At 31.6% G+C, this 57,671-nt stretch carries 43 protein-coding genes (1 of these 43 cut by a window edge); 8 read left to right on the top strand and 35 right to left on the bottom strand.

Going from position 1 to position 57,671, the window contains the following annotated elements; genetic code table 11:
• From HMPREF2580_RS10905 to HMPREF2580_RS10880, 6 genes are all read right to left on the bottom strand, one after another.
• A protein-coding gene (locus HMPREF2580_RS10905) for a radical SAM/SPASM domain-containing protein (RefSeq protein ID WP_070832978.1) crosses the window boundary here: on the bottom strand, positions 1–910 show its 5' portion. It extends 425 nt beyond the left edge of the window; the window shows 910 of its 1,335 coding nt (coding positions 1–910); it begins with the start codon at positions 908–910; its stop codon lies off the left edge, out of view.
• Between the two features lie 63 nt (positions 911–973).
• Entirely contained in the window at positions 974–1,105 is a 132-nt protein-coding gene (locus HMPREF2580_RS10900; RefSeq protein WP_020361779.1) for a subtilosin A family bacteriocin, read from the bottom strand.
• A gap of 164 nt (positions 1,106–1,269) precedes the next feature.
• Complete coding sequence (kdpC, locus tag HMPREF2580_RS10895) at positions 1,270–1,830, bottom strand: potassium-transporting ATPase subunit KdpC (RefSeq protein ID WP_070833085.1); 561 nt, start codon at positions 1,828–1,830, stop codon at positions 1,270–1,272.
• An 18-nt stretch (positions 1,831–1,848) separates the two neighbouring features.
• Positions 1,849–3,870, bottom strand: a complete 2,022-nt coding sequence (locus HMPREF2580_RS10890) for a K(+)-transporting ATPase subunit B (protein ID WP_070832977.1) — start codon at positions 3,868–3,870, stop codon at positions 1,849–1,851.
• An 18-nt stretch (positions 3,871–3,888) separates the two neighbouring features.
• A complete protein-coding gene (gene kdpA / locus HMPREF2580_RS10885; protein WP_070832976.1) occupies positions 3,889–5,565 on the bottom strand; it encodes a potassium-transporting ATPase subunit KdpA in 1,677 nt (558 codons plus the stop codon).
• A gap of 20 nt (positions 5,566–5,585) precedes the next feature.
• Positions 5,586–5,666: a potassium-transporting ATPase subunit F gene (locus tag HMPREF2580_RS10880; RefSeq protein WP_037541769.1), complete on the bottom strand. Its 81-nt coding sequence runs from the start codon at positions 5,664–5,666 to the stop codon at positions 5,586–5,588.
• 165 nt (positions 5,667–5,831) lie between these two features.
• Between HMPREF2580_RS10880 and HMPREF2580_RS10875 the strand changes: the two genes are divergently transcribed.
• Both HMPREF2580_RS10875 and HMPREF2580_RS10870 read left to right on the top strand, forming a co-directional pair.
• Positions 5,832–8,477, top strand: coding sequence for a sensor histidine kinase (locus HMPREF2580_RS10875; RefSeq protein WP_070832974.1), 2,646 nt, complete (start codon positions 5,832–5,834; stop codon positions 8,475–8,477).
• A 4-nt stretch (positions 8,478–8,481) separates the two neighbouring features.
• The gene (locus HMPREF2580_RS10870) at positions 8,482–9,180 is read left to right on the top strand and encodes a response regulator transcription factor (protein ID WP_002444920.1); all 699 of its coding nucleotides are present in this window, start codon (positions 8,482–8,484) and stop codon (positions 9,178–9,180) included.
• Positions 9,181–9,295: 115 nt separating this feature from the next.
• Here the strand turns inward: HMPREF2580_RS10870 and HMPREF2580_RS10865 are convergent, their stop codons facing one another.
• From HMPREF2580_RS10865 to HMPREF2580_RS10820, 10 genes are read right to left on the bottom strand one after another with little or no spacing between them, the layout of a single operon-like run.
• A complete protein-coding gene (locus HMPREF2580_RS10865; RefSeq protein WP_070832972.1) occupies positions 9,296–10,321 on the bottom strand; it encodes a methyltransferase in 1,026 nt (341 codons plus the stop codon).
• Positions 10,311–11,087 (bottom strand): thioesterase II family protein, encoded by a 777-nt coding sequence (locus tag HMPREF2580_RS10860; protein ID WP_070832970.1) that lies wholly within the window; start codon positions 11,085–11,087, stop codon positions 10,311–10,313. Before HMPREF2580_RS10860 ends, HMPREF2580_RS10865 begins: the two co-directional genes overlap by 11 nt.
• A 1-nt stretch (position 11,088) precedes the next feature.
• Entirely contained in the window at positions 11,089–18,591 is a 7,503-nt protein-coding gene (locus HMPREF2580_RS10855; protein ID WP_070832968.1) for a non-ribosomal peptide synthetase, read from the bottom strand.
• Between the two features lie 4 nt (positions 18,592–18,595).
• Positions 18,596–20,194, bottom strand: coding sequence for an AMP-binding protein (locus HMPREF2580_RS10850; protein WP_070832965.1), 1,599 nt, complete (start codon positions 20,192–20,194; stop codon positions 18,596–18,598).
• Between the two features lie 23 nt (positions 20,195–20,217).
• Entirely contained in the window at positions 20,218–20,820 is a 603-nt protein-coding gene (locus HMPREF2580_RS10845; protein ID WP_070832962.1) for a VOC family protein, read from the bottom strand.
• Positions 20,810–25,012: a condensation domain-containing protein gene (locus HMPREF2580_RS10840; protein ID WP_070832960.1), complete on the bottom strand. Its 4,203-nt coding sequence runs from the start codon at positions 25,010–25,012 to the stop codon at positions 20,810–20,812. Before HMPREF2580_RS10840 ends, HMPREF2580_RS10845 begins: the two co-directional genes overlap by 11 nt.
• 11 nt (positions 25,013–25,023) lie before the next feature.
• Positions 25,024–26,067 carry a Gfo/Idh/MocA family oxidoreductase gene (locus tag HMPREF2580_RS10835; RefSeq protein ID WP_070832954.1) on the bottom strand — a complete coding sequence of 348 codons (1,044 nt, stop codon included), beginning with the start codon at positions 26,065–26,067 and terminating at the stop codon, positions 25,024–25,026.
• A 13-nt stretch (positions 26,068–26,080) separates the two neighbouring features.
• Positions 26,081–27,139: an NAD-dependent epimerase/dehydratase family protein gene (locus HMPREF2580_RS10830; protein WP_070832949.1), complete on the bottom strand. Its 1,059-nt coding sequence runs from the start codon at positions 27,137–27,139 to the stop codon at positions 26,081–26,083.
• Positions 27,140–27,168: 29 nt separating this feature from the next.
• Positions 27,169–28,911, bottom strand: coding sequence for an ABC transporter ATP-binding protein (locus HMPREF2580_RS10825; RefSeq protein WP_070832946.1), 1,743 nt, complete (start codon positions 28,909–28,911; stop codon positions 27,169–27,171).
• Complete coding sequence (locus HMPREF2580_RS10820; RefSeq protein WP_232019001.1) at positions 28,908–30,653, bottom strand: ABC transporter ATP-binding protein; 1,746 nt, start codon at positions 30,651–30,653, stop codon at positions 28,908–28,910. Before HMPREF2580_RS10820 ends, HMPREF2580_RS10825 begins: the two co-directional genes overlap by 4 nt.
• 592 nt (positions 30,654–31,245) lie before the next feature.
• Here HMPREF2580_RS10820 and HMPREF2580_RS10815 point away from each other — a divergent pair.
• From HMPREF2580_RS10815 to HMPREF2580_RS10805, 3 genes are read left to right on the top strand one after another with little or no spacing between them, the layout of a single operon-like run.
• The gene (locus HMPREF2580_RS10815; RefSeq protein WP_070832944.1) at positions 31,246–31,827 is read left to right on the top strand and encodes an MptD family putative ECF transporter S component; all 582 of its coding nucleotides are present in this window, start codon (positions 31,246–31,248) and stop codon (positions 31,825–31,827) included.
• Between the two features lie 2 nt (positions 31,828–31,829).
• The gene (locus tag HMPREF2580_RS10810) at positions 31,830–32,534 is read left to right on the top strand and encodes an energy-coupling factor transporter transmembrane component T family protein (RefSeq protein WP_070832941.1); all 705 of its coding nucleotides are present in this window, start codon (positions 31,830–31,832) and stop codon (positions 32,532–32,534) included.
• Complete coding sequence (locus HMPREF2580_RS10805) at positions 32,527–33,957, top strand: ABC transporter ATP-binding protein (protein ID WP_070832938.1); 1,431 nt, start codon at positions 32,527–32,529, stop codon at positions 33,955–33,957. Before HMPREF2580_RS10810 ends, HMPREF2580_RS10805 begins: the two co-directional genes overlap by 8 nt.
• Positions 33,958–34,215: 258 nt before the next feature.
• Here the strand turns inward: HMPREF2580_RS10805 and HMPREF2580_RS10800 are convergent, their stop codons facing one another.
• The 9 genes from HMPREF2580_RS10800 to HMPREF2580_RS10765 form a co-directional block, all read right to left on the bottom strand.
• Positions 34,216–35,352, bottom strand: a complete 1,137-nt coding sequence (locus HMPREF2580_RS10800) for a quinone oxidoreductase family protein (RefSeq protein ID WP_070832935.1) — start codon at positions 35,350–35,352, stop codon at positions 34,216–34,218.
• 180 nt (positions 35,353–35,532) lie between these two features.
• Positions 35,533–36,411: a T3SS effector HopA1 family protein gene (locus tag HMPREF2580_RS10795; RefSeq protein WP_070832932.1), complete on the bottom strand. Its 879-nt coding sequence runs from the start codon at positions 36,409–36,411 to the stop codon at positions 35,533–35,535.
• A gap of 16 nt (positions 36,412–36,427) precedes the next feature.
• Positions 36,428–37,390, bottom strand: coding sequence for a phosphotransferase (locus HMPREF2580_RS10790; protein WP_256326450.1), 963 nt, complete (start codon positions 37,388–37,390; stop codon positions 36,428–36,430).
• A gap of 190 nt (positions 37,391–37,580) precedes the next feature.
• Complete coding sequence (locus HMPREF2580_RS12355; RefSeq protein ID WP_002444967.1) at positions 37,581–37,730, bottom strand: hypothetical protein; 150 nt, start codon at positions 37,728–37,730, stop codon at positions 37,581–37,583.
• Positions 37,731–38,051: 321 nt separating this feature from the next.
• The gene (locus HMPREF2580_RS10785; protein ID WP_070832929.1) at positions 38,052–38,690 is read right to left on the bottom strand and encodes an NAD(P)-dependent oxidoreductase; all 639 of its coding nucleotides are present in this window, start codon (positions 38,688–38,690) and stop codon (positions 38,052–38,054) included.
• 146 nt (positions 38,691–38,836) lie between these two features.
• Entirely contained in the window at positions 38,837–39,265 is a 429-nt protein-coding gene (locus HMPREF2580_RS10780; protein ID WP_070832926.1) for an Rrf2 family transcriptional regulator, read from the bottom strand.
• Positions 39,266–39,427: 162 nt separating this feature from the next.
• Positions 39,428–40,090 (bottom strand): ABC transporter ATP-binding protein, encoded by a 663-nt coding sequence (locus HMPREF2580_RS10775; RefSeq protein ID WP_070832923.1) that lies wholly within the window; start codon positions 40,088–40,090, stop codon positions 39,428–39,430.
• 12 nt (positions 40,091–40,102) lie between these two features.
• On the bottom strand, positions 40,103–41,152 hold the full coding sequence (locus HMPREF2580_RS10770; protein WP_070832920.1) for an ABC transporter permease: 1,050 nt from the start codon (positions 41,150–41,152) through the stop codon (positions 40,103–40,105).
• Positions 41,153–41,385: 233 nt separating this feature from the next.
• A complete protein-coding gene (locus HMPREF2580_RS10765) occupies positions 41,386–42,834 on the bottom strand; it encodes a trypsin-like serine peptidase (protein ID WP_371106733.1) in 1,449 nt (482 codons plus the stop codon).
• Positions 42,835–43,400: 566 nt separating this feature from the next.
• Between HMPREF2580_RS10765 and HMPREF2580_RS10760 the strand changes: the two genes are divergently transcribed.
• Together HMPREF2580_RS10760 and HMPREF2580_RS10755 are read left to right on the top strand one after the other, a co-directional pair.
• Positions 43,401–43,940, top strand: coding sequence for a DUF805 domain-containing protein (locus HMPREF2580_RS10760; RefSeq protein WP_037541775.1), 540 nt, complete (start codon positions 43,401–43,403; stop codon positions 43,938–43,940).
• Between the two features lie 177 nt (positions 43,941–44,117).
• Positions 44,118–45,098, top strand: coding sequence for a tRNA dihydrouridine synthase (locus HMPREF2580_RS10755; protein ID WP_070832917.1), 981 nt, complete (start codon positions 44,118–44,120; stop codon positions 45,096–45,098).
• 202 nt (positions 45,099–45,300) lie between these two features.
• On the opposite strand, the gene HMPREF2580_RS10750 is transcribed toward HMPREF2580_RS10755, so the two are convergent.
• On the bottom strand, positions 45,301–46,041 hold the full coding sequence (locus HMPREF2580_RS10750; RefSeq protein WP_070832914.1) for an acetoacetate decarboxylase: 741 nt from the start codon (positions 46,039–46,041) through the stop codon (positions 45,301–45,303).
• Between the two features lie 39 nt (positions 46,042–46,080).
• Positions 46,081–47,100: a ketopantoate reductase family protein gene (locus HMPREF2580_RS10745; protein ID WP_070832911.1), complete on the bottom strand. Its 1,020-nt coding sequence runs from the start codon at positions 47,098–47,100 to the stop codon at positions 46,081–46,083.
• 185 nt (positions 47,101–47,285) lie between these two features.
• Here HMPREF2580_RS10745 and HMPREF2580_RS10740 point away from each other — a divergent pair, with 185 nt between their 5' ends.
• Positions 47,286–47,780 (top strand): isoprenylcysteine carboxyl methyltransferase family protein, encoded by a 495-nt coding sequence (locus HMPREF2580_RS10740; RefSeq protein WP_070832908.1) that lies wholly within the window; start codon positions 47,286–47,288, stop codon positions 47,778–47,780.
• Positions 47,781–48,061: 281 nt separating this feature from the next.
• Here HMPREF2580_RS10740 and nhaC read toward each other — a convergent pair whose 3' ends face one another.
• The 8 genes from nhaC to HMPREF2580_RS12110 form a co-directional block, all read right to left on the bottom strand.
• Positions 48,062–49,468 carry a Na+/H+ antiporter NhaC gene (gene nhaC / locus HMPREF2580_RS10735; RefSeq protein ID WP_070832905.1) on the bottom strand — a complete coding sequence of 469 codons (1,407 nt, stop codon included), beginning with the start codon at positions 49,466–49,468 and terminating at the stop codon, positions 48,062–48,064.
• A gap of 60 nt (positions 49,469–49,528) precedes the next feature.
• Complete coding sequence (tdc, locus tag HMPREF2580_RS10730) at positions 49,529–51,379, bottom strand: tyrosine decarboxylase (RefSeq protein ID WP_070832902.1); 1,851 nt, start codon at positions 51,377–51,379, stop codon at positions 49,529–49,531.
• Between the two features lie 525 nt (positions 51,380–51,904).
• Complete coding sequence (locus tag HMPREF2580_RS10725) at positions 51,905–52,546, bottom strand: hypothetical protein (RefSeq protein WP_070832899.1); 642 nt, start codon at positions 52,544–52,546, stop codon at positions 51,905–51,907.
• 56 nt (positions 52,547–52,602) lie between these two features.
• On the bottom strand, positions 52,603–53,307 hold the full coding sequence (locus tag HMPREF2580_RS10720) for a hypothetical protein (RefSeq protein ID WP_070832896.1): 705 nt from the start codon (positions 53,305–53,307) through the stop codon (positions 52,603–52,605).
• Between the two features lie 474 nt (positions 53,308–53,781).
• Complete coding sequence (sph, locus tag HMPREF2580_RS10715) at positions 53,782–54,762, bottom strand: sphingomyelin phosphodiesterase (protein ID WP_176747485.1); 981 nt, start codon at positions 54,760–54,762, stop codon at positions 53,782–53,784.
• A 236-nt stretch (positions 54,763–54,998) separates the two neighbouring features.
• Positions 54,999–55,913, bottom strand: a complete 915-nt coding sequence (locus HMPREF2580_RS10710) for a DUF5655 domain-containing protein (protein WP_070832890.1) — start codon at positions 55,911–55,913, stop codon at positions 54,999–55,001.
• A gap of 436 nt (positions 55,914–56,349) precedes the next feature.
• The gene (locus tag HMPREF2580_RS10705) at positions 56,350–57,444 is read right to left on the bottom strand and encodes a restriction endonuclease subunit S (protein WP_083321696.1); all 1,095 of its coding nucleotides are present in this window, start codon (positions 57,442–57,444) and stop codon (positions 56,350–56,352) included.
• On the bottom strand, positions 57,437–57,671 hold a 235-nt coding region (locus HMPREF2580_RS12110), incomplete at its 5' end, for an N-6 DNA methylase (protein ID WP_141756899.1). The genes HMPREF2580_RS10705 and HMPREF2580_RS12110, both read right to left, overlap by 8 nt.

Below are 57,671 nucleotides of genomic sequence, written 5' to 3'. Positions count from 1 at the left end.
TCATTTCATCTATTGATTTTCCTCGACCAAAGTCATCAATCCAATTGTAAGCAAATGCTTGTGCTCCTAGCTCTCTGACTAATTTAGCCATGTCTTTTATTTCCCACATATTATCTTCGTAAATAGACATACCTACTCTTACAAAAATACCTCTATCGGCTAATCTTTTAATATTTTTACAAGTTAGTTGATGTGCTCTAGGATGTTGTCGAAACTCATTATGTGATTCTGGATTAACACTATCTAATGATATACCTACTATAATCTTATCCTTATATTTTGTAAGCAAATCTAATACGTCTTGTCTTAAAATAGTAGCATTGGTTAATATGCCTACTTTATGAAACTTATTTAATGCATATTCTATTATCTCTTTTGCATTTTGGTGGACAAATGTTTCTCCCCCAGTAATTTCACACGTTAAAACCCCTTTGTCATACATTTCATCTGCTATTTTTTTAAACTCGTCAAAACTTAAAGTATCTTTAACAGATGGAGAACTTTCTAAATAACAGTGTTTACATTCTAAATTACATTTGTGAGTTATCTCAAAAGTTGTATGAAGTGGTGTAATATGCTCTTTAGAACCTGTTAAGTTAATTGGGCCCTTATTACTATTTTGTGTGAGTGTAACTAATTCCTTACTGTATAATTCTTTTATTAACTCACTGTACCAATTAATATGGTCCTTAAGTTCACAATCATACTTAATGCACATGTCTTGAATAATATCTATCATCTTTTTACTACCATCAAAGTAGGTACATGCTTCAAACGCAGAAGAATTTAAATCTAAATATTCAAACTCTAACATATCGAATTTGGCATCTCTGAAGCTCATTTCTATTACTCCGCCTTCTGGGAGTTGATGCAACCTAACGTTTTCATTAAACTTTATATATCTTTGCATATAGAAATCCCCTTTAAAAATCGAGTGTAACGACAAGTCGCTACACCCATAGTAAATACTCAATTAAGAAGCCATACCGAATGTACCTGTAATACCAGCTACTTCAAAATCAGGAATAGGACCATCAGCTAGACAAGCAGCACCAACCGCACATGCTGAGCAACCTTTGTTGCTAACCATTACACCTTGTTCCATAGCACTTCCTCCTCTCGTGTCTGACTTCTAATTCTAAGTTTAGGCTATCTATTAATAAATTTATGTGACGCTAGTCACAAAAAAACGAATATTTTTATTTTTCTGCAAATAAGAGCTAATTAAAATAGCATTTTTCACTTAGCAAGGGGATTACTAAAATATATCTATTTTACTTTATCTAATTCGATATTCATTTTTAACACATTCACGTAGTCTTCGGTCATGGGTGAGGTTTGTTTGTTGTGTTGGATGATTCGCTCAATTGTGACTTGATCGATACCTCGTGCTTTAGCAATTCTTTTCACTTGAGCTTTAGCGTTAGTCACAGTGATGTCTGGATCTAATCCCGAACCTGAAGCACTAACCGCATCGTTAGTAAGATGATGCCCCTCTTTGTGAATCGTCTCTTCAACGCGTTGTTTAAGTTGAGGATTAGAATTGGCAAGGTTTGAGCCTCCTGATGCAGGTCCTCCGTTATCTTTAACTTGTTGTGCATCCATATTATAATTCACTGCACTTATACGACCATGAAAATATTTAGGACTATGCCATTGTTGACCAATCAATTCTGAACCGATTACTTTACCGTCTTGTTTGATTAAACTTCCATTCGCTTGATGGGGAAATGTGATTTGGCCTATCGCTGTCACTGTGAGTGGAAATAACAATCCACATAACACAAACATGACAATCATAAGGCCAGCACTTTTTCGTATCGTTTGTATCATTTTTCTCCTCCTCCTCTAAACGACGTATTGAATCACTAAATCAATCAATTTGATACCGATAAATGGGACAATCATGCCACCTAGACCATAGACGAGCATATTTTTCATTAATATCGTTTGTGTTGAAGCGCCTTTAAATTGCACACCTTTCATCGCAATTGGAATCAACAACACAATAATCAAGGCATTGAATATTAATGCTGAGAGTACTGCTGATTCGGGTGAATAAAGGTGCATAATGTTTAGATGATTCATTGCTGGCATAGCAGACATGAACATGGCTGGTAATATCGCAAAGTATTTCGCAATATCGTTGGCAATACTAAATGTGGTTAAAGATCCTCGTGTCATCAATAATTGTTTGCCTATTAAGACAACCTCCATTAATTTCGTAGGATTAGAATCTAAATCGATTAAATTGGCAGCCTCTTTGGCGCTCGTAGTTCCAGAGTTCATAGCTAATCCTACATTGGCTTCAGCTAAAGCAGGAGCGTCATTCGTACCATCACCTGTCATTGCAACAATGTGCCCTTTTGCTTGTTCTTCTCTAATGACCTTAATTTTATCTTCAGGTTTACATTCGGCTATAAACCGATCTACACCCGCTTCTTTAGCTATTGTTGCAGCGGTAAGTGCGTTATCGCCTGTGCACATAACGGTTTCGATGCCCATCTCGCGTAATTCTTGAAATCGTTCAACGAGTCCGTCTTTAATCACATCTTTTAAATAAATCACCCCTAAGATTTCATTATCTTCAATCACGACAAGCGGTGTGCCACCTTTTTTAGACACCTCGGTGACCTGGATGTCTAAATCTTCAGGTATGTGCCCGCCCGCTTCTTTCACACGTTTAACCATACTGTTAGGCGCCCCTTTATAGACTTCACGGTTGGCAAACTTCACGCCACTCATTCGTGTTTCAGCAGTAAATGGATAATATTCGCCTGTTTCATGTGGCAAATCAATATTTTGTCCTTTAGCGAGTTCGACAATACTGCTACCTTCAGGCGTGTCATCTTCTACAGAACTTTCATATGCGGCTTTGACTAATCTTTCATATGTTGATGATGCAACAGGTATAAATGCGTTTGCCATACGATTTCCATACGTAATTGTTCCAGTTTTATCTAAAATTAATACATTCACATCGCCACATGTTTCTACTGAACGACCACTTTTAGCTAAAATATTAAACTGAGTCACACGATCCATCCCAGCAATACCAATAGCTGATAGCAAACCACCAATGGTTGTAGGTATTAAACACACGGTTAAAGCAATCAACATCACGATGGATAAATCAAAGTGTAGAAACTTGGCTAACGGATACATGGTTAAAATCACGACTAAAAAGATAATAGTTAATGTCATCAGAAGTGTGAAAAGCGCAATTTCATTTGGTGTTTTCTTTCTTGTCGCGCCTTCAACGAGATGAATCATTTTATCAAGAAATGATTGTCCTGGTTCAGATGTAATTTCTATTTCTAGCCAGTCAGATGCGATGGACGTACCACCAATGACATTATTAAAATCTCCACCACTCTCTTTAATCACAGGTGCCGATTCACCTGTAATTGCGGACTCATCTACTGTTGCTAAACCTTTAATGACTTGACCATCATTTGGAATTTGTTCACCTGTTTCGACACGGACGATGTCTCCTTTTTTCAATTTACTGGCATCGATGATTTCATAACTACCGTCATCTTTAATCAGCCGTGCTGTCATTTCTGTTTGTGTTTGACGTAAAGCATTGGCTTGAGCTTTCCCGCGACCTTCTGCCAACGCTTCTGAGAAATTTGCAAAGATTAAAGTTAATAATAATATGATGAAGATACTTAACACATACATGCGTGATACATTTTCTTGAATAAATAAATCGGGAAAGAATATTAAAACCAATGAAAGTAGCATACCTACTTCTACAACAAACATAATTGGGTTTTTAATCATATATTTAGGATTTAATTTTAGAATACTTTCTTTTAATGCTTGTTTAACCAAGCTGGATTCAAATATTTTTGTGGTTTCCATCATTTTCAAATACTCCTTTCATCAAGAATGCATCAATAGCTGTTCTCCTATAGGTCCAAGCATTAAATCTGGTAAGAAGGTTAAGCCACTGAGCAAAATGATGAAGATGATTAATACCGTGCTAAAGAATACATTATTAATAGGTACATCTTGGGTGTGATGTTGATACGTTTTCTTGTTGACCAGACTTGAGACAATCAATAATTGTAAAACGATTGGCACATACCGTGCGATTAACATGACGACACCTGTTGAAATATTCCAGAATACCGTATTATCTTTTAACCCTTCAAAGCCTGAACCATTATTAGCAGATGAAGAAGTAAATTCATATAACACTTGCGATATACCATGGAACTGTGGATTCGTTATCGCATCATTAGCATCCGGAACGATAAATGCCAATGCTGAAAATATTAAAATCAATAATGGATGTACTAAAAACGTCAAAGCAATCCATTTCATCTCTTTAGCTTCAATCTTCATTCCTAAATAACTTGGAGTCTTACCAATCATTAAACTGCATATAAAGACGGTTAACATGACATAAATCAACATGTTCATCAGGCCTACGCCTTCACCGCCGAAGACTGCGTTTAACATCATTAATATCATTGGCACCATGCCACCTAACGGCGTTAGACTGTCGTGCATATTATTGACCGTTCCTGTTGTGAAAGCTGTCGTAATTGTTGTAAATAGTGCCGACTGACCAATGCCAAAGCGTGTTTCTTTACCTTCCATATTGCCACCGTCGATACCTAAATGATGTAATACGGGATTACCTGCAAATTCAAAGTGTAGGCAAACGAGTAAAAACGCAATAAATAATGTGAACATGGCTATAAATATCATCAGTGCATGCGGATGAATTTGTTTTTTCGTTTTCAGCATTCTACCAAACAAGAATACTAACGAACCCGGAATAAGCATCATACTTAAAGCCTCTGCGAAATTAGTCCAGTATGTTGGATTCTCAAAAGGCGTAGATGAGTTCGCACCTAGGAAACCGCCACCATTGGTTCCAAGATGTTTAATTGCTTCAAGTGACGCAATCGGTCCGTAAGCAATAGTTTGTTTAACGCCTGACATCGTTTCTACAACTAAGTTACCTTTCAATGTTTGTGGTGTGCCTTGGCTAATTAGAAATAAACTAATAATAAACGCAAATGGAATTAAGACACGCACAATAAAGCGCGTCATGTCTTGATAGAAATTTCCAATGACGTCTGTCACGCCAGTTAATCTTCTCAACATTGCGATACATACTGCGTAACCTGAAGCAGCTGAGGTGAACATTAAACATGTAATCACGCCCATTTGTGTGAAATAGGTTAAGCCTGTTTCTCCCGCATAATGTTGTAAATTGGTATTCGTTAGAAATGACGCTACCGTATTAAACGCTAGCGACACCGATTGATTTAAGTTGTGGTTCGGGTTCAACCATAGCCATTGCTGTGTGAGTAGTAAGATGAAGGCAAATGCGCCCGTTAAACCGTTAAACCATAAAAAGTGTTTCAAATATGTTTTACCTGACATATGCTCTAATTGTGTACCGATCAATTTGTAAATTAACTTTTCAATAGGATGAAATAAGATATCTATCTTCGTCGGAACAGTGAGCGCTACTGTATATAAATATCGACTCACAAAATATGCAAGAACGATAAATGTAATTAAGAATAGAACAATACTCATGATGCTTCCCTCTTTCGCTATTAGAATTTTTCACTCCAAAGTAATGCATAAAATAGGAATAGAATTAATCCGATGACCACGAAGGCTAATAATGTAATCATTGTGCTCCTCCTCACTTTCATGGTCATCTTAGCAAGAGCGATATAATCAAAGTATTAACATTTGAACAAAGTTATTAAGAAAATATAAAGATGAGGTATAAAATTAAAATAAAAATGGATAATTATAATAATCTTAATTAAGATGTAGTTAAGAGGTGTTGGCAGATGGAAAGTTCATATAAAAAAAGAGGCAAACTCACCATTTATTTAGGCTATAGCCCCGGAGTCGGTAAGACATATGAAATGTTGTCGAACGGCATTGATCTTTATAAAGAAGGGGCAGATATTAAGATTGGGTATATTGAACCCCATCAACGTCCCGAGACAGATGCACTTGCGAAACAATTGCCAGAAATTGAGCCATCTAGTCGAAGATTTGGCAGTCATCAATTTCACTATATAGATGTTGAGCAGATTGTAGAAGTACATCCTGATGTCGTCCTTATTGATGAATTGGCACATACCAACATTTCTAAGAAACGTCATTTGAAGCGTTATATGGATATTGAAGAAATTTTATCTCATGGCATTGATGTTTGGACAACGCTTAATATTCAACATATTGAAAGTTTAAGTGGCCAAATTGCTTTAATGACAGGTATTCAAGTCACAGAGCGTGTACCAGATCAATTTATTATGTCTGCAGATGCGTACGAAGTTGTGGATATTTCACCGAATATGTTGATTCAACGGTTGAAAGCTGGAAAGGTTTATAAAAAGGAACGTTTAGATACTGCTTTTTCCAACTTTTTCACATATGAGAATCTGACTGAGTTACGTGAACTTACGCTAAGAACTGTGGCGGATATCATGAGTCAAAAAGAGCAACAGTATAAAACGAAACATACGGATATCACGCCTCATATTGCAGTAGCTGTGAGTGGTAGCATTTATAACGAACGTGTGATTCGTGAAGCAAGACGTGCAGCTTATAAAGAACATGCGAAATTTACTGCGGTGTATATCGACACATTTGAAACGCGTTCTGAGAGTAGACTTCAAGACCACTATGTCCATAAAAATCTCATGCTCGCAAAATCACTAGGTGCTGAAATCAAAGTACTGTATGCACAGGATATCGCGAAAACCTTAATCCATTGGTGTGACAAGGCTTTTGTTACCAAGTTAGTACTCGGGCAGTCAGAACGGCCACGATGGAAAGAGTATTTTAAGAAGTCGCTTATCGAACAAATCAATCATACCCCGCACCATTTCAAATTAGAGATTGTTCCGATCCATAAAATTTATTCAGACAAACAAGACCGTAAGCAAAAGATGGATAAACAACCTTATCAACTTACGTTATCTGTAGATATTGTCAAAATGTTAATTATTCAATCTTTATGTGTAGTCCTTGGAATCTGGATTTATAAAATGGATAAGAACGAATCGAGTGCGATTATCTTACTCATATTCTTTATCGGCATTATTGTGCTATCTATTTGGACGCAATCCTATCTCATCGGATTCTTTGCGTCGATTCTGAATGTCTTTGTCTTTAACTATTTCTTTACTGTGCCAAGGTTTACGCTTGAAATGTATCGTTTCGAATATCCAATTACGTTTGTGACAAGTATTTTTGCCAGCATTTTCACGAGTGCCATATTGAAAAATTTAAAATATCAACATTCATTAACGGAACGGCAGTTATATCGTACGGATATTATGTTGCAATTCAACCAGTCGATTAAGGAATCATATTCTATCATGAGGTTACTGACAATTGCCGGTGAACAAATTCATCAACTGTTAAATCAAGATGTTACCGTCTTCCTCGTGGAGTCTAAGAAGGTGATTAAATCCTCTTCATTTGGAAATAGAACCATCTCGAATAACCACGGGACTGACGATGCTGAGACATTAAGTTGGGTCATTGAGAATGAAAGCCGTGCGGGAAGACTTACCGATACCTTCCCCGGTAGTAAATATCTATGTATTCCAATTGGTACCAAGCCGGTTAAGGGCATCATTTCAATTCAGTTCACGGATGAAGATTTCATCGATACGTACGACAGTTCTATCTTAGATTCAATGTTGAACGATATTACGCTCGCTGTGGAAAATGTAGACCTACTGAAACAAACAAGACAATCAATGCTATTAGCGGAAAGGGAGGCCACACGTTCTAACTTCTTACATTCTATTTCGCATGATATTAGAACACCTTTAACATCTATTATCGGAAATTTAGATGTATTGAAATATCATTGCGAAGGCTTGGATAAAAAAGAACACGCACATTTGTTAACCGCTTCTTACGAGGAAGCCCAATATCTGTATACACTCGTCACTAACATCTTATCTTTAACTAAGTTAGAGCGCTCAGATATTCAAATCAAACGTACTTCCTATTTGATAGAAGAATTATTAGAAGAATTTAAGGAAGGACTTGTGCGTAGACATCAAAACCAAAAAGTAAATATTGAAGATGACGGTACTTTGGCGTTGGTCCATATCGACAGTAAATTGATTCTACAAGTATTATTTAACTTGGTCGATAATGCTTTAAAGCATGCTGAATCACGTTCAGACATTACGCTACGTGTACATGAACAACGTTCGAAAGTACGATTTGAAATGGTTGATTGTGGAAAGGGTGTTCCCGAAGAAGAACGACGTTTAATCTTTAATCCTTATTATTCAGGAGATTATTTTAAAGATAATAAAAAAGACAGTTTAGGGTTAGGATTATACTTAGTACAATTAATATTGAAACAACATCACAGTCAATTGGAATACCGACCGAATCATCCGCAGGGTAGTATATTTTATTTTTATTTAGACATAGAGAAAATAGAAATGGAAGGGTGAGGTTATGAAATCTACACTTTTAGTCGTTGAAGATGATGAAGCGATTTTACATTTAATCGATGTTGCATTAACAATGAATTATTATAAAGTCATTAAAGCTAAAAATGGCAGAGAAGCGGAATTCCGCATCAGAACAGAGCATCCAGATATTATTTTACTTGATCTCGGCTTACCTGACATCGATGGATTATCCTTAATTCAGCAGCTTAGAGAATGCGTTGATACGCCTATTATTGTCATTAGTGCACGCACAGAAGAAGAAACCATTGTGAAAGCATTAGATTGTGGTGCAAATGATTATATGACTAAGCCCTTTAATATTGATGAATTACAAGCACGTATTAGAGTTGCGCTACGCGTCTCGAGAAAGATTGATACAGAGCAGAATAACTTTGAAAATGGTCCGTTGACGATTGATTTTAACGGCAAGTCTGTTTATATCATGGGACAGTCTATTCATTTAACCCCTAATGAGTTTCAATTGTTGGAAATCTTAAGTCGTCACGTTGGGAAAGTGTTAACATATCAGATTTTATTAAAATCATTGTTCGGATACGTCAATAAGTGCGAAATGGCTTCATTACGTGTGCACATGGCGTCGTTACGTAAGAAATTAAATTATAGTGAAAACATTGATGGTATGGATAAAAAACTGATCATCACCCATCCGAGAATCGGATATCAAATGCAACATTTAGGGTGATATTAAAAACCGGACTTAAAAGAATAACTCTTATAAGTCCGGTATTTTTAATGTATTGAAAGCAAAATCTGTCAATGAATTAATTTTACTTTATCGATAAGCTTTTACTATCACTTTATATTTCACCTTCAGTCACATTCAGAGTAACATCAATCAAATACTCGTTATTTTGAATATTATGAAGTTCAACAATCTGAAGATTCAATTGACTTAGAAGCTCTTCAAATTCGTTATAATTTCTTTCCTTCCCTCCACATAATGCCCATATGTTCAAAGCGTTCATGTATTCATCATAATTATCTTCAATGGAACCATTTGGTAAGATTGTTTCTATTATCCAAATATGGCTTGAAATAGACATATTAGAAATGACATTATTTAATATTTTTATTGCTTGCTTATCATTCCAATCATGCAAAACCTTTGCCAATATAAATATATCTCCTCTTACCTTATAGGGCTCAAAGAAATTTTGAACTTTGAAGTTTATCCTGTCATAGAAACTTTTGCTTTTCCTCAAATTTAAATTATTATTTACACTATTCAAATCTAGAATTAAACTTTTAGAACTTACGAAATAGCTTAGTAATTTATTTGAGAATTCACCCGTACCACCGCCAATATCGACGAAGTTATAAGGAAATTCATAATCAAATTTTTCTAACCAGTTTTGTATATTATAAGAATTAGTGTAATTCCCCATCATTGTTCTAAATAACATTTGTAAGTGATGTTCTTCTTCTATCTTTTCAAAAAACTTACTATCATTTTTCAATTCAAATGGAGGTATATCTTTTTGTAATCCTTCACTTAATTCTAACCATGTGGGCATCGAAATTTGTCCAGAGAACATAATATAAGAATAAAGCGTGTTCTTTTTATCATTACCAATTAGCTCCTCACCTAAAGGTGTCAACATTAAAATTTCTTTCTTTTCAACTATAAAATGCTTAGCAATAAGTGGTATTAGAATCAAATTAATCCTATTCTTACTAATATTTAATTGCTTTGCTAATGTACTTCTAGTATGCCGTTTAAGGTTTATTTCATCAAATAGATGAAGTTTACATGCATTATATAATAAAGCTGACAAAGAAAAGCCCTGTATCATTTTCATAATAGTTATTTGATTAGTGTTCACCCTTCGTACCTCCTTCCGTACTATATAATTTAGTTTCTAATGACAAATAGTACGATGAAGAAGTTTTAAAAGGGAAAAAATGATTACCTTCAAATACTTCGTATTCAAAATTTCCTTTTGTAACATCATTCCAGCACTTAATATCTGCTATTGTTATATCTCTATCTTGATTACCAATATGTGCTAATATACTCGCATTTATGTGTTCATCATGATAAACATGTTGCTCATTTAATTTATAATCACTTTTAATTATAGGTAAATATATTTTTTGTAACTCTCTAGATTGCCAAAATAGTTCTGGAGTGCCTCCGTATTCTTCCAATTCTTTTATTAACTCTTCATCTCCCATAGTTGTATTGTAAGATTCTTTTTTATCTACATTAACACTTTGCCGAGCTGCCACAATCAATTTTGCAATCTCAATACCATATTCATTTTCAAGTTGGTACGTAACGTAAAATGCTAATAAAGCTCCAAAGCTATGACCATAGATGAAAATTTTATCTTGATAGTCTACTAAATCAACAATATTTCTTGCGACATCATCTACAACTTCCCACAAATCTGTAGGTAATTCTTCTTTCATACGAGTATTTTTACCTGGAAGCTCAATTGGAATAACTGTTATATTCTTCATTTGTTTCATCCATGGTAAGAAACGTGACGCTGATCCTCCAGCATGACTAAAACAAAATATCTTGTATTTACTAGAAAGGTGCTTTTTTTCTAAATATGGAAACATCGGACTAAAAATATTGTCCATATTAAATTTCACCTTCCTCTACCTCAGATTGTATATTATCTTTGATATAATTAGATAGCTCATATAACTTAGGATGATTAAACAATTCTTTCAATGTTAAGTTTATAGATAATTCTTCTTTTATTAATTGAATCAATTGGAGTGCCTTTAATGAATCTCCTCCTAATTTAAAGAAGTCATCACCTAATTTAATATCTTTAATTTTAAGTAGTCTTACCATCATATTTTTAAGTTTTTTATCTAAATCATTAAACTCTCTCTTAACTTCTATATTATTTGTTGCTTTAACGTCTTTAAGTAATCTTTTGCAATCAACTTTTCCATTTATTGTAAGAGGAAACTTAATAATTTTATGATATATTTTTGGAATCATGTATGATGGTAATTTTTTTCTTAATTCATTCTCTATATACTCTCTTTCAACTGGTTCTTTTAAAATATAGAAAGCAATTAGCTGATTATCCAAGAGTACCAATGCGTCTTTAATCTCAGTAATTTGTTTTAAACTTTGTTCTATTTCACCTAATTCTATTCTGTATCCATTTAATTTAACTTGGTTATCTTCTCGTCCCATAAAGATAATTTGTCCATCATGTCTTACCATAGCAGTATCTCCCGTTTTATAAAGACGTTCATTTAACTTAGAATGGAAAAAGAATGAGTGTTTTGTTTTAGTAGCATCGTTCCAATAACATTCCGCTAAACCTTCGCCAGCAATATATAAATCACCTATAACTCCTATTGGACATTCATTTAATTGCGAATTTAATATATACATACGTTGATTAGCAAGGGGGTGCCCATATGGAACAGAACTATCCGATTCTTTTAATAATGCTAAATCAAAACTATTTGACCAAATAGAAGCCTCTGTAGCCCCTCCTAATCCATAAAATATTAATTGAGGGTTAAGTACTTCTTTGGCTACTTTATATAAATTTTTATGAATCCAGTCTCCACTTAAAAGAACTTTTTTTATACTTAAAGTACGTTGATCAAGTTTTTCTATATAATCCAAAAAGAGCTTAAATAAGGCTGGTACAGAATTCCAAATTGTAACTTTATGAGTTTCTACAATCTGAGTTATTTTTTCAGGATTCAACCGATCTTTTTCACTTAAAAGGACCACACTACCCCCAACTTGAAACATACTAAAAATGTCATATATAGCTAAATCAAACGTCATTTGTGATATCATGATAGTCTTATCTTTAGATTTAGCCTTTATTTTTTCATTAACAGCTAAAATCGTGTTCATTACTGACGAGTGCTGTATCGCTACACCTTTAGGTGTTCCAGTAGTTCCTGAAGTATATATAATATAAGCAATATCATCAGGTTTAATAGTATTTGTAGTAATATGCTCTAATCTATTATGATTAAAACGAACAACAGGTACGTCTGCATACGTGTCATCTTGAAAATCTTCATTAGCGATGATACATTTGATCTTAGCTTGTTTGGTGATCTTTTGATTACGTGTTAAAGGATGCTCTTTGCTTAGGGGTACAAATATAGCTCCTATTTTTAACGTAGCAATAATTGCAACAATTTGTGCATAAGTCTGATCTGAAATTATTGCTACTACGTCTCTTTTTACAATCCCCGAATCTTTTAACTTCTGAGCTACTCCATTAGCATATAAGTCAATCTCTTTATAAGTGAGTTTTCTATGTTGATCAATCACTGCAATTTGATTTGGTTTCCTCTTAACCTGGTAATCAAACCCTTCTAGCAATGTGTGACCTAAAAATTCTAATCTATGCTTCTTGCATTTCTTAATACCATGAGAGGACGGAGTTAATTTGATTATGTTAGATTGTTCTGATTCCCAAATTTCTCTGTTTTCACTTAGTTGTTCTAATGTTTGATAATATGATTCAAACATATCATCAATCATTCCTGGTTCGAATAAACCTTTGATGCTATCCAATGAAATATTTAACCCTTGTTCATCTTCAAATACTTGTAAATCCATCCAAACTTGTGGCGTCTGAGACAATCCATACTTTATTCGTCCTATAGATTCATGGTTTTTATTGTTATTTACACCTAGACCACTTGTAAAAACTACAGGCATTGATACTTGCGAGTTATTTTTTTTACTCATCAAACGTTGCACTGTCACACCACTAACACTAGTATGCGATATCACTTCTCTTAATTCAGTTTGAACATTTATAGTCCTCTCAATAAATGATTTCCCCTGTGTCACATCTACAGGCAGTAAGGTTAAAGTTGTAAAATCTCCAATTAAATTGTCTACATCTTTACAAAAAGGTAATCGTTCAAAACGAGTTAAATTTATCGTGAATTTTTGTGATTTACTCCATCTTGCTAAAGTTTCTGCGTAAACTGACATTAATATACTAGCTGGAGTTACACCATAATATTTAGCATTATCTTTAATTTTTGACCAAGAAAGCTTATTTAATAATTTATAATTTCTATTAAAACGATGCGTTTTTATTTTATGATTTATATTTAAGTCAGGTTTTTCATGTATGCATGGCAGTTTTTCTTTCCAATAAGCCAAATCCTTTTTATAAATATCTGTTTTTTTATATTCTTCTTGAGATAATACATAAGATCTAAAAGTCGACTCATTAAATTGTACTGTATCATTAGGATTAGTATAAAAATGTTGCCATTCACGGAATAATTGAAACATACTATATCCATCAAAAAATAGATTATCAAAACTAATACATATCCTACCTTGTTTTTTAGGTAAGTCTAGATATTTAATATCAAACGAGGGCCATTGATATGGATTGAAATTTTGATGTTCTAATTGTTCTCTAACTTTAAATATTTCATCTTCAATATTCAATTTATGCGTAAAGTCAAAATATTCTATATGATACGGTTCTACATGTTCTAATACTATTTGAGATAAATTATCTTTTCGTATCACTGTTCTTAAACTTAGGTGTTTTTTTATTAATTTATTCCAAGCTAATTCTAATCTTTTCTTATCCAATCTATCTGTCTCTAATTCAAAATAACAATGGCTTGTGACATCACTATATTCAAAGGCATTGTTTCTACCTAAAATATAGGCTTGTTGAACTTCTGTTAAAGGGAAAGGCTCGTATAAATTTTGATCAATTATATTAATAATTTCTGTTTTATGACGATTTAAACTCTTTCTCTCTATGATTTCTGCCATTTGCTTTAAATTATGATAATTAAATATTTCTTCAAGATTTAAAGTGATATTAAATTCACTTTGGATTTCATTTCGCAGTTGTGTCGCTAATAATGAATCTCCACCTAATTGAAAAAAGTCATCTTTTAATATTGGAGATTTATTCAATAACTTTTCCCAAATTTTTGAAAGTCTTATTTCAAACATGTTTTTTTGACGTTCTTCTTGAATTAAAGCATCTTTGTTAGTTTCATTATCAATATGAGACATTAAATTAGAGCGATTTATCTTACCGTTAAAAGTAATTGGTAAGTTATCCAGTTGGAAAATATTTGTTGGAATCATATAATAAGGTAATTTTGATTCAAGCTCATGTTTTAAATTTTCATCATTTAAACTATACGCTTCCTCATTTTGTAGTATATAAATATAACCTCCACCTATTCCATTTTGGTCAGTAACAACACCTCTTAAGTATAATGGACTGTTTTCAAATTTTTCTATCCATTCTTTATTATCTAACAAAAGATCTAATGATTTATTAATTCTAAAATCATTTAATAAAATAGTTGTTAAATATTGTATATTAAGTGTCTTTGTTAGTTCTGAAACAATTATAATGCCCCCAGGTTTTAACGAATTTTTAAGACACTTTAATATATAATCTAAATTTTCTACTCTATGTAATTCGTTGTTTAAAATAATTACATCAAATTTTTTATCTCTCGCTACTTTTTTCAAATCTAACGTATCTACTTGGCAGACAATTTTCTCTTTTATTTGGTTCTCAAGTTTGTTCAAATAAAATAAACTAGAATCAACATAAGTCCAATTATTTTGTGTATCATTAATCATTTGCATCATGGTCTGTAGCCCTTGATTGCCATAGACTAATATCGATTTTTTATTATTTTCTCGAGATACTAATTGGTTAAAAACTGCAACAACTGTTTCATTTATCCACTTTCCAGTTTCAAGTAAATTTAATAGCGTATACATTTGAGGCAACTTTTCATCAATTAGTAAGTCTGTTGCTTCTTTATCACCATAAACAATACTTAATGCATTTTCTTTAAATGGCAAAATCACATCATTGATTTTATTTAATAAACCTTTATTAGTTTTTAAAATTTTTTTATCATCAAAACTAATAGTACGGTATATGTCTATCCATTTATTGACCAATTCATTATATTGGGGCAATACCTTGGATTTTTCTATGTCATTGAGTAAGCTTTTTAAATATTTTTTTAATAACATATCCATCACTTGTGTGACAGCTTTATAACTATTAACATCAAAAGGGATATTATTGATAAAGTTTTGTATTTGATAGGGTTTAAAAGAAGCTACTCTATCAACTATTGAATTTTGTAATAATTCGCCCATTTCCAATGTTATAAAACTACTTAATTGGTGCTTCTCATTTATTTTGCTGGATACAGTTATAGACTGATCAATACCTCTAATACTTCTTAAAGTAGAGTCAATTTCTTCTGGCTCTATTCTATGTCCTCTTAATGATATTTGATAGTCCATCCTACCTAAAAATTCAATAGTATCATCCCGCCAAAATCTTCCTTTATCACCTGTTTTATACCATCTTAATCCATCTTTCATTACAAACCGTTGATTCGTTAAATTGGGCATATCATAGTAGCCCTTAGCTACACTAATTCCACCAATCCATAACTCTCCAACTTCGTAATCATTCACATCTTTACCTTTATTATTTACAATTCTATATAACTGATTTGGTAAAGGCTTTCCATATGGAATAGTCATCCAACTGTCAGGAACTCTATCAACTATTTCAACATAGTTTGACCAAATAGATGCTTCAGTCGCTCCGCCCATAGCTATCATTTTGCTATTTTGAAAAACTTTTTTCATACGTTTAGGCAAACCTACATCAATCCAATCCCCAGACAATAATACATACTTCATATCAATATCAATTACTTTATAATACTCCATATTTTCCAATAACATTTGAAAAAGTGTAGGTACAGAATTCCAAATTGTAATAGGATATTTTTGTATTATTTCCAACCATTTATTACCATCTCTCCAATAATCTTCATTTACATAGCACATGGTTGCTCCTTGTATCAGTGGGCTGAAAATGTCAAACACTGATAAATCAAAATCAAATTGCGAAACATTCATTACAATATCTTCGCAACTTAGATTGCATTTATCTTGAACCGAATATAAGGTATTCAATACTTGTTCATGTGTAATTTCCACTCCTTTAGGCTCGCCTGTACTTCCTGAAGTGAAAATGATGTAAGCTGTATCAGAGGACTTAGGAGGCATAACAGAAAAATTTTTATATGAAGAATTTATATTTTTAATATTAATTATGGTTTTCTCATCAAAATCTTTTCTATTGTACTTTGTGGAATAGCAAATGACATGCGTAATATGCTCATGACTCAGTATTCTCTCTATTCGTTGTATAGGTTGATGTTGTCCAATCGGTACATAACTACTTCCATTAAGCATAATAGCTAATATCGAAGCAACGAAGTCCACTCCTTTAGGAAGATCAACTGCCACACTTTTTCCTGGTTGTAATCCTTGTTTTTGTAAAGCTGCTGCTATTTGTAAAACTCGTTCTTTTAGCATTTTATAAGTTGTCTTTTCATCAGTCACACCATTTATAAGAGCGTAATTTTGAGGATGGTTTTTAACTGTGTCCATAAATAACTCTATCAGCGTTGAATCACTTCGTTGATTAATAATAAATTCTTTAATCTTATTTTGTCGTCTTTCCATTCCTAGTGTGTAATGATTATCACTTTTAATAAATTCGTTGTTCAAACAATAATTAATCTCCTGTTCAAAATATAAGAACATATCGTCTAATAATCCTTGAGGAAACAACTCATCAATACTATCCCAAACAATATACAAACCTTCTGATTTATTAAATAATTGAAAATCTAGACATGCTTGTGGTGTTTGAGAAATCATATATGAAATATCGCCAAATGTTTTAATAAAAGTATCGTTGAGTAAGTCTTCTCCTAAATTACTTGAAAAAACAATTGGAGACAGAAACTGCTTTCCACGCTGCTTTTGTAAATCTCTAATAACTTTAATTCCTGAATAATCTATATATTTCATTCTACGATGAAACTGTTTTTGAATCCTTTTCGCATCTTCGGTTAAAGTAGTAGAATATCTCATATCAATATCTAATAATAAAATATTAGTAAAATCTGCTACATTATTTTTTATATCAATATTTGGGTCTCTATCAAACACCGGAATATTTAATATAAATGACTTATTTTGGCTCCACTTAGCAATTGTTCGCGCATAGAGAGTAAGCATGATCATAGATAGAGTAACATCAGCTTTTTTAGATAGTTCTTTTAATTTTTCTAACTGCTTTTGATTTAACGACATTGATCGACGCTTAAATGTAGGTGAACTAACACAATTAAACTCTTTTAAATATGGCAGTTTTGGTGGTTCTGGAATTTCATCAATTTCTTTTTCCCAATATTGCTTTGCTTCTTTTTCTATTTGCTCTTTTTGCTTAGTTTGATACGCCAAATATTCTGAAAAATGCCAATACTCTTTATGTAACTGATCACTGTTTATATCAAGATATGCACATGCTAAATCATTTAAAATTATTTTAAAACTATGAACATCGCAAACTAATAAGTCAATGTCAAAAATCAACTTAGCTTTATAATTATCTATTATTACATATTGTAGACATACGACTTCACCTTTATCTATTTGCATCATACGATGTGAAAATTTGGTTCTTAAATTATTTATTAGTTTTTGAATATCTAATTGGTTTCTATAATCATGAACTAGAACATTTTTATAATATGGTTCATCCAAAATTTGCTGTAAACCCTCTTCAGTAAATCTTGCTTTAAGCATAGGATGTAGTTCAAATAACCTTTTCCATGCCTTATCTAATTTATCTAAATCAAGTAATCCTGTATCAATTTCTAAGTAGCCGTGACACCCTATGCCACCTAATGGTTCATTTCTATTTCTACCAATCCAATATGCGTATTGAACATCAGTTAATTCAAAAGGTTTCGAAGAATCGATATTAGGTTTATCTATTTCTTTTTTAGTCTTTCTTTGACTTTCAAATATAATCTCACTCCAACAATCAATCGTGGGATTGCTCATCATATCGGAAAAAGAAATATCATATCCTGCTTTCATCCATCTTGAAAGTATTTTCATTACTTGCAAAGATTCTAAACCTAATTTTATCAGCGAAGCATCTTCTTCAATTTTAACTTGATTGTTAAAAAGTGTGTTTATCTCATTCTTTAACTCAGCTTTTATCGTTTCTTTTGTCAACATCTAATCAGTCCTTATTAAATATTTCAGATAATTTTTTCTTATCTATTTTCCCAATATTTGAATATGGCAGTTTATCAACAAAATAGATTTCATCAGGTACTTTAAATCGTGCAACTCCTTTATCCTCAAAGAAATCTCTTAAATCTTGAATTGTAAATAAGTGGTCTGTTTTCTCAATACAAGCACACGTTTTTTGACCTAATTCTTCATCATCAACACCTAAAACAGCACAATTTTTAATATATTTATATTCCTTTAAAATTGCTTCAACTTCCTTTGGTAATATATTCTCACCTAAACGATTTATTTGATCATCGACTCGTCCCGCTATAACCAAATTTCCAGTTAAATCAATGTAACCTAAATCCCCAGTTAAAAAATATCCATCTTTAGTAAAAACTTTGCTATTTAAGTTCTGATTGGCAAAGTAACCTTTAAAAGTATAAGGGCCTTTTTCAGCGATTTCCCCTATTTCTAATGGATTTAGCAATTTTCTATTACTATCAATAATTTTTATTTCATCATGTTCAGAAATAGGTTTTCCTTGTGTACCTAATCGTATCTCAGGGGGATCATTTAACTGTGTAAAACAGGTAATTCCTTCTCCAAGTCCATAACCTTGTTGTATTGTTACACCAAATTGTTTTTCAATTTTAGATAACTTTTCAATATCAATTTGAGCAGCTCCAATTAAAACATGCTTAAGCGATGTTAAATCACCTGGAAACCAATCATAGTTTTCGGCCCACATCTCGATTACTGCTGGAACTACTGAAGTAGTATTAACCCTTTCCTTATTAATCCAATGAAATGCTTCATCAAAGCTGGTTGTTTCAGCAAAAATAACTGTTCCTCCAGAAAACAACGTACCTAACACTCCTGGGTTTGCTAATGGATAGTCGTGTGCTATAGATAGAACTGCTAAATAAATAGTACCTTCATTAAAGTGACAACGTTCAATTGCCTTCTTAATATTGTAGACATATGCTTCGTTTATTTTTGGTATAATTTTAGGCATTGACGTGGTGCCACCTGTTAGAATGTATGCGCCTATACTTCCTCCAAAAGATTTTGGTGCATTCAAATCATAATTTTCAAACTTATAATCATCTAAATTTAAATAACTTACTTCTGTAGATTTAAAATCTTTATCTGCAACAATACAATCTATAAAATCTAAAGAATCTAAATTTTCCTCTACCATTTCACAAAAGTTAAAACCTAAGTAATTTGTAGTACCAACGTAAACCTTAGGCTTTAATATTTGTGCTATCGTTGTTATTTCTGAATGGCGATGTGTAGGTAACATTAAAACAGGTTCTAACTCTAATAAATTACAAGCAAACAATACTGCTATAAATTCAATACTATTAGGAAGTTGTATCATAACGCGGTCTTTTTTAGATAAAGGAATATTTTGAAATACTTTAGCAAAAGTTTTAACCTTTTCGAATAACTCTTTGTAAGTCAATTTTTGATTTTTATCAATAACTGCAGTTTTATTCGGTCTAATTTCAACTTGCTTATAAAGATTTTCTATTAATGTTTCATTCTTTAAAATATTGGCGGACTTATAACCATCAAAATGTGCTCTTAAATTCATATACTCATCTCCCATTTTTTCTATTAAAATTCAACATCTATTTTAAATTTACCTTCTTCAACTTCTAATATTGAATCAGTATTTAAAAGTTGAACTATTTCTAAATATTTACTATTTGTTTTATATCTAATTTTTTTTATGCCTTTAATGCCATTCGCATGATTGCAGGATAAATTCCTTTTTGTTTTAAACGGTGACTTAATAAAAGGCACATTTGCATCAAATGGGAACAAACACTTACACTGCAATTTATATCCATAAATATCGTTTCGCTTTACTGGAACCTTAATAGTTTTAAATTGTTTTTCACGAAATATACTTTTAAAATGTGAAAATTTATCCGTAGTTGTTTCAAAAGCGATTCTGATATAACCTTCTTGTGCATTGTTCTGCGCTAACAAACCTTCTACAAATTTTCTTTTGCCAAATAAAGGAAGTATTTTTTGAACAATAATAGGCATATACATACGTTGAATTAATTCTATGTATGGTCCTTCTTCAAAATAAATTAAAGCATTATACGGTTTGTCTTTTTTACCATATTCAACGGTAAATCCTTGATTCCTAAATTGTGAGACAGTATCTTCCAAATTGTTCACTTTATATAAAACGTGACTAATTTTCATGACTTTTGACCTCCAAAGCATTTGCTAAACTTTGCACATACTCAAATTCTACGCACGATGCATGGTTACCTTGAATATCTTTTTCATTAATATCTCCAAATACAAAATCGTTCCAAGTTATATCTTTTTTAGTTTTTGGATAAAAATTATTTAGGGTTTCAATAGGATTAAATACACGAATGTCGCCTAAAAATGGCTCTGGACTGTAATGAATCATTCCTAAATATGTTTGGTTAAACACTTGATATAAATCTTGTAATTTTTCGAATGAATTATTCGTACCATTAAATTCTTGATTAGGGATACTATTATAAATACGCATTAGTCTATCTATTTGGGATAGCTTTGATAACGCTTTAAAAGATAAACCAACATCGCTGTAAGAGCCTTTTAATTCGAATAACTCTTGATTTAATATATCTCTAGTTTCACCTTGTAAAATATGCTTTAATGCTTCTTGTAAATCATTAAATTCAAATTTATAACCCACCGCATTCATGTCAGCACCTATAATGTTTGCAAAAGCTGCTTCCATTAATAATGGGTTAGCAATCTCATGTAAACAAAGATGAGAGCTTATGATATTTACTGGCAATACTTTTTTGCCATTTTCTATAAGAATTCTGGCAGTTTCTATAGCAATAAAACCACCTACACAATAACCATATAACTCAAATTCTTCAGCACCAGTATTCATTAAAGTTTCGGCATATTTCCATGCTAAAGAAAGTACTAATTTATCTGGCTGTATACTCGTATAATCATTAACATCACCATAAACAAAACCGTATATAGCATCTTGTTCATTGCATGATTCATATAAATAAGGTAATAGATAATTGTAATCAAGTAATCTTCCCGTACCCGCATGGAATAGCGCTTTAATATGGTTAGGTTGCTGAACAGTTTGATGAAAAATCTTAACATGATTAGGAATTATTTTTTCTTTATACGCAGAAGAAGAATATTTTTTTTGATCTACAACCTGACTTGCTAAAGCCCTAACTGTGGGATTTTTAGTAAATAACTTCATAAGTGTTTCGAAACTAAGTCCCTTCACCTCTAATACATTTTCTCGAATCTCAGTAATCAATTTCGCAACTAGTAGCGAATCTCCACCGATTTGATAAAAATTATCCTCAATTCCTATATCTTCTCGTTCTAATACTTTTTCTAAAATTTTTAACAATTGTTTTTCTAAGTCATATGACGGTCTGATAATCGTTTTTTCTTCAAAATTTTCATTGTTTTTTTCTTCAATATAATACTTCCATATATTCCTATCTTCTATACTTTTCGGTAGCTGAGTAGTTACTTCCAAATAATCTGGTTTCATAAATTTAGGCCATTTTTCAATAGTTTCTTGAATATCATTTTCAATATTTTTTAAAGATGGACTTAAAGATTGGCTTATAATCACACTCTGTCCACATTCATAGATACTTTCTTTTCTCTCAGGAAGCATCACTAAAGGATTAAAATGAGCTTCTTTTAGCATAGTTTCCCAACTTTCTCGATTGAAAAAGGTATTATTAGAATGCCTTCTAGAATCTAAAAAGTGATCTAATCCCCCTTTTAATTCTAAAGATGTAAGTAAAGCATACGATTCTAGTGTAGCTTCAATCATAATTAAATAGCCTCTAGGTTTAAGCATTTCATTTAATTGGTTTAGCACTAATAATGCATGTTTAGAATTATGTAAAACATTAGGGCATAAAATAATGTCATATGCCTGCTTTTTAAAACCTTGACTTTTGTATGATTCATTAATATCAAATAGTCGGTAATTAACATAATCATATTCCTTTAAAATTTCTTTACCATGACTCAAAAAATATTGAGATATATCAGTGAAATCATATTTTATTTTAAAATTATCAAGTGAAGGTAGTACTTCAATTGTAGTAGCAGCAACTCCACCACCGACTTCTAAAATACTTATTTCACCTGATTTTTTATTACAGATATTTTTTATTGCATTCTTAGTTATCTCATTTAATCCTTTGTTAATAATATTTTTATTATATGCTGCCATAGCAATGTCAGTTTTTCCTTGAGGGAAAAACAACTCTAAACTATTTACCTTTTCTTGAATTTGTTCTAATAATTGATCGCTTGAATCTTTTTGATAATTGAACATAGTGGAACTGTAATCAATTTCATTCTCAATACTTTCGAATTCTTTCCAATATTTTTCGTTTTCAGAAACTAGATTAGACCCGTAATAAGTTAGTGCATAAGCATTTTTTCTATATACTATATAGTGTTCTTTTTCTAAAGCATTTAACCAACGTCGAACAATCATATGATATTTACTTGTAATTTCTAGTTTTTTAAAAATGTCTCTGATCATTAGAAATTCACCAACGTCGCAGAATATACCTACTTTTCTGAAAACTTTCAATATGTCGGTTAATGCAGTTAAATCAGATAAGTTTTTCCATTTGTTGAATTTTTGTTGATCAATATTTTCAAAAGCATTTTTACTAGCTGTTAGCAGGTGTGCTTTCAAAGAATCGTTCAATTTAACGTCTTGAAATTCATAATTTGGCACAATATATGTTTTTAAATGTTTGTTTTTATCATTATTAACTTTTAACGTGTGAGAATGGTCAACTAATTTTAACGTAGACAATCTCTTATCAATATCTTCTATTTTTATTTTGTGGTGGTGATGATTTACAATGTTTTTTTCAGATAACGAACAAAAATAACTTTCATTTTCCCATTGCTTTATATCTTTAGCATACTCATGCAATAATATTTGAAACTCATCAATAAATGCATTAATAAATTTCGTATCGAAAGCATTATCACGAATATCTAAGTGACAAGTAAATGTATTATTTTGTTCGGACACCTGACAATCTATTAATACTTGAGGCGTTTCACTTACTCCATAAATAACTTCATATTTATCTTTATTATCGTGTGGCATACCAATTGTGCTGGTATAAACAAAAGGAATTATAATATTTTCGCCATGATATTTAGATAATTCTCTTAGTACCTCAACTCCATTGAATCTTTTGTGATCTAAATCATTCAATAACTCATTTTGTATTTGTAGCGCTCGTTCTTTAAAGTTACTTTTATTAGTAGTAGTATCTAAAACATTGACTGAGGTAAAATCACCCATCACTTTACTAATATCTTCATTGAACTGATATCGATTCATCAAAGTAATATTAATCGCAAATTGATCAGTGAGTGAGCGCTTCTGTAACAAGTCTTTATATATCGTTAAAACAGCGTTAGAGGGCGTCACATTAAATGAATGACAATTAGCTTTGAACTTTTTCCACTCTTCTCCTGTTAATTTAAAATCGAATCTTGTAAATGAAGGTCGATCCGTATTATACGCTTCAGGATTTACAGTTAGTTCTGGTTGTAAGGGCATTTCTTTTATTTTGTCTAACCAATAATTTTTATCTCTATAATATAAGCTTTCCTCATTAGTAGTTTTAAGTTTTTCTTGATTAAACACTACAACATCTCGAAAGGATAATTCTTCATATTCAATTTCTTCATCATTATAAATTGCAATAATTTCATCAATCATTTTGTGAACACTCATAAAGTCTCCAATTACCATATCTACAACAAAATGAATAATTGTATAATTTTCAAACATAGATAATTCAAAATGGTGTAAAGGAAATTTATCTAATGAAAATTGCATTCTTTTTAGTTCATTTCTTTTATTTAAATACTTAAAGTTCTTCTGATCTCTTCCTAAATTTGTGTAATCATTTACTTTAAGTTTAGGATACATTTTAATTTCATAATGTTGATGCATTAAATCATCAGAAATAATAGTTTGTAATATATCATGGTTTTGTATTAATTTGTGCCAACTTCTTTCAAATTTTTCAGGTGATAATAAAGGCATTTTTATTTCAGTATAACTTTTACAACCTAGTCCGCCTAATTCTTGTTGAGGTTGTCTTCCTATTGCATAAGCTTTTTGCATATCAGATAAATCGAAATCTTTACATCTGTTTTTTTCATCATGTTTCAGTTTAGTCTTACTGTTTAAATAAGTAATAATCTCATTCTTATTATCTTTCAATGTTTGAATATCTGAAGGTTTCATTATGCCTTTAGGAGCTCTATATTTAACTTTTTCTTGATCTATCCAAATTAGAATTCCTTTTTCCGTAAATGATTTTAACAATGATTGAATATTCATAACACATCTCCCTAATCATTAATTTCATTTAATGTCAATGAGCTTATTTTTGTTCCATTAATAGTTTCGATTGGTCCTATTAATTGACTAATTTCCTTCCATAATTGACATAATGTAAATAATTGTTGAAGATATACGTTCAAGTCTTTAGGTTTTTGAATATAATCTTCAAAACGCTCTATAGTATTTTTAATAGAACGTGGCCATACTTCTTCATAAACATTTTTATAAGTATAATCATGCGTATTTATATTTTCAGATACAGGCAAATTTAATAAAGTATTATCTATATATAAATTAAGATTGCCTTCTTCATCATTAGGAATAAACACTCTTGGATACCAAGAGACACCCTGATTAGTATCATTAAGTGTTAGACGTCCACTCTCATAGTAAAAAGTGATTTTATGAAAAATATGGAAATAATTATCAGGGTTACTCGTATCCAATTGATTTTGAATTTTAATATCAAATGGCACATTTTTGATCTCTCCAAAAACTTGAGTAAAGAAGCCAGTCTGTATTTTTTTATCATGTAAAGAAGCGGGCGAAAGTCCTTCCAAACTCTGATTTAAAATGTCTAATAGCGGATATAATACCTGAATACTACAAGAGGCTTCTATATATTTAAGAGAACATTTCCTACTTATTTTTTGAGCAAATTGAATAAATTTTTTTACAGTTTCTATATATGGATAGAATGTGTTTATCATATACAGACAATCTTGATTTCTCATAGTTTTTAATGACTGTACTATATCGTCACTATGAACGGGTTGTTCTTGAATGACATGTACACCTTTATTCAAAAAGTACTTAGCAATTTCAGATCCTTTTCCACCAACGATTGCCGAACGAATGACTATAATTACAATGTCAATTTTCGTCACATCGATATCATTTAAATTAGTATATAAAGGTACCTGATATTTTTCAGAACATTTTTTTGACTGTTTACTACCTTTGGATAAAATACCTACAATTTCATAATTACGAGTATATTTATGAACGCCTTCCAAGTATATTTGACCAAAAGTAGTACCACAGATTAACACTTTTTTCTTTTCTTCATAATTCTCCCTCCTCTACATATTTCTCCTTTAAAACCACATGTTCTCTATAATCCATACCATTGTTAACCAGTTGTTTGATAGTGAGTTCAGTGTCTAAAATATCAGATGCCCAATAACAATTTGGTTCTAGATAGCCATTAATCAATTGTTCCAAGCACAATTCTGTGACTAATGCAGATATCTCATTGCTATCTGATGCAATTAATCTAATCTCTCTTTTCACTTTTTCTTCTTCAGCGTATATTTGAATAACAAACCATTGTTTTTCTTCAGTATGATGCTTTTCTAATAGAGATTTAATCTTTGATATTTTTTCAGTCATTGTTACATTCTTTAAAGTTAGAATAGCGTATCCTTTACTTAGTAAAGTTTTAGCGTTTTTATTACCAAATAAAAAATAAGATTTTACAGATTGAATGGACGCTTCTTTCATGATTCTTTCTAATTCCTTTGTAAGATATAACTGAGCAATTGCAATCTTATCTTTTTGTATTTTGATAAGATGTTCAGAACTATCGTATGCCTCTTGATTTTGATTAATACATATATTTGATTTCCCATAACCATTTTGTATGCTTAACAAAATATCTAGAAATGCGTTTTGTCCACCAATCTCATTACCACCTTGATAAATCTCCATATGAATGGGAATAGATTCGCACAGCTCCAACATCCTTAATACTAATAATCCTGATAAACCAGGTTGTGCACCTGCGTTAATAATTTGAGGTGTTGTTCGTTCCTCAAAATTAATAGCGTTTTCTAACACATCACCACCAAACAAATCGATGTATGGTATAGACGATTTATTCAGTAGTTTTGCAATTTGTGGGCTAATCAAATAAGAAGGTCCCGTACAATTAATAATAATGTCACACTGTTCGATTATTTTAATAAGCGTTTTGGGTTTATAGACATCGATATAGATATCGGTAGAATTACGTTTTTTCGAATGATAGGTGGTTATAATGCGATATCTCTTTTTTAATCTTTTTACAAGAATTCTTCCTATAGATCCATTACTACCTAAAATGCCTATTGTTTGGAAGTTCATACTGTATAATCACCCAATCTATAATTTTGTTAGATTTCGTTAACTTTCCAGTCACCACTTTTACGTTGCAATGAAACAAGACGTTGATACAAACTTTTATTAGCCATTAATTGTTGGTGTTTTCCATTTTCAATCACTCTCCCATCTTTCAGCACCACGATTTGGTCGCAATGTTCAATCGTCTTTAATCGATGTGCAATAACAATTACAGTTTTGTCATAAATGAGTTTACTGATTGCTTCTTGAATTAATGTTTCATTTTCCGGATCTAATGATGAAGTCGCTTCATCCAATAATATAATTGGAGCTTGTTTTAAAAATGCTCTAGCTATAGAAATTCTCTGTCTTTCTCCACCTGATAAGGTTTGCCCATTTTCTCCAATAACAGTTTGATAACCCTCAGGTAATTTATCTATAAATTCATTACAATTCGCCATGGTTGCAGCTTGATATACTTCCTCATCCGTGGCTTGGTAATTTCCAACTTTTATATTATTGAAAACTGTATCGTTGAAAAGAATGACATCTTGGAAAACAAAAGAATAATACGTCAATAAATGTTCAGGATGGATATCATTGATATTGTGATTGTCAATCGTTATACTACCTTGTTCTAAATCCCAAAATCGACAAGCTAATTTTGAGAGTGTACTCTTACCACACCCTGAAGGGCCAACTAAAGCTGTTATTTCACCTTGATGAGCTGTAAATGAAACATCATGTATAACTTGTTTATCGTTATATCCAAACGATACATGATTAAAATGAATATCAAATTGTTTTAACTCAATCTCTTTAGATCCTCCTTGTTCTTCTATTTCAAAAATTTTTTTAATACGTTTTGCGCTTACTAAAGAATAAATAAATTCTCCTATTTTATATAAAGAATTGGTTAACGGATCATAAATCCTTACAGCTACATAAACGAATAGAATGAAGCCAATTACTGTTAGTTGCCCTTTTACGAGTAGTAAGGTTCCTAATAGGACTAGTACTCCTAATCCAACACGAAGAACGTTGTAAGAAATTGAAATAAAAATACCTACTAAAATTTCATAGAGAATAGACCATGGTATAACAGCTCTAATCTTTGCTTTTAAATTTTCAATATAGCGTTCTTTTTGATTTGAAGATTTAATTACTTTTATATTTTCTAAAAATTCTTGCACCGCTTCTGAAATATTAAGTTTTAATTGTCTATTTTTTTTATTTGTTGGTGTCGTTACAAATTTAGATAGAATAATAAAAAATAAAGCGATAGGCATGATTAAAAATAAAGTAAGAGACATTTGCCAATTGTAAAAGCTCAAAACAATTAATACTATCGTGCTTGATATAATACCTGATGCTAAATTAGCAAAGTCACTTGTAAGTTGCTTTTCTACTACAGAGACATCATCCATTAATGTACTAGTAAAATCGCTTAAATCTCTTCCACTCAAATAAGATAAAGGTAATTTTCTAAATTTTTCTGCTAGACGTACTCGCATTACAGCTGTCTCTTTACCTGAATTAATATACATTTGTTTATAAGTGATTAAGTAAATCACATAGATACCGATTATTAAAACAATGCTTAAAAAAACGTACTTCCATAAACTAATCGTTTGAGAACTGTTTATATGTAAACTTTTTAATATTTCATCAGTCAACATGATAAATAATACTACTGGTAAAATTACTGATAATTGATGAAGAATCGTAAGCAAAGTAGTTTTAAATAAATCTCTTTTCCCTTGCTTTGATAATGAAAACAATGTTTGTATATTCATTTTTTCACCCCTAGTTTCCAGTTGATACTTTGTTGATAATCGTTATACATATTTGCATAAACGCCATTTTGAGTAATCAAAGATTTATGTTGTCCCTTCTCAACCAATTCTCCTTCTTTCATAACTAGAATTTGATCAGCGTGTGTAATAGTAGATAGACGATGAGCAATCATAATAACTGTCTTATTTTTGATCATTGAGCTTAATGCTTGTTGAATTTTATATTCATTCTCTGCATCACTAAAAGCGGTAGCTTCATCTAATAAAATAATAGGAGCATCTTTCAACATTGCTCGTGCAATCGTAATTCTCTGTATTTCCCCTCCCGATAAATAACTTCCTGATGTCCCAAAGACTGTATCCAATCCATTGGGCATCTTATTAATAATCTCCCGACATTGCGCTTGATCAATCACTTGCTCTACTTCATCTCTCGTAGCCTCTGGTCTGTAAAAACGAATATTTTCTAATAAGCTAGTTTTAAATAATTTTGTTTCTTGGAAAACGTAACTAATATTCGACATTAAATCTTCATATGCCATATCTCTTACATCCACATCACCAATCATGACTGTCCCACTTCCCACATCATAAAAGCGTGTAATTAAATTAAATATCGTAGATTTACCACTTCCTGAAGGACCAACAATAGCTGTGACACTGTCAGTTTGACATTCAAACGATAGCTGATGGAGTGCTTTCTCTTTCATACCTTCATATGTAAAACTCACATCTTTAAATTTAATATCAAAATAAGAAGGCTTTTGGGAGATAAGCGGTTTTGGTAGGCTTTGCGCATCATAAATTTTTGTGTCTAGATTATCCATTGCGTTAAAAATAATCATAGCTTTATATGAACTTTCCATAATACGCATCAACATAAATGCAACAAGTGGAGTAAAAATAACAAAGAAAATATAACTTAAAAGTATTTTTTTGGAGTTACCAAAATTATTAAAAAGAATGATAGTTGCTGGGATAAGAAAAGCAAAAATTCCATAGACACAAACTATGTAGCCACTCATTGCATTTTTCATTGATAATGCATAGCTAATAGTAAAATCTCTATAATTTTCTATAGCTTTATTGAAAGATTTAAAAGAAAAAGCTGTTTGTCCGAAGATTTTTACTACAGAGATACCTCTTATGTACTCGACCACATCATTCCCCATATTAGCCGATGCTTCTTGATATTGATCTAAGAAAGACTTACTTTCATCTCCCATCATGAACCTTAAAAGAAGAAAGCCTAAAATAACTGGAATTAAACAAATAAGTGATAGTTTCCAATCGAAAAGAAAGATTAGCACTAAAAATGCTATAGGTGTTGTTAAGGCTTGTGCCATATCTGGTAATTGGTGTGCAATATAATGTTCAACTTCATCGGTGTTCTTCTCTATGAGTTTACGTAATTTTCCTGTTTGTCGCTTTTGATAATAACCTAGAGGTAATTCTTTCATATGATCGATGAGCGATATTCGATATCTTGCTACAGTATTGAAGGCTACGATGTGAGATAGTAGTAAAGCTAGACCATAAAACATAAAAGCTAATGATACATAAATTACAGCTTGCCAACCGTAATATTTCATTTTTTCAATAACTGAATTGGTCAAAATTCCATTAGTTGATAACAAATTTTCAATAACATAGTAAACATTTAAATATGCACCTAAACTAATAACACTTGAAATAATAGAAACAAATATCGCTAAATAATATAAATATACGTAGTTTCCCATAAGTGATTTTAACTTGCTCAAATGTTGATTTTTCATGTGTTAGTTGAGATTAGACTATAAGCACTTAAAAACAAATTAGTTTTTAAAATACACATTAAGGGCGCTGTTTATTCTATTTTGCATATAAATGCTCTAGTACAATCTCTTCTCCTTTCTTATGTATTTAACAAGTATATAAAGCGGTTACATTTTTATTTGAAAGATTCTTTCATGTATTTATAACTTGTAATTATTTTTAGAACCTTACACTGCATAGTACTTTGAAATATCGATTTTATTACTTTTTATAAATTGCAAAAAATCATTAAATATAAATATAAGTTTTAAAATAAACTCTATATGTATTTTTTTATTACAAAATGTAATTGAAAATGATTATCGATTGATGTAATGTAAATGTATACTTAATTTGTATTTGTGTCAAATCGCATAAAAATTACAATAATATAATTAATACTATGATATTTCATTTTATATTAGTAAATTTAATTAAATCATATGCTATCTATATACTTTTTAGGTGCCTAAAACTCTTAAAATTTGAAAAGCTTACACATTAATAATTGAAAAACATTAATTAGGAGTGATTTTGATGAGAAAGTTAAAGTTTATGCAATTGGCTGATTTTATAACCGTGGGTGTTTATACCGCCATTTATTTTTGCGTGATTTTTGCAACAAGCATGATAGGCGTGGTGCCTATTCTATATATTTTTTTATCTATTATCGTAGCTCTCATTGGGGGGATTCCATTTATTTTATTTTTATCTAAAGTAAAACGTTTCGGGATGATTACTTTGATGTCAATAATTATAGGAGTGATTACTTCATTAACAGGTTATTCATTTTTACTTTTATTGTTTGCTATTGTTTTTGGTTTAATTTCAGATTTGCTTTTTAATACGCTTAAGGTATCAAAAATCTCTTATATTTTAACCTATACAATCTATAATTTTTGGATGATGGGGTACTATTATCCGTTATTTATAAATAGTGAAAAATTTTTTGAATATACACGCCAAACTAACGGGTACGAATACGCATCTCAATTAAAAAACTTCTTCCCTTCTTGGGCTTTTATAGCAATTATTGTTAGCACTGCTATTGCAGCTATTATTGGAGGAATAATAGGAATCAAAATGCTTCAAAAACATTTTAATAAAGCTGGTATTTAAAGATGCATTTAAATACTCTCGCCAAGTTATTGATATTGTTACTATTTAATACTTTAGTTTTATACATTACGCCAATTGGAGTATATTTTTATATTTATATTTTATTGTGGTGCTTACCCTTATTACTTTTTTTCTTAAATGGTTATCTCAAGATTTCATTACATTATTTGATTATTTTAATCATACTAAATGGATTACAAATTCTATTGGTTCCTCATTTAACTGGTACACTCTTTTTTGTTGTGCTTGGAATAATTTCAGTTAGTATACGAATTATGCCTGGTTTCTTAATGTTTTATTTTTTTATAAAAAGTACTAAAACCAATCAATTTATTACCACAATGCAAGATTTACGTATACCTAAAGGGATTATCCTTTCATTTTCTGTAATGTTTCGCTTCATTCCAACTATTAAAGAAGAGTACCGATTAATTCAATATAATCTGAAATTACGCAATTTAACCGGAATAAATATTTTAATTCACCCTTTTAAATCTATAGAATATCGCATCATACCACTAATCGTATGTGTAGCTAATATTGGTAAAGATTTAACTGTAGCAGGGCTTATTCGCGGTCTCTCATCACCAAATAAGACTAGTCAATTATGTAAAGAAAAATGGGCTTGGTCAGACTATAGTTTTGTTATATTGTTAGTTATTCTCTGGTTTATTTGTATCGTAGGTAAAGGAGTTACTCATGCTTGAAATAAATAACTTATCATACCGTTACCCAAACAGTTGTACTTTTGCATTATCAAATATCAATTTACATATTAATAAAGGTGAAGTGATTGTTTTATGTGGTAAATCAGGAAGTGGTAAGTCTACGCTACTTCAAACTATAAATGGAATAATCCCCCTTTTTAAAGAAGGTGAACTAACTGGAGATATTTATATATCAAATCAAAATACCAAAAATTTAAATTTCTATGATTTTACTAAATTAACAGGTACAGTTTTTCAAAATCCTAAAACACAGTTTTTTAATGTTGATTCAGATAGTGAACTTGTCTTTACTTTGGCTAACTTAGGTTACTCAAAACAATATATTTTTAGTCAAAGAGATAAGATATTAAACCAATTCAAAGCTAAACATTTACTCAATCAAAACTTATTCCATCTTTCAGGTGGCCAGAAACAACTAGTCTCAGCGTTAAGTGTAGCTATTCATCAACCTCCCATCATTCTATTGGATGAACCTTCCTCAAATCTTGATGTCCAAACAATAGATAAATTAAAACAAATGATTAACTACTGGAAGACCATAGGTACAACTGTTATTGTAGCGGAACATCGTTTGTACTATTTGATGCAAAATGCCGACAGATTCGTCTACATGGATAATGGGAGAGTACTTCAAGAATATACACAACAGTCATTTATATCTTTAGATACAAAATCTTATCAGACGTTAAATTTAAGACAACGGTCAACGCCACAGTTAAGACCTATTAAAAAGCGCTCAAATAACTCGAATGGATTTATTACTGGAAACTATACATTTAATACGAAAGATTTTTCGCTTAATGTACCTAAACTTCACCTTATTTCACCCGCAATTTATGGGGTTATTGGTCCTAATGGTGCTGGTAAATCAACTTGGATCAAACATTTAATTGGTCTTGTTAATCTGAAAAAAGCACAATTTACCATTGATGGACAACAATATAAAAGAAGAAAATGTATAAAAATGAGCACTCTAGTCATGCAAGATGTTAACCATCAATTATTTACAGAATCAGTATCTCAAGAAATGTCTCTTTCAATGAAGCACTTTAACCTCGAAAAACTCAATCAATATCTTGATATTGTTAATTTAAATAATTATAAAAATAGACACCCCATGTCATTATCGGGTGGTGAAAAACAGAGATTAGCAATAGCAACTTCATTAGCTAGTAATAAACAGGTATTTATATTTGATGAACCTACAAGTGGGCTTGATTTAGAAAACATGTTGCGTGTTGCCCAAATGTTAATAGATTTACGCGAGCAAGGTAAACAAGTCTTCCTTATAACACATGACATAGAATTACTAAATGCGTGTGCTGATGAAATTATTTCATTAGAAAACGGATCTCTCAAAGGAATATACACTTTGGATAATAATTTAACTAATTTAAAATGAGCAGTTTAAGTAAGTTTGCATTGTAAAAATTTGAGCGGAACAGAAACATAATTTAACAAAATTATTTTCTTTGTCCCTCACCCAACTTTCAATTTAATTTATTTTGAATATTATTAATATGTTTATATAGTATAAGAACCACATAGTCATCTTTTTGTATAACTACGTGGTTCCTCAATTATTTTTTCACTCTTAAGTTGTTTCATCATTTTAATAATCATTTCTAAAGGCAATCTCTCGATACCGTAATAAAGGGCATTAATTAACCACTTTAGACTCTTCCTCATATAGCATTATCGCTTTGCCTAAACGGCCTCTCGTGTTATAGGTACGGTTAACAAACTCACTGCCTTCTTCAATAGAATAGCTTCTATCGATGGGTACGATAAATTTATTTTCATCATAGTCTGATATGGCGTTTTCCAAATCTTCCCACGTTCCAATGCAGTTACCGATTAATGACAGATTATTAAGCATCACTTTTAACATTATATTTTTAAGATGATTAGGGGTATTTTCATCTTCATATTCGAAAAAATCGGGATGCTGATTCTTATAACCGCATGTGATGTAACGTCCTCCTGTTTCCATTTGATTGACTGCTTTTTCTAAATGCAAATCAAAATAAGGATCAAATACAACATCAAATTTGCCTAAACCCTCTTCTTCCCACTTATGCACATTTCTATCTATGTGACACAATTTAGCTGGCTTAATGAGTTCTTGTTCTTCGGGCGTCCATTCAGATGTGCTTAATACGGTCGTATCTATTCCCATTCTGGTTAGGTTGTTAATAATGAACATAGACGTATTAGAGCGGCCGCTTAGTACTAGCGCGCGTTCATTGGGTTTGAGATTTACACGTCTTACCATGCTTGTTGATGTTTGACCACCTATTGAAAAGCCTGCTGCCACAGCGTTATCCATATGATCAGGTATTTTAATAAGCTTTGACTTATGTAACCTGAGCCATCCTCTTGAAGCTTCATTTGTTACTGCTCCAGGTGCCACACCAGGAAAAGGAGGATCCGGATACGCACAATTGGGTATCACACGTTGTCCAATTTCAAATTGTTCTACTGAAGACCCTTTAGCAACAATGGTCCCTACAAAGTCTGAACCAAAATAAGCAAATGGCGGAGCTTGAAAGTTCACGTCTTCTTGCATGTTTAATGCAGCTTTTAAAATAATAGCTTTATCTCTGTAATTACAAGAAAACGCATCAACTTTTACTAACACGAAATGTTCGTTCTCTAGCTCATATTCTTTGAAACTTGGTCGTTCTAGTTCAATCAAACCACAATGAATGGGTGTTCCTGCAATATTTACATCAGACAACATGGTTACATCATTTTCTGATACTAAATTTGTATTAATTAAAGCCAATACTTTCATAAGTTGAATCACTCCTGTCAATATAAGTCATAATTTGGTTAGAGCATTGTTCAATATGAAACACACGCTTTTTAAAATAAGTCCATTTGCATGCGCTTCATCTGCCTCAAGCACCGAAGATTTACACATAAATGAATGAAACAATTTATGATAAGCGAATCGCTCATCCCACATTTAAGTTCACTGCACGGCATTTTTAGATAAATCTTTAATATCTATCTGATTCGCAATCAACCTTTGCTTCAATAACAATGGGAAGGCTACACCTGTATTAAAGTAATCCTGAATGGCGTCTGCTATGGCACTACAACGATGTTCACCAAAGCTTTGTTGGATACCATTGATTTGAATAGGTTCCTCAGCTGTGTAAAGGTTATATCTTAATTGGCTAGCAAGTTGAGAACCTTTTTGAATCTTTAAAGGAGAGTTTTCAATATGTTCAATTAATACTTTTTCAACTTTTTCTTTATCTTCACTACTGTAAAAAACAAGTGCATCATTTCTTGGATAACTATCAGAAGATGACAAAACTTTAGCGGAAAAGCTTACATTCTTTTCAACCAACTCATTGACACATTGACTCCATAGCTCTATCGCATATTGGGGCGTGTGTGCATATATATAATGACGTGTAACCTTATTCATATGTAAACCATTGTTTGTATGTACAAACATGAAAAATCCAGGAGTCAAATTAGGTCTAGAACAAGGTATGACAAGGCTATTATCTTCATTTACTTCTTCATTGATTCGAAGTCCTTGAATGACATGATAAGTGTGACCGTTGAAACTCTGAGTGCTCGTCTCTACTCTGATCCCTGGGTCTTTAATACGACTTACTATTTTTTGGTTCAAATCATTAAATATTTTTGTTGTTTGTTTGACTTGATTATTTAAATTTCCAGTATGTAGCATTGAATATAGCCACTGTTTCAACTTACTTTTTTGATTTTCAAGCACGTCATCATATGTTTCATTATCTATTTTAACTCTGTTCAAATCCGTTTCTAATTCTATTTTCAGCGCTAAATCTTCTAACGTATTTACTTTTTCTGACATAGTAAGGCCTCCTATTTTATTCAAATAGCTCTATTAGATTTTCTGGAAACACTATGATTTCTCTGCCTATTCCGAGTATTGCTTTATCTATGGCAGTTAAACGAAATGAAAATTTAGCTCTACTCATGATTCTTTCTACGAGAAACCACCCTATATTTTTAGAAAGATGTATTATATTAATCGCTTTTTTAGATACATAGGTTTGATAAGCTAATTGAATTAACGGTCGCATTTCCTCAATATAATTGACACCTCGTTCTATAAATTGATCTTCTATCTCTTTGGCATTTGAAGTGTCTTGAGTCGTTTCGGTAAAAGTCTTTAATAAACAATCAAAATAGATTGAACCTATCAAACCAGCTAAATCTCTAGTTGGGTCACCTTTGCGTAATTCTTCAAAATCTATAATCCAAAGCTCATCATCCGAATATATAAACTGATCCAACCGTATATCACCATGACAAATACAAACGTCATTATCATGAGATTCCTTCATTATCGTTTCCATAAATTGTAAATCTTGTTGCAATAGACGAAATAATTCTAATTCTGCACCTGTACAACCGGCATATTCATATTTATTTAGTGCATTAAATAACGATTCGCGTTGGGGTAATTGATCTTCTGAATCTATATTCAAATCAGTAATATCAGCTAAATGTAATGTCACTACCATATCTGCAGCTTCTGCAATTATATTTTTAAAATTTGGAGACGGCTGTTCTAATTCATCTTCTAATGATGTAGCATTCTCAATCCATTGATATTTTAGTGATAAATCATTCTCTTCATAGCCAATCAACTTAGGAGAATTCAATCGAATATCGTTTGTGCGTAAGTTCTCCCATTTCAAGCAATTATGATACCTTCTGAGCGCATCACTTTTAGGACCTTTAATTACTTTATGTAAATATTGCTTTGTTCCATCTTCTTCAAGACTAATGATATTACGACCTTCTTTAACTTTTAGCATCGACATCTTCATGCTCCTTTCATGTAAGGCTCGATCATTTATTTTAAAATGGGTATGGTATGATTGTTTTTATGTAATCATTGATACTATTATGAGACTCCAATATCTCATGTAGTCATTTCTTTTTTCATATTTAAAAGTTACTACCCTATAATCTTGATAATTTAAATTACAATATTATTGATCATGAACTGCGTTATGCGGCACTCCAAGTAACTGTGTAAGACACGGAAGCTGAGATGGATGATGTGCGGCCATCACCTAAATCTCTTTCTTCTAATGCGCTTCGTTGAATATGATTTGATGTTGTGTAGCGACTATATCCGTTGAATAAAATATTTTCCATATATAATTCCTCCTGATGTTATAGGGTAGCAACCGCTTTCATTATAATTCCAAAAAAGAGTAAATTCAATTTTTATATGTAAATTTACATTAAATTTATTAATATGTTCATATTTAAAATATGAAATTTGTCACTAGTATAAAGAAAATATTAATGTTTTATAAAAATTAAGTATACACGTTGGCTAATTTCGAAATATTGAACTCAACACACGAACTTATTTTAAAAACAAAAAAGCCACAAAATGAGTTAGAATTAACATCATTCTGTGACTTAGTATTGTATAAAGTTAGTTACACATGTCTTTATATATTAAATTGATTATTCTTGTTCTCCAACAACTGTGAATCGTTCGTTAACGTGGTCTGCATTTTCAGCTTCATCAACAATTGCAATCGCATAGTCTGCATAGCTGATATAACTGTTACCTTGGCTATTAACTAGTAATAGATCTTTACCTGATGTATACGTGCCTGTACGTTGACCTTCTGGATCAAACTCTGCTGACGGACTTACAAATGTCCAAGTGATTCCTTCTGTGTCTTTAAGTTCTTGAAGATTACGGCCTTGGCCTGCAGCTGTTGGTTTAAACATATCTGGGAATTCTGGTGTATCAATTAAACGTGTCGTTTGTGCATCATCTACGAATAGACTACCAGCACCACCGACAATAATCGCTCTAGTATCTACGTCTTTTAATAGGTTAATTAAAGCGTGACCCGCTTCAACATGTACATCTTCTTCGCCTAGTGGTGCACCGAATGCATTTACGACTACATCAAGATCTTTAATATCATCAACTGTGAGATGGAAGATGTCTTTCTCTATCACTTTCACATCTTGATTATCTAATTTAGCTGCATTTCTAACGATGGCAGTTACTTCATGACCACGTTGTGTTGCTTCTTGTAATACTTTATTTCCTACTTTACCTGTTGCTCCAATAATACCGATTTTCATGCTTAATTCCTCCACTTTTTTCTTTTTTAGAGTGATTGTTATGATTCTATTTGAAGGGTCTCTTCGATTCTAACTTAGTTTCCACCTATATCTGTGCGCTCTACATGTAACTTAATTAGTTACATGTTGGGTATAACGGATTGATTTTATCCGTTTTGTTGTACAATGCCTGACACAATATCATCCATAGTGACATTGGCTAACACCGCTTCCATCGCATCTTGTGCTCGAAGTAAAACTATTTCTAGTACACTTTGAATATTCGCACCTACAACACAATTGATATTCGTATCCTCATGCATTTGGAAGAGTTCGCCCTCTTCGACGACCTCTACTGCTCTATAGACATCAAGTAATGTAATGTCTGTGAGTGGTTTCAATAATTGAATTCCACCGCTCCCTTGATGTGTTTCAAGGAAACCTGCTTGTTTTAGTTTACTAATCAATCTTCTGATTACTACTGAATTTGTGTTTACACTGCCCGCAATGTACGCGGAAGTGAGTGTTTGATTACGCTCGATGTGAACTAGAGATAATATGTGAACAGCCACAGTAAATCGACTACTTATTTTCAAATATCTCACCTCATGTAACTATTATAGTTACAAGTTAGTTATAAAGTCAATTTAGAAGTTTACAACTGCTTATTTTTAAGAAAAAACGATAATTTCTACATTAGTATCGTTAGAAATTACCGTTTTACCTAAATCAAAATTAATTTATGTTACGCGATTGAATCACTTTTCTTTTAAGTAACCATCTTGCATATGATATGTCTTATCGCAAAATTGTGTTAACCGTTCATCGTGTGTCACGATAATACAGGTTTTATGACGTTGCTTAGACTGTTCTTTTAAAATTTCCATCACTGCCATTGCATTATCAGTATCCAATGAAGCTGTCGGTTCATCGGCTAATATAATAGAAGGTTTCGTATAAATTGCCTTAGCAATTGCGACACGTTGCTTTTGACCTCCTGATACTTCAGAAGGTAGTTTATTCTCAATTTCTTTCAAACCTAAATCGTTTAATAATTTATCGAATTCTTCAGTACTTAACACGTCTTTTTTATATTTTTTCAATAAATGAAATTGTTGCTTTATAGTTAGAAAAGGTACTAAGTTCGTGGATTGTAAAATAAAGCCAATTTCTTGCATTCTCATTCTAGCTAGTTGCTTCTGACTCAATTGTGAAATTCTATTATCATTAATGTGTATTTCTCCGTGTGTTGGCGTCTGTAGTGCTCCAGCCATTGTTAGGAAAGTACTTTTCCCAGAACCTGAAGGTCCTACAATAGCTACTAATTCGCCTTTATCAAAGGTTAAAGATGTCGATTTAACCGCTTCAATCATTTGATTTCCGTCTTTAAATTCTTTCGATACTTTATCAAATTTCAACATTGTCGCACCTCCTTATTCTATTGCTTTAAGTGGGTCAATCTTTCTAATAGATGCCACTGAGAATAAACTGCCAACGAGAGAAGTCAGTATCAAGACTATTCCAAACAGAATCAGCGTCATCATATTAAATTGTACCGGCACTGCCTCAGGTAAAATTAAACTTGTGAGTAATGTAAGTACTAAACCTATCAAAGTACCAATCAGTGCAAGGATAAATGTTTGTGCTAAAACCATCTTCATCAAGAAACCATTGGTAAATCCTTGCGCTTTCAATACGCCAAATAAGTTCTTCTTCTGCAATGTAATGACATACAAGAAGACGCCAATCACTGTTGCTGAAATCACAAATAAGAATGTAATCATAAAGTTCATTGTTAAATTTTGTGGTTTGTATCCAGGGAGGTCTTCAATAAATTTATTTATACCTATGACTTCAAGGTCGTTATTCACTTTTTTATCTTTCCAATGGTTATCTCGTACAACCACTGCATTTGTTTTATCGGATGTTAGAGCCGGATTAATTTTCTGTATTGTTTTATTATTAGTGAAAATGACTGGCGAAGCATTATATTTAGCGCTTTCTGAGACACCTACGATATGTAACTTTTCATCAGACTGAGATAATTTAATCTCATCTCCTACTTTAAAGCCTTTATCCTTAAGTGTCTGATCAATCACAACCTCATTATCTTTAGTGAACTTTTTGCCTTTAGTGATTTTCGGAATTAGAAATGAATCTGATTTAACACCAAAGAGTAATGCATTCTCTTCATGACTACCATTGGAGGCGATCACGCCCATCTGCTTCAATGATGACGTCTCTTTAAACTGATCTCCTACTTTAGACGTCTTGAAAATAGATTGTTGAACAGTTTGATTCGCATCTTTATTTAAAACAATGGCATCCGCCTTCCACTTCTTAATTCCTTCTGTGTTCATATTGATTAAGCCATTAGCTAAGCCCGAAAGTAAAAATAATAAATAACTAATGAGAACTAAAATACCAATGATTAGGCCGAACTTAAGCTTATTGCGTTTAATCTCATTCCATGCAAGAAACATATAGTACCTCCTTCGTTTATACCGTTACCCTAGTATAGCAATGATTAAGTTACAGGATATAATAAATACACTTATATGAACTTATAGGCTAAATATGAAAAAAGCTAAGCAACACAACGTTGCCTAGCCGAGTTCTAATTTAAAGTTTATACTCCTTTGAAGGTCCAAACTTAAATTACTTCATATTTTCAATTCGTGCGCAATCAATTTTCGTACTATACCATCAATCAACCCTATAAAATATTATCGATTATTTCTTTACGTAACTTCCCTCTGATTTCTGCCATAGTGTTTAAATGATATGTCTTGTAATCTCCTGAATCTACTCTGAACGCATGTACACCGACAATTTCATTTTTACTATTTAAGACTGCCCCACCAGACGAACCAGGTTCAGCCATCATTTGATAGTAACCAATAGGATTGACATTGCGTGCTGTCATCGAATATTTACCTTTGGAATGGTACATTGTGCCAGCTGGATCGTTTTTATATTTTCCGCTCGGCGTACCATAGTGATACATATGGATAGGCGTGTTGGCTTTCATTGATTTAATGGTAGTTTCTGAAGCGATTTTACGTATTTTCATATATTTTGATATGTCTTCATATGTGTAAACTAAAGCAACATCACCATATTGCAGCATTTGAACGCCGAATACTTCAAGCGAACGCCCAACTTTAGAACCTTCCTGTAACAAGCTAATTCTCATATTCTGTGGCTGTGAAGGTGTTAAAGGTTTATGTGCACGTTGATCATTGACTACATGATTAGCAGTTAAAATCGTATGTCTACCAATTGCTGTCCCCGTACCGTAAGTTAATTGTTTGGCTGTTGGATTCCAATTAAATACCATCCCGATATTAGCGTCCTTCGCCTTAGTATGTTCAATTGAAACACCTTTATTGCCAGACTTCTTCATGATTTTTAAAGCGTCATCAAGGCCTGATTCTTTCGTCGTTTGCCCGAAATCACGCACGTTGTCACCACCTGGTACATTGGATGGCCAACGTTTAGGTGGCTTATTGTAGTAATTCTTTTGAGGTTGTGAATGCGTGGTTTTAGTCGCAGTTCTTATTGAAGGTTTAACGCTCGGTTTTACAGGTTTAGCTTTTGTGACTTTTGATTTTGAAGTTTTAGACGTTGTGACTTTTGATTTTGTCGCTGTCTTTGAAGTTCGTGATGTCTTGGATTTTGAGACTTTTGAAGATGACGAAATCTTTCTCGTCTTTGTTGCTTGCGATAACCATTGTGGATGTTTATGTACTGGATGCACGACCTTCGTTTTCTTTTGAGATTTAACAGTGGCTGGTGTCACTTTGTGATGAACTATTGCGTGCTTAACTATTGTTCGATGCTGAGGTTTCGCAGTTTGTCTTGAAAATAACGTCCCCTTACGATTGACAATACGATATTTCTGACTATTATTTGGTACCACATGATTCGAAGATGAGTGTGTGTGTTTTACATATTGTGTTGAAGTTGGTTTAGTCTTTGGCGTACGATACTTACTATTCTGAGTGACTTGTGTCGGTTGAATATTACTTTTAGTTTTAGCTACATGATGATTGTGTTGAATACCTACTTGTTGTTTTGGCGTCCCTTTCGCCTTTACAATATTCTCTTTAGTTGTGGCACCCGCTTCATTGATTTGAAATAACGCAGATAAACCAATGATCATCAACAATGCAACAATGATACGAGTGAATCTTCCCAATATATCCCCTTTATTCACTATGTATTTCCCCACTTTCTTAAAACATAGGTATAATTTTTATATGTATTTTCACTATAATGTATAAATGAGTTTGACACAATATAAACAACACGATATTAATAAAGTTTTTTACAGTTTAAAATCAAGTTGGAAGTTATTATGAAGGAGCGTTTTATCATTAATCATATTTATAATCAATGACATTTTATAAGCGTTCATTAATAGCTAGTATAAAAATTAATTCATAAATAAAACCAAAAAAAATGTAGTGGATAAAACTATAAAAATTGTATAAAATGAGCTTACTGAAATTCAAACTATTATAGTAAAGGGGATAAACAATGAAAAAAGCTATTAATATTCTATTAATTGCAATTCTATAATTAGTATTTATTGGACTAGTATTATTTGTAGTAAGTTTTGCAAGAGATACGCTATTTAATACTGATACAAATGCTCATAGTTCTAACAAGAATCAAGTTAGCAATAAAAAAGAGAACTGATAAATAAAATGAAAAGAGATGAATAAAATGTATTGTTCTAATTGTGGTACTAAAATAGAAGGAGATTCTAGATTTTGTTCTAATTGTGGACATAACATAGAAAAGTTAAACTCGAATTCTAATCAAGATTTTCAAACTAACAATCAACATAGTAAGAAAAATCCTTTCGAACTTTTCATAGATGGTTGGAAACATATTTTTAATTACAAAGGGATAACATCACGTAGAGGGTTTTGGTGGTTCTACTTATTCAATGCTTTAACAGGCGTCTTAGTTTTTCTCTTCTTATACCTGTTATCAGCTCAAGACAGTTTTATAGATCAACTTGCATTAACGATTTTTTATTTACCTCTAACATCAATTGGTGCAAGAAGAATGCGTGACACCAATCAGTCAATCTATTGGGCAATTATACCTATAGGTTTACAATGGTTCTTTCAACCGTTCCTAGTTGGTGATTACGTAAGTAGTTTTGGCAATTTAATCGCTTTTCCATTTGCAATTGTATTTATAGTCCTAGCTTGTCAACGTACTAAATATAGTGGTAATAGAGAAAGAATTAACTAGTCTTTAGATAAATTTTATGTAAATTATCTTAAATATTACATCTTTTAGACTACTGGAAGACCTCCCGCTTTCATGGTTATAACTGGAAAATTCCTTTTGTATAAGTTCATCTTTTGTGGTAATATCATCATGCGTAAAAATTCGAGATACTTATAATGAAGAAGGTTTAAATATATTATGAAAGAAAATTTTTGGAGTGAATTACCACGTCCATTTTTCATTTTGGCTCCTATGGAAGACGTGACAGATATCGTCTTTCGTCATGTTGTGAGCGAAGCAGCTAGACCGGATGTGTTTTTCACTGAATTTACAAATACTGAGAGTTATTGTCACCCTGAAGGTATACACAGTGTACGTGGGCGCTTAACATTTAGTGAAGATGAACAACCTATGGTCGCTCATATATGGGGAGACAAGCCAGAGCAATTCCGAGAAATGAGTATTGGCTTAGCAGATATGGGCTTTAAAGGCATTGATCTAAATATGGGTTGCCCTGTAGCGAATGTTGCGAAAAAAGGTAAAGGTTCAGGCTTAATTCTTCGTCCTGAAAGAGCAGCTGAAATTATTCAAGCAACTAAAGAAGGCGGTTTACCAGTAAGTGTTAAAACACGCCTTGGTTACTATGATATAGACGAGTGGAAAGATTGGTTGAAACATGTCTTCGAACAAGACATCGCAAACTTATCTATCCATCTACGCAGTCGTAAAGAGATGAGTAAAGTAGATGCTCACTGGGAATTAATCGAAGCAATCAAGAACTTGCGAGACGAGATTGCACCAGATACGTTATTAACAATTAATGGTGATATTCCAGATAGACAAACAGGTATGGAACTTGCAACTCAATATGGCATTGATGGTGTCATGATTGGTAGAGGCATTTTCCACAATCCTTTTGCTTTTGAAAAGGAACCACGCGAACATACAAGCAAAGAGTTATTAGACTTGTTTAGATTACACTTAACATTGTTTGAAAAGCATTCTACTGAAGAAACTCAACAATTCAAAGCTTTACGCAGATTCTTTAAAATCTATGTCCGCGGTATTAAAGGCGCGAGCCAACTACGACATCAATTGATGAGCACCGAAACTGTAGACGAAGCACGTGCATTACTTGATGAATTTGAAGCAAGAATGGACGGTAGTGGAGAGTCTTAACAATCGCCATTGCAAGTTAAGAAGCAAATGACTATCACTTATAACTGTAAACTTAATCGCACAAATATCCCCTGTTAATCACTCGGTTAACAGGGGTGTTTTATTGTATAAAAAATAAGCTCTAAAAGTTGTGCGTGTTATTCCAACTTTTAGAGCTTGTATATATTTACCTTATATAAGAAGCTTTTAATACTACATTAGATTATTCGTCTTTTAAATAATCATAGATGGGTTCGGGTTGTCCTAAAGATAAATCCGCAATGATATGTTGTGCATCAACAATTTTTCTAACTGGGAAGTCAGCTAGTGGTGCCATCACATGTTCGAATAATTGTAATCTAGCTGGACTTCTGTAAGCACGTTTTAATTGAATATCTGTAATTTGGCTACGTGTTAATTCATTTTTAATTAAAGTCGTATCATAATCTCTGAATTGCTTTAACATAAATTGCGGTTGCGTAATCGCATCAATTGCTTCTTGATCTTCCATTTTATAATAATCGTATCCCATCGTCGCTTGAGCTACTCGTAGAGAACGATAATCTAAAGTTCCTACAATGACATCGTTGTCTACATAAAGATTAGGTTCACCCGATTTTTTTGGAAAAGCAGAAATTTCTCGTCCTGATGCGATAGCTGCTTGGTTATCTACATACATTGATAGATAAAATTCGCCCTGTTCACCGTTATATTCAACAGGAATAACTTGACCTGCTTCCATATAACTACCTAGACCTGTAGCATCAGGCATGCTGATAATTTCAAATTTGATTTTATTATCAATGACTTTTAAGGGTTCTGGAACAACCTTTTCTAAAGCTTCTTTATCAGTTTCATATACAATATTTAAATATTCGCGGTCTCTGAAATATATTTCAGTGAGTGGGTAAATAGGTGAGTTCACTGGTGTTGAAGCAACGTTTTGAACGTCTTCTTTTTTCATTGTTTAAATGCTCCTTTAAATGAATCAATCATTCCAATTTTATTCTACAACTGATTTAAATTTTTCTATACTTTCATTGAAATCAGGTACTGTTTTTTGATTTTGGGCATCTGAAACAATCTCTACAATTAAATCGTTAACTGGTGTGTTAACGTTATTTTCTTTGCCTAATTTTGTAACGATACCGTTAATATAATCGATTTCTGTTGGGCGTTGTTTTTGTAAATCTTGAAGCATGCTTGCTTCTAATGATCTAGAGTGTTTAATCATTTCTCTCATTTCATCAATTTGTTTTTCAACATTTGTAATTTCTTCAAAATATTTATAATCTAGTACGCTTAAACTTACAAATTCAATTCCTGCACTTTTACCAACGTTAATTACTTCATTAATTGCATAGAGTGCTGCTTTAGCGCCTGTATCATTATCTACAACGTCACCATATGTTCCTCCAGTAGCTGCAGACATACCACTAAAGGCACTATTTATAATTAATTTAGCCCATTTAGTACCTGGTAAATTTTCAGATATACTAATACCACCAATAGGAGAAAGTGCTTTTTGGATATTTTGTATACGTTCAGTGATTTCTCCGTTTAATTCACCAATTTGAATCGCATTTTCTTTGAAAGATTCAAATTCAGTAGTAAGTTTGGATTTACCTGGGCCTTCGAACGTTGCACCGAATTCAACTGATCCAGCTACAATTTGTTCTTTTGGAATTGTTTGTTGAATAAATTCCTCTGGTACACCATTTTGTAGTGAAACTAACACGCCCTCCTCTTTAAGAATTTCCTTTACTGTTGGCAATACATCTTTATTAAAGACTTGTTTAGTTAAAAGTAGAACGATATCGTATTTATCGTTGATTTGACTAGGTGTAAGAGCTTTTACATTCTGTGAATAATCTACCTTGCCTACGATATGTGCACCGTTATTATTTAATTCATTGACATGTGCTTCATTCACATCGATTAAATCAACGTCTGGGTTTGATTCAGATAAGAACGCACCCATAATTGTTCCAAGAGATCCTGCTCCGTAAATAGCTATTTTCATAATCAATCTGCCTCCTTTATAATTCTTTCTACCACATTTTTCAAAATTAAATCTTATAAATTTATATTCCTTTTACTGCACACGTTTACTAAAATTAATAAATAGTTAATAGTATTTCATGCTTTTCCTCTATAAAATACTTTATGTTATCAAAGTTTATACATATAACAAAAACGGAGGACATCATGATTTTAACTATATTATTTATCTTTTTCTGTATACGACTCATCAGCTTAAAAATATCCATCAACCATTCCCAACAATTAAAAGCAGACGGTGCAGTTGAATATGGCGCTAACAATTCAAAATTTCTAGCAATCACTCATGTATTCATCTATGTTTGTGCAGGCGTAGAAGCATTGATGAATAAAGATTCTTTTAGCTTAGTCAACGGCATTGGCTTAATGATATTAATATTTGCATATATTATGTTATTTATAGTCATTAGAACATTGGGTGGAATTTGGACATTGAAATTATTTATTTTGCCAAATCATCCTATTATTAAATCTGGATTATATAAAGTGACGAAGCATCCAAATTACTTCTTAAATATCGTTCCAGAGTTAATCGGCGTGTTGTTGTTAACACACGCTACGTATACAACGATATTATTAATTCCATATGCATATTTCTTATACGTGCGTATTAAACAAGAAGAGAAATTAATGAAGATATAAAAGGAAAAGCCTGTCATCACGATATAGATGATGAAACGTCTTTGAAGTGTGACGTGCTCATTTATCCGTGACAACAGGCTTTTTATAATGTGGTGCAATAAATTAGTTAGGTATGAACTTTCAGTGAAATGTGTGCAGTTGTGGAGAGTTCCATCATAATGACGAGGTCAATTTAACCATGTCGGCTGTCTTACTTCAGACAACCCTCATACTTACCCTTCTATCAGATTACCTTCAATATGTATTGGTCTTCTATTTAATGTGTTTTTTACACCTAAATGTTATTCTTGTGAAGTCATCTTATTTTTTGATATTTTATTTTTCAATGTAAATCCTAAAATAATGGTTATTATGGGACATAGTAGTGGGAAAAATGCATAAGGTAAATAGTCTAAGGCACTTACTTTAAGCGCTCCCATTATAAAAGTACCACTTACTCCCCAAGGAATTAATGCGTTGACAGCTACACCTGCATCAGCAAGTGTTCTTGTTAAATGTTTTTTATTTAATCCCAGCCAATCAAATGAATTTCTAAATGTTTCTCCTGGAAGAATGACAGATAAATACTGTTCTCCCACAAGTACATTTACCATTATTGAACTTATCGCTGTAAGACTTACTAATTTAAATGGCGCATTTACAAAATTTTTAATTTTTATTATCAATGTAGATATTATTTTAAATTTAATCAACAATCCGCCTAGTCCTAAAGCTAAAATAATTAAGCACGCAGAACTCAACATACTAGATATACCACCTCTAGACAAAAGAACATCAATGTTTTTACTTCCAGTATGTGATACATATCCTGTCATTATTACTTTTCCGATATTTTGAAAGCTTAAATGAGGATTATTAATTAATGATAAGATAATGGCTACTACTGATCCAACTAATAATGTTGGAATTGCCGGCACTTTTTTCCAAGCAAACAATAAAAGAAATATTACTGGTACTAAAGTAATTGGGGAAATCCAAAATCCTTCGTTTAATGTGCTTATCATAGATTTAACACCACTTAAATCAGAAGAAATATTTGGCGCACCTAACAAAATATAACCTATACTAGATAATAACAATGCCGGTATAGCTGTCCACTTAACATTTAAAATATGCTCAAATAAATCCACTTTCCCAACACCTGCCGCTAAATTAGTTGTGTCGGACAATGGTGAAATATTATTTCCTAAAAATGCACCAGATACTATTGCCCCAGCAGTCATAGCATTATCAAATCCTAAAATATGCCCAATACCTAAAAATGCTATACCCATAGTAGAAATTGTAGTAAAAGAACTACCCACTGTAACTCCTACAATACTACACACAATAAAAACAGTGAGTAAAAAATATCTTATAGAAATTATTTTAAATCCATAGACCATTATTGTTGGAATTGTACCTGACATTATCCATGTTGCTACTAAAACTCCTATTAATAAAAATATTATTATTGGTATGATACCAGAACTTATTCCTGAAACAATTCCATCTTGTATTTCATCCCAAGTAAATCCTTTAAATTTTCCATAGAATATTAAAATCATAAACACTAATAAAATAGGTACATGGGGAGGTAATTTTTCTATTATTATAAGGTATCCTAATATTATTAATAAGGATATTAATATAATAAAACTTTCTACAAAAGATACTTCTTTCTTCTTTTTAATTTCTTGGCCATTCATTATGTACACTTCCTTTTAAGATAAATACTATATAATCATCTTAAAAATACGCATTTATTTTCATAGATTTCTTAATTTATCTTGCATTGCAGCTTGTATTTTCGGTACATATTTTTCAAAGTTTTCTTGTTCATTCATATAAGGAGTAAGTACAGCAGCTCTTAATATTGTTACTTTGCCAGCTCTATACCATTCTTCTTCAGAAAATCCTAAATCTTCCACAAATTTGAGTGGGCTATTTCCATAATCAGAAATAGCAAAATCAGTATGAGACGTGATAAATTCATTATTGTAAATATTTTCAGCTACATATGATGCTTGTTCATAAAAAGCATGGTTTAATTTATTCATTTCTACTAAATCATTATTACCTTTTTCTTTAAACACATAATCTACCATATTGAAATCAGGGCGTACTAGTGAATGAACTTCAATTTCTTTATCACCGACTTTAAATGATTGTTGATTTAAGAAATCATAAAATCTTAAAGCGCCTTCTATAGAAGCACCTATTAATTTTCCGTAACCAGAAATATTTAATGGTAATACATGATGTGCAGCCCAGACAGCTACAGCTGTTGCTCCTGCTTTAGATCCTTCTAAGATATATGCACCCAATAGTGCAGGAACTTCTGCTCCTTTTTCAAATACATAAGTAGCAAAATATGAAATTACTTCTCTCATTCTAATATCTTTAATTACAATGCCACCTGCAGAATAGGGAATATAGCCCATTTTATGAGGGTCGATAGTAACAGATTCAGTTAATTCTATAGCTTTATAGGCGTCATAAACCTCTTTAGTTATAAATTTTTTATTTTCTGTAAATACACCATATTCTTTATGAACTTCTTCTAAATTTTCATATGGAATAAATTCATTGTCTTCATTTAAGAAAATAGATCTACCATAACCACCGTAAGCAGCATCTACATGAATATAATAATAAATACCTTCCATCATTAATTTTTCTCTAAGATTAACAATTTTATCTATACCGTCAATCGCTCCTTCTTCCGTTGATCCAACTACTCCGACTACGCCTAGTATTGGGATGTCATCTGAAGCTAATTGTCTTACAATTTTTTCTAATTCATCTATATCCATTCTATATGAATCATCAACTGGAACAGATACTACTTGATCTAAGCCAATGCCAATAATATCTGCTGATTTTAACCATGAATAATGCTTAGTTCGGGGAACCAACCATTTACCTAATTTTTGTAAATTTCTTCCACTTCTTGCTGAATTATTTTTTATATCATCGAATTTTTCTCCTGCTTTTTCAGTTAAGTCTACAATTTCTTTTGTTGGCATATTTAGTAATTCCCATTCAGATTTTCCTTCTACTAATTCAGGAGCTACTTCTTTCATAGCTAAAGGAAGAGATTTGATATTACGTGCATACCATAATCCTTCTAGGTTTGCTAAAGAACCATCAGCAACAATATGTCCCCATCCATTTTTATAACTCATTAAATCAGCGAATTCATATCCCACTTCTTCTTCCATTTGAGAAGTAGCTGGAGAAGATTCATAAGCAACATTATTTCCATTCCACAACATGGCAAAATTATAGGCTAAAATAGACGGCATTAAAGTTTCTGTATTCATATGTCCCCAATATCGTCCAGCAGTGTGCCATGGAACTGAATGTGTTCTCATCCGTGCAGAAATTTCATTCATTACTTCATTCATATGATTTACCGTTTTTATGTATTTTTCTGAATTTTTTTCTTGAGGTGTAATCACTGGTCGATCTTGAGGCATGTAATTTTGTCGCCAACCAAGATGTTCATCAACCATATTAATTAGTATTTCTTTATATAGCTGGCCATTTTCGGCTTTGTCTCCTATAAATAATGCATGTAAATTTAAATCATTTTTCTCTAAGTTTTTTTTATTCATAAATAATACCTCCTAGTATTTTATCCCGTTCAAGCACCCTCCTAATGTGTGATTTTTTATCAGAAAATCTACGGACATTTTATGAACGTTTTACAAATAAAAAAATCTCAATAATATGCACTTTAAATTAGTGATTTTACACTAAATTGATTTATAAAAAATAAGGCAACTTCACATAATTTAAAAAAATTACTAAATTAAGAAATTGCCTTACAAAAAAACTATAACATGAGCAAATATATACCACAAATTAAAAAGTTTTTTCAGAATTTTTATATAAATGTTAATAAATTATTTTACTATTAACACAATTTTAATAATTGAATAGTTTTGATTTTTAAAACCTAAAAATATGGACTGATGAGAACTTTTAAATTCTCACCAGTCCAATTTAGTATAGAGCCTATATAATCGCTTTCTCAGTTCAATTGTCTACTAAAATTAACAATATTACTCATTTTAGCTCATATGTTTTTTCAATTTATACATTATAATTTATTGATTTTCCGACTGATTAGAGGTCGTTTATTTCGTTTTTGTATGCTTTGTAGCCACAATTTTAATAATAATCATGGCTATGCCTAATAAGGATGCTAATATGTAAGATGCACCGCCTAATTCTTTTATAAATATGCTTCCCTCTATATAACCAGAACCGCCTTCATCAGTATATATCTTTGTATTGGTATCTAACATTATATCAATAGCATAGACTGTAGTTCCTGCCATGATAATCACCCACGGAATTGTCTTCAGAAATCCCCAATATTTGTTTCGTTTGAAAAAAGGTAAAAAAATCATAAAATATGGAAATAGAATAAATATCATTGCAAGTCCAACGGTAAATATAATAATCCAGAAGAATCCCGTTGCAAGTAAGTAATAACTTATAACTTGAATAACGCCTAAAGTCACTAAAATAAAGAACAATAAACTTAATAGATATTTTAATGGCCCATCCAATTTAGTAGCTATTTTATCGTATGTATCTAATTTTTCTGTTTTACGATAAATGAGTAAACTAAATACTTTAATCATTACAAAATAAAGAACAGCAATAATCGTAAATATCAATATATCTTTTCCAAAAACTTCAAACACCCAATCTACAATACCCATCCGATTATAGGTCGATGTTTCCGAAGCGTAATCCCCCAAAATTAACATAATTATCTCTCCTTAATATAAAATATTTCATTATTTTAGCGTCTTATTTAATCGAATTATTGCTTGTCTAACGTTTGATATGTAATGCAAGCTTGTATATATAATGCCAACCATACCTCGTCAGGATATTTACTATTATTATTTACTTTAATCTGATTTTGTTCCCCACGTTTATTTGTTTTTTTACTTTTTTTATAATCTAGCGCTGTACGTTCGGCTGATAAAATAATGTTACTATGTTCATCTTTAATCACCGTAGAATGAAATCGATCTGGATTCTCAAAACGATAACTTTCCTTAGCTTTATTGACAAAACTATACGGGAATAAACGGTTGAACCCGCCTTCTTTAATCATTTTATCTTTTTTGAAAGTGCCTATCTCTTCTCCATTTAAAAGCACTCGATACAAAGCAAAATTAGTGATACCTTCCACACGTTCTATAATAACTGAGTAATCATCAGACCTAACTTGCGTGCCATGTAATGGTTTCAAACCAAATATACTTCTCATCTTTTGACTACTATCTTTATAATATGGAATATGACATAACCTTTTTTTACCATAAATTGGAATATACTGATTATCTAAAATCATACTCGGCGCTTGATAAAAATATTTCCCATTACCATATCCACTATGGTCAATATGGTCTAACTTATCCTCACTGAAAGTTTGTTGAGATTTCTTTCTAATCCCATTAATAATCAAATAACCTATACCTAAAATGACAATTAAAGTAATTAAACTTGTGATTTCCATACTGAACTCCTTCAATTTTGACTTTATAAATAATTAATCACATCCTTATCATACAATTTTTTGTTTTTTAAAGTGATATAAACAAATAAATTTAATATTTATGTAAAATTAATAAATAGTATCGTCTTTTTCTTTTCTTGATATTAAAACCAATAACATAAGGTAAGAATTACCGGATAGTTACCGCAGTCTACCTTCTCTAAAATATTAATCTTTTGATAAATAAATACGACAAAAACATACTAAAATTAGCTTTGTTTGATGATGCGGTGCTTTAATAACTATTGAATCTAATTTTACTTTTAAACCAAAATGTACAAATTCTTTAAATTTAATTAGAGTTTTTAAGGACTGATAAGTTAGGATTTAGTAAAAAAACAAGGAGCTATATGAGAAATCAATTTGAATTTTGATTTCCATATAGCTCCCATTTTAAGTATTGAGAATTAAAAATTTAACGCCCATATAATAATATTAATTTGATGCATATGCAGAAAGTGGATAATGGTCTGAATAGTCGTTATATTTGTAAGTCTTGCCCCATGATTTCACAGACCATTCTGGCGCCTTTGCTTTGTGTACATAATTATGCCATGAGCTTGGTTGTGCATGGTCTCGATCTAGTAAAATATAGTCTAAATGTTGCGGTTCTAATTTAGGATAATTATATTTTGCAATGCTGTTGCTTTGAGTATCCCAACTATAGGGATTACCCTCAAATTGTGTAGGCAATGAAACGTTCAAGTTATCAGGCATTTGCTGATATTCATCTGAACCTTTAATGACATTTAAATCACCGCCGATATATACGGGTTCATTTTTAGGAATATGTTTATCTTTGATAAATTGTTTGATTTCATTCATTTGACTCTGTCTAATGCTTTGGTCTTTTCCTTTCATGCACGTTGGATCTTCGGCTTGAAGGTGCGTTCCGATAATATGATGGTATTTACCGTTTTTATTAATTTTAATGTAAGCAAAGCCTTTATTGCTTAGCTTGTCAGCACCACAACCATCTTTGTAAATATGTTGTTCTTGTTGGACGATAGGCCATTTGCTCACGATGCCAACTCCACCGCTTACTTGTTTTACTTTTCTATAGGAACCAGATGTTTTCTGCCAACCTTCTGTACCTTTACCAACAATAGGCGTTTGATAAGGATATTGTGATTTTAAATTTGTTAAAAGTCGATGGGATGCTTTTTTATCAAATAATTCATTAAAAATTACGACGTCTTGACCTTGTATATAATCAGCTTTTGAAATTAAATCAGCGCGTTGAGATTGTCCCCAATTGGGATATATGGCTGTAGGCAAGAAATAAACGTTATGTGTTGTGATGTTAAGGCTGTCTTCAGGATTGCGTTCTTTAGCATATGTAATTGACGAAAATACTAATAATAAACTGCTTAATACGAAAATCGTAGTTATTATACATTTGCGTGACCAGTTCAAATACCTCATTATTACACCTCATTTCATTTGATGAAATGATTGTAACAAATGAAATTGTGCTATTTTCGAAAATTACTATATCTAAATAAAATTTTAATAAAAAATTAAAATAATAAGGATTCTGTTAGAAAATTGAGTGTTATTTCAACAAAAAAGAATGTGTGGTTTAATATTGAATACTGCTAAAATCATAAAGTCGAAATTATAATTTTATATTAGGATTATTCTTACTTATATTAATTATTTTCATAACTTTCGTCTATGAATTTTTTTGCCTTTTCAAGATCTTCTTTGCTACGAATTTCTAAAGATAAGTTCCCAGTACCATAGTGTCCAATTTTAGACACGTCTCTAGTAAACCTTTCTTCCACCACAACATTACTCATATCTACTTTGACGTAAAGTAAAAGTCTTTGTTGATTAGGAAGAATTTCAACACAAGCAAAGTTTTTTATTCTCTTGAATGCTAAATAGAATTTTAATTCTTTAAATTGTACGTCTTCTCCCATGCTCATAAGATACTCATATAACTCATAGTATAAATTAGTTACATTTTCATCAGATAAACTCAATTGTTTAGATAAATACGTATCTTTTTCATTATCTTCGTATGTATTATCAACTGTTTTTTCCTTACTTTTAAATGTAAAAGTAGCATTGACTAAATCAAGCATTAAAAATTTATTTTCAAAATATTTATACCGATAAAGTTCTATATTTCGATTAATTTGTTTTACGGCATGCTCATCATACCTAGTAAATCCCCCAGCAATACAAAGTAATCTTGGAGAAGACCAATCTATTTTATCTGAAAACTCCCTACCTAACTTTTTCATTACTATGAGTTCGAATTCAGCTTTATGATCAAGTAACCAATCTAAATAAAATAACCCTTGATTAATAACATTTTCATTAGTTGTACGTTTGTATTCGATAATAACAGGAGAATAATTTTCATCAATAGCAAGTGTATCTATTCTTCCAGCATGATTTTTTCCTGTTGTATATTCTGTTGCCAAAAAGTTAATACCTAACAACTTTTCAGCATTATTTTCTATAATTTGTTGTAATGACTTTTCTATAGCGAGCGATTCTCCACGTAATTCGTGAGTGTTCCCTTCATCGATACTAAAAAGTTTTATGTCTCCCAAAATAATTCAACTCCATTTGTCTATTCTAACTATATTAACTAACTTAACTATTATTCGATACTTAATTGTAATCTATTTTTGACCAAAAATGTTACCTTGAAATTCTCATAAAAATTCACCCTCTATTGTAAGGTATATTAATTTCCTTTTATCATTTATTAACTTACTTGGAATTATATAAAAATATAAGTCATTTTTTATATTTGAAATTTATAAAAAGTGGGCATGAGAAATTTTTCTCTCATACCCATTTTTTACTAATATCTTACTTTTTTAACTTTCAATTTGTTTACATCTTAACTTAAATAAACATCTTCTGAAGTAATCCTTGTTTTCGTTCTTTTAATAATGCTATTCTAATTTTTTGGGTTTCTAACAAACGATTAATTTTATAAAATAATTTTCCTATTTTTTGTTGCTCTTTTATTGTAGGAGTCTATATTTTGATTTCTTCCATCTGCTTTCTTGAAACTTCTGTAAACGTTGAACCTGCTCCTACTCTTTCAGCACATCTCTTTAATAGACTTGTCATAGAGTATATAAAATAAGAATCTAATAAATTTTCTTTAGGTACAATAGATTGAAAACCTTGATTAGTTGTTGATTCTTTAGAAAGTATTGCTGTTTTTCCTATTCCAGCTCTAGATGTAAATAGAACAGTGCCAATTGGTAAAAGTTTGGCTGAGCTTTTTCGTAGTCCTTTTTCAGTTATCATCTTTTGACTTTCGTTAACAAAATCTTTATCTCCTATTTCAACTGGTGAAAACCAATTTATATTACCATCCCAATAAGTATCATCTTTTGTACTAGGTGTTCCTCCACCAATAATTTCGGCTATATCTTTTAATTTCTTTATACTCCATTCTGGATATTCATTGCCATTTTCATCTTTAAATCTTAACTCTTGTGAGAAAATCTTTTGCATATAACCTTTCTTCTGTTGTTCTAAAAGTTCAAGCTTCTCTTCTTCTAACTCAATCTGACGGTCGAGTTTGCTAAATAAATTGCCGATTTTTTCTTGTTCTTCAATAAATGGAAGGCGTATTTTGACTTTTTTTAATGAATCTTGATTAATGTTTGTATTTGCACTAGTGCTAGAAAAAGAGATTATTTGCTTTCTAACAGAAGTAGTATGAAAAGCAACTTTTTTAAAATTGATAGCTAAATTAGTATTTCTGAAACGAATTAAAAATCCACTATACACTGTATCTTTCAAATCATTTTCTATCACTTTTGTAAGACCAACACCACTCGGTTTAACTGAAGAACGAATAAATAAAGTATCACCTTTTAGGAGATTATATTCTTTTCTTTCTTTAATAGTAGAATCAATAAGACTCAAATCTTTGAGTTGTATTTTTTTTCCATTAAAAACATCATTTAAATTAACAAATGGAAAGCCACAGCCAAAGCTATCTTTATCTTTATTTATTCCATTTTTGAAATTTCCAATCTCTTTTAAAGAGTATAATTTCCACTCGTCTTTAAATTCTGAAAATCTCAATTCTGGAGTATTTTGATGATCAGTCATTGTTCAACACTCCTAGTTCTTTGAGGTATTCGTTGATTTCTGATTCTACGTTGGCGATGTCTTTATCAATATCTTTAAGTTGTTGTTGAACTTGTTCTAAGTCAATCGGTTCTTCTTCTTCGAAGGTGTCTACGTATCTTGGAATATTGAGGTTATAATCATTCTCTTTAATTTCATCTAAAGTAGCGACATAACTGTATTTATCTATCGTTTCTCTTTGACTGTAT

The sequence above is a fragment of the Staphylococcus sp. HMSC036D05 genome, assembly GCF_001836225.1.
Lineage (GTDB): Bacteria > Bacillota > Bacilli > Staphylococcales > Staphylococcaceae > Staphylococcus > Staphylococcus caprae.
The sequence above is the reverse complement of the archived record's forward strand: the minus strand, read 5'-3'. Positions and strand labels throughout refer to the sequence as shown.

Coding starts and splice junctions, on each gene's coding strand:
- HMPREF2580_RS10900 (WP_020361779.1), bottom strand. CDS start 1,105: ATGGAACAAGGTGTAATGGTTAGCAACAAAGGTTGCTCAGCATGTGCG.
- HMPREF2580_RS10890 (WP_070832977.1), bottom strand. CDS start 3,870: ATGATGGAAACCACAAAAATATTTGAATCCAGCTTGGTTAAACAAGCA.
- kdpA (WP_070832976.1), bottom strand. CDS start 5,565: ATGAGTATTGTTCTATTCTTAATTACATTTATCGTTCTTGCATATTTT.
- HMPREF2580_RS10880 (WP_037541769.1), bottom strand. CDS start 5,666: ATGATTACATTATTAGCCTTCGTGGTCATCGGATTAATTCTATTCCTA.
- HMPREF2580_RS10875 (WP_070832974.1), top strand. CDS start 5,832: ATGGAAAGTTCATATAAAAAAAGAGGCAAACTCACCATTTATTTAGGC.
- HMPREF2580_RS10870 (WP_002444920.1), top strand. CDS start 8,482: ATGAAATCTACACTTTTAGTCGTTGAAGATGATGAAGCGATTTTACAT.
- HMPREF2580_RS10860 (WP_070832970.1), bottom strand. CDS start 11,087: ATGGACAATATTTTTAGTCCGATGTTTCCATATTTAGAAAAAAAGCAC.
- HMPREF2580_RS10855 (WP_070832968.1), bottom strand. CDS start 18,591: ATGTTGACAAAAGAAACGATAAAAGCTGAGTTAAAGAATGAGATAAAC.
- HMPREF2580_RS10850 (WP_070832965.1), bottom strand. CDS start 20,194: ATGAATTTAAGAGCACATTTTGATGGTTATAAGTCCGCCAATATTTTA.
- HMPREF2580_RS10845 (WP_070832962.1), bottom strand. CDS start 20,820: ATGAAAATTAGTCACGTTTTATATAAAGTGAACAATTTGGAAGATACT.
- HMPREF2580_RS10840 (WP_070832960.1), bottom strand. CDS start 25,012: ATGAATATTCAATCATTGTTAAAATCATTTACGGAAAAAGGAATTCTA.
- HMPREF2580_RS10830 (WP_070832949.1), bottom strand. CDS start 27,139: ATGAACTTCCAAACAATAGGCATTTTAGGTAGTAATGGATCTATAGGA.
- HMPREF2580_RS10825 (WP_070832946.1), bottom strand. CDS start 28,911: ATGAATATACAAACATTGTTTTCATTATCAAAGCAAGGGAAAAGAGAT.
- HMPREF2580_RS10820 (WP_232019001.1), bottom strand. CDS start 30,653: ATGGGAAACTACGTATATTTATATTATTTAGCGATATTTGTTTCTATT.
- HMPREF2580_RS10815 (WP_070832944.1), top strand. CDS start 31,246: ATGAGAAAGTTAAAGTTTATGCAATTGGCTGATTTTATAACCGTGGGT.
- HMPREF2580_RS10810 (WP_070832941.1), top strand. CDS start 31,830: ATGCATTTAAATACTCTCGCCAAGTTATTGATATTGTTACTATTTAAT.
- HMPREF2580_RS10805 (WP_070832938.1), top strand. CDS start 32,527: ATGCTTGAAATAAATAACTTATCATACCGTTACCCAAACAGTTGTACT.
- HMPREF2580_RS10800 (WP_070832935.1), bottom strand. CDS start 35,352: ATGAAAGTATTGGCTTTAATTAATACAAATTTAGTATCAGAAAATGAT.
- HMPREF2580_RS10795 (WP_070832932.1), bottom strand. CDS start 36,411: ATGTCAGAAAAAGTAAATACGTTAGAAGATTTAGCGCTGAAAATAGAA.
- HMPREF2580_RS10790 (WP_256326450.1), bottom strand. CDS start 37,390: ATGTCGATGCTAAAAGTTAAAGAAGGTCGTAATATCATTAGTCTTGAA.
- HMPREF2580_RS12355 (WP_002444967.1), bottom strand. CDS start 37,730: ATGGAAAATATTTTATTCAACGGATATAGTCGCTACACAACATCAAAT.
- HMPREF2580_RS10785 (WP_070832929.1), bottom strand. CDS start 38,690: ATGAAAATCGGTATTATTGGAGCAACAGGTAAAGTAGGAAATAAAGTA.
- HMPREF2580_RS10775 (WP_070832923.1), bottom strand. CDS start 40,090: ATGTTGAAATTTGATAAAGTATCGAAAGAATTTAAAGACGGAAATCAA.
- HMPREF2580_RS10770 (WP_070832920.1), bottom strand. CDS start 41,152: ATGTTTCTTGCATGGAATGAGATTAAACGCAATAAGCTTAAGTTCGGC.
- HMPREF2580_RS10765 (WP_371106733.1), bottom strand. CDS start 42,834: ATGATCATTGGTTTATCTGCGTTATTTCAAATCAATGAAGCGGGTGCC.
- HMPREF2580_RS10760 (WP_037541775.1), top strand. CDS start 43,401: ATGTATTGTTCTAATTGTGGTACTAAAATAGAAGGAGATTCTAGATTT.
- HMPREF2580_RS10755 (WP_070832917.1), top strand. CDS start 44,118: ATGAAAGAAAATTTTTGGAGTGAATTACCACGTCCATTTTTCATTTTG.
- HMPREF2580_RS10750 (WP_070832914.1), bottom strand. CDS start 46,041: ATGAAAAAAGAAGACGTTCAAAACGTTGCTTCAACACCAGTGAACTCA.
- HMPREF2580_RS10745 (WP_070832911.1), bottom strand. CDS start 47,100: ATGAAAATAGCTATTTACGGAGCAGGATCTCTTGGAACAATTATGGGT.
- HMPREF2580_RS10740 (WP_070832908.1), top strand. CDS start 47,286: ATGATTTTAACTATATTATTTATCTTTTTCTGTATACGACTCATCAGC.
- nhaC (WP_070832905.1), bottom strand. CDS start 49,468: ATGAATGGCCAAGAAATTAAAAAGAAGAAAGAAGTATCTTTTGTAGAA.
- tdc (WP_070832902.1), bottom strand. CDS start 51,379: ATGAATAAAAAAAACTTAGAGAAAAATGATTTAAATTTACATGCATTA.
- HMPREF2580_RS10725 (WP_070832899.1), bottom strand. CDS start 52,546: ATGTTAATTTTGGGGGATTACGCTTCGGAAACATCGACCTATAATCGG.
- HMPREF2580_RS10720 (WP_070832896.1), bottom strand. CDS start 53,307: ATGGAAATCACAAGTTTAATTACTTTAATTGTCATTTTAGGTATAGGT.
- HMPREF2580_RS10705 (WP_083321696.1), bottom strand. CDS start 57,444: ATGACTGATCATCAAAATACTCCAGAATTGAGATTTTCAGAATTTAAA.